Consider the following 41078-nt stretch of genomic DNA (forward strand, 5'->3'; position numbering starts at 1 on the left):
CAGAATCAGAACCTGCCATCCTCGAGCCACCCAGTGTAGATCTCGATCGTTGATTTTGCAGCGCGTTATCGCAGCGACCACTGCAAAGAACGGTCTTGGTAACCGTGTTGCCGGGACCAATGTCGTTTTCCTTCGGCACCAAAATAGCCATACGAATAGGGCGTTTTCCAACGAGGTTGGACGGTGGCGGCGGGAATCGTCGGGCGTGTCTGAGGATTTTTGACCCAGTGTTCACCCACACCCAACCGACCCGGACCCTTCGCACCGGGATCGTTTTCGACTCCGGGAGGATGGGTCAAAGGAGCCATCGTTGCTTTGGCTTTTTGGTGAGCGTGCTGCAGGTGAGGGTGCACGGATCCGGCGGATTGCTGGTGCCAGTGTTGTGAGTGACCGGAAGATTGATTCGGGGCGTAGCCATTTGCTGGCACGGAACCGTGGTTTCGAGCGTTTTTCGGTGCCGCGGGGGCCTGGATGATCACGTGAGGAACCTGGGCCGGCGGATTGAAACCAGGCACTCCGTCCCAATAGTCCGCCAAACCAACTTCTTGGTGAGGAGCTCCATCGACGTAAGTCTCGGAAGACACAATGGTTTCGCCGCTCTGAAGAGGCAACTGAACTGGCTGAGGCAGCTGAGCCCGAGCCGAATTCGCCATCAATGCGACCAATCCTGCCAGGAGCAGGGTTTTCGGCGTTGTCGGGCACGCCGAGGCTTGTTCCTCATGGAGCCGTTGGTTCGAAACATGAAAATTCCCGCCAGCTAGTCGGCGAATCGGGTGGTTCAACATGAGATGGCAGTTGTTGGAGGAACCGATGGGCGGGGACGGACATGTCCGCTTATCACAGAGCCGAATTGGCTGGCTCTAGCGAGAAACCTTCGACGGTATCCGCTACCAAACTCAAACCGCCAATCACAAGAGGCGAATCACCCTGGCGAGAAAATCGAGCGGCTTGGTACAAGCGATCTTTGGTAGCCGTCGATCGTTTGCTGCCGTGAGTCCAGAAGACCCATTTTCCGCTCGCTTGATTTACTTCCATGAAGAGTTTTCGCCGAGTTTTGCGATTATCGCTGCGACGTCGTATGTCCTTGCTGGGCATCTTGTTGTCGTCGTTGGTGATTGCTGCTTTGTGGGGCGCGAACATCGGCACGCTGTACCCGATGGTGGAGGTCGTTTTCAAAGGAGACGATCTGCCGTCGTATGTCGATGAACGACTGGCCGAGGCACGCGTCACGGTCGAAGAACAACGCGTCGAACTCATTCAGCTGAATGACGAGCTCGATGAGCTTCAACAACGAGCGAAGACAGCAATCGACGCCGACACCCAGGCTGCGTTGCAACAAGAAATCAATACAACGACGTTTGAAATTTCCTCCGCCGAGTTGGCACAAACGGCGACCAAGAAATCCGCGGAGTGGTTGTCTTGGGCCCAGCCATGGATTGACCAATCGGCTCCACGAGGTGCGTTTCCGACATTGGTGTTCATCGTCGTGATGCTGGTTGGTGGGACCGCGATCAAGTTGGTCGCCCTGACCATCAACCTGATGCTCGTTCAATACGTCGCCGAAGGCACGGTGATGGAACTGCGAGAAAAGTACTTTCGCAAATCATTGCACTTGGACCTCGATCACTTTGGCCAAAACGGCTCTGCCAACCTGACCAGTCGTTTAACCAACGATGTCGCTCACATCGCCGTCGGTGTCAGCACGTTGCTAGGGCGACTGATTCGCGAACCTCTGAAAATGGCGGTTTGTTTGTTTGGAGCCGCGACGGTTTGCTGGCGTTTGTTGTTGTTGGTGATGATCGTTTCGCCACTGATGGCGTTTGTGATGCAACACCTCAGCCGAGCGATTCGTCGTGCCAGCCGCCGGGCGATGGAAGAGATGAGCAGCCTTTATGGGATGCTCAATGACGCCTTCGGTGGTATTCACGTCGTCAAATCATTCAACACACAAGCCTACGAACGAGCCCGTTTTCGCGCTCGCGTGCAGGCCTATTTTCGTCGCTCGATGAAGGTGGCTTTGTACAACACACTCGCTCGCAGCAGCAGCGAATTGCTAGGTCTGACGATGGTCGGACTGGCAATCTTGGCGGGTGGTTATTTGGTGATCAACCAACAAACTCACTTGCTGGGCATTCGCATGAGCGCACGTCCGCTGGATGTTGGCCAAGTCCTGTTGTTCTTTGGTTTGTTGATCGGTGCATCTGATCCAGCTCGCAAGTTGTCCGATGTTTGGACGTCGCTTCAGCGTGGCATCGCCGCATCGAATCGTGTTTACGAAATCATCGACGAACCGATTCGAGTAACCGAGCCAACCAACCCGGTTCACCTGGATCGTCCTCATCGATCGATCGAGTTCAAGGGTGTCCACTTCCAGTATCCCTCCGGACCGATGGTGCTGCGTGGTATTGATCTGACGATCCAGCACGGCGAAACGATCGCCTTGATTGGGCCCAATGGTTGTGGCAAAAGCACGTTGATCAATTTGCTCTGTCGCTTCGACGACCCGCACGAGGGCGAAGTCTGTTTCGACGATGTCGCGATCGACCGTTTGCCGACCCGCGATCTTCGTCGACGCATCGCGCTGGTGAATCAACGCACGGTGCTGTTCGACGACACGATCGAAAACAACATTCGTTACGGCAGTCCCAGCGCGGACGCTCACGACGTCGTTCGCGCCGCCAAGTTGGCTTTCGCGGATGATTTCATTCGCCGGAAAACACCCGACGGCTATCAAACGCTGCTCGGATCCGGTGGCGTTCGATTGTCCGGCGGTCAGATGCAGCGAATCGCACTCGCACGAGCTTTCTTGCGTGATCCAGACATTTTGATTTTGGATGAAGCGACCAGTCAAATCGATATCGAAAGTGAACAGCTGATTCACCGCGCCCTGGAAACGTTCCTGGAAGATCGCACGGGAATCATGATCACCCACCGAGCCAGCACGCTCGCGATGGCCGATCGAGTCGCGGTGTTGGATTTGGGCCAAGTCGCCGATGTGGGAACGCATCACCAATTGCTTGCTAGCAATTCTTTCTATCGCAGTCTTTGCCACAGCGATCTGACCGACGCGGCTTGATCAGGCCCGACGACCGGTTGCATGCGACCGTCGCAACGGCTGAACTAGAGACTCAGGATTCTGTCCCCTCGTGTTTCTGGTTTATCCATCATGTTTGCACACGTGCGCCGTTGGTTCTTGTCGGGAAGTTGCATGGTTTTCGCGTTGGCTGGTCTGTCCAGCAATTCGCATGCTGATGAAGGCATGTATTTGTTCAACGATGTTCCTCGCGAATTGCTGCGAGACCGACATCAGTTCGAATCGTCCGAAGAATGGCTGAAGCATTTGCAGCTCTCTTCGGTTCGGTTTAACTCCGGTGGTTCTGGATCGTTTGTGTCCTCCAACGGTTTGGTGTTGACCAACCACCATGTCGCCAGCGACACGTTGGCCAAACTCAGTTCCAAAGAACGCAATCTGATCGACGATGGGTTCTTGGCGAAGAGCTTTGATGAGGAACTCAAGGCACCTGATCTGGAACTGAATCAACTGATCTCGATCGAGGACGTGACCGATCGAGTCAACGAGCAGATCACCGAAGCCGCGGACGCTGAAGAAGCCGCCAAACAACGCCGGGCAGTGATCGCGACGATCGAGAAAGAATCGCTCGATGAAACCGGTTTGCGAAGCGACGTCGTGACGCTGTTTGGCGGAGCGAAGTATCACCTTTATCGATACAAGAAATACACCGACGTGCGATTGGTGTGGGCTCCCGAAACCGCTGCCGCATTCTTTGGCGGCGACGCGGACAACTTTGAATACCCTCGCTACAACCTCGACGCGACGTTGATGCGTGTCTATGAGGATGGCGAACCTGCCAAGCTGGAACACTTCCTAAAATGGAACGATCAACCTGCCAAAGATGGAGACTTGGTCTTTGTCAGCGGTCACCCTGGTCGCACGCAGCGGATCTTCACTGTCGAGGCGCTGGAGTACCTTCGCGACGAACGATTGCCCCATGTGTTGGATTTGCTTCGTCGCAAAGAGGTTCTGCTTCAGCAATATCGTTTGGAAGGCAAAGAAGCGGCTCGCCGTGGACGTGACGAGTTGTTTGGCATCCAAAACGCTCGCAAGGCTTACTCAGGCATGTTGGCCGGACTGCAGGATCCGCAAACGTTTGTGTCCAAAAGAGGTCGCCAAGATCGTCTGCTGACTGCACTTTCGAAGTCACCGGAGCATTCGGGACTGGCGGACGCTTGGAAAGAAGTCGCGGAAGTGCAGACGGAGAAGGCTGAGTTGCTAGACCGCTCGGTATCACTTCGCAGTGAGCTTTTCCAGCTCGCTCTTCGAATTCTGATTTTGTCAGAAGAAGATCGCAAACCCAATGAAGAACGTTTGCCCGGATACACCGATTCGGGACGCGAATCGCTGATGGCTCAATTGCTTTCACCGGCACCGATCTACGACGATTTGGAAATGGTGAAGTTGGCCGACGAGATCGCTTTGTTGCTCGAAAGCCGCGGCATGAACGACTCGATCGTTCAAGAAGTCTTGGCGGGACGTTCGCCCAAACAAGTCGCTAGTGAATTGGTGTCCGGGACGAAAATCAAGGACGTCGAAACACGCAAGGCACTCATCGAGGGTGGGTTAGACGCCGTTCTGGCATCGAAAGATCCGATGATCCGAATGGCTCGTGTGATCGCACCTGAGTATCGCCGAATCGACAAGATGAACGAGCAACTCAGCGAACGTGAAAAGCAGGCTTACGCGGAGATCACCCAAGCGACGACTGTAATCGAAGGCACCGGAGGCTATCCCGACGCAACGTTCACACTGCGTTTGGCGTTCGGTGTGGTTTCTGGTTACGAAGAACGCGGCGAACAGATTGAGCCGACAACGAATTTCGCAGGTGCGTTCACCCACGCGAAGGAGCATGAAGGGCAAGAAGATTTTGACCTTCCTGAATCTTGGATGTCCGCGAAAGACAACATCGACTTGGATACCCAGCTCAACTTTGTCTGCACCGCGGATATCATCGGTGGAAACAGTGGTTCACCGGTGGTTGATCGAGATGGAGCCTTGGTGGGACTGATCTTTGATGGAAACATCCAAAGCCTGACCAGCGACTACCTCTACACCGACATCCTGAGCCGAGCGGTGAGTGTGTCCGGCGTCGCGATTCCCGAAGCCTTGCGTTCGATCTACCAAGCCAATGACTTGGCCGATCAACTCGGGAACTGAGTCGTTTCGGCCAAAAGATTTTCGACTGGCGGACAGAAGATCCACCAGTCGCTCAACGGTCGGTTCTCAATCAGTCCGTTTTGGCTTCGATCAAGTCACCGGTTTGCTCCGCGACTTCGCCGGCTGCTTCGCGAATCTCCTCATTCTGATCTTCGAGCTCTTCCAATTCGTCGGACGAGATCGCACCGTCAACCTGAGCTTCGTTGAGCTCTTCTCGGCCTTCTTGCACTTCTTCGTTGTAGTTGTCGACCGACATATCGTACTGGGCTTCGTCACATCCGATTGCGGTCAAGCAAGTAGCGAAAGCGGCGGTCAATGCGAATGATTTCCAAGGCATGATGAACCTCTCTGAGTGGGAGCGTGAGAAATGAATGACGCGCCCGATGAATCAAACCATCGACATTGACGCGTGAGACTCTTCCACGGTCGCACATTTCATGCCAGAAATTTCACGCCTCAAACAGGCACCAGCAGACATCTCGCTGTTTCCGCTTTGGAAACCAAGAGTCTCAGCGAACGATGACCAGGACTTCGGTGATGAAATCGTTGCCAGTGCTGGCGGCTTCGGGTGAACCCAGAGCAAAATCAATTCGGTTGGTGAATGATTCGGCTTCGACGGGCATGAAGTCGCGGTTACTCAGTGCCATGCCGAGTCGTTGCAACGAACGCTTGTCTTTGGCGTTCAAGTCATAAGCAACGGCACTCGAAGGAGCCACGTCTTCATCTTGTTGCCAAGCGATGCCGGAGACTGCATTGCCCATCGCCATCGACATACCGACGGATTCAATCGAGTCTTCGTCCGCGAGCAGTTCGAGGAACAAGCGATCCAATTGTTTCGCTGGACCTCGTAGCAACAGGATTTGGTAACGAGTATTTTCGTCGAGGGTGACGGATTCACGCGTCGCTTCGATCAAACGTTCACTGACGAGTTGTTTGCTCGATGCCGCTAAACCAGCCGTCGTCATCGCTTTACGAACTGGATCGCTATCCAATGCAAAGTGGTTACGGGCACCAGGATCACGGACCTCTGGTTTCAGCTGAACGTCGTAGATCAACACCGCACCGGAGAGCGACTGAACTTCGCTGTTATTGCCAGCAGCAACGGTCGCCGACATGTCGACGGGAGCAGCGTTTAGCTTGGGGGTTGTTTCGGTATTCATTGCCGAAGCGATGGCGTTTGGCTCGGGACGGTTCGGTTCGTTGTTGCTGGATCCTTCCAAGTCTGCGACCGAATTCGCGGTCGTTGATGTGTCTTCAGCGAGCATGTTGCCAACGGGCAGATCGTCGGCAGATTGTTCCGTCGAACCATCATTGGCCGCGATGGTATCCACGGCGGGAGCACTCCGCGAATCCAAGTCATTGACTGGATCGACTTCAATATTGGCCGGATCGGCTTGCGCGACCACGGTGGAAGGATCACCAATCGGAGTGTTCGGATCGGTATCACTCAAACGGTTCTGCAGCGAGGCAACCAACAATCCTGCTGCGGCCAGGCCGGCGATCGCAGCCACCCAAGTTCTTCGCCCATTCCGGCTGGATTGAGGAACCACCGATTCGACGGGAACCGAAACGGGAAGTTTTCGCAGCGGATGATCGGACGACAAATCATCATCGATGGCTCGTTGTTGTGCCGCAGCGACAACGCGGGATGCGAAATCGGATGGCAAGCTCGATGAGGTGCTTGTGCTTTGGTGCAACGACCGCAACATTTGACGATCGAATTCCGCATCGGTGAGTCGCTGGGCTAAGTCAGCGTCCATGCGCAACTGCTCGGCGAGCCATTGCGATTGATCATCGCTCAAACGACCATCCAAATGGTCGCTGATCAGCTGATCGATCTGTTCGGGTTTTAGAGACATGATGCTGTTCTTTTGCAGCGAAAGCGAGGTTTGAAACGTATCGAACCAACGCGACGCGTCCATGCGTAGGGGTACAGTGTGAACAAGCCGGCCGCCAGAGCGGTGCATCGGGTTGTCAAGGTGTCAGATGGCGGATGAACTCACAAAGTTCCCAAATTAGCTTGAAAACGTTCCGTCTGGGGTACCCACCATCGATCGCGAGACCATTTTAGGGGCCAATCGCAAGGCTTATCAGCGAATGACGGCCGCCGGATCTCCGCTGTGCCAGATCGTATCGGACGAGGAATTAGCCAATCCTTTGCAGACGGTCGACGCTGCTGGTTGGCTGGGCGGGGACATTTCTGGGAAAAAAGTTTTGTGTCTCGCCGCGGGTGGGGGTCGGCAGAGCTGCTTGTACGCGGCTGCTGGAGCCCGTGTCACGGTGGTGGATCTTTCACCTGCCATGCTGGAACAGGACCGCATTGCGGCTCGCCAGCGGGGTCACCAGGTCGAACTGATCGAGGGTTCGATGGATGATTTGTCGATGTTACCCGCCGGGGGTTTTGACATCGTGATCCATCCCGTCAGCACCTGTTATGTGCCCTCGGTGATGGTCGTCTACGCCCAAGTCGCTCGGGTGATTCGTGGCGGTGGCATTTATATCAGTCAGCACAAATCGCCGGTGAGCCTGCAAACGTCGACCCAGCCGCGGGCTGCTGCGAACGGTTCGCCTCGATACACGGTGGAACATGCGTACTACCGCAACGGTTCATCGCACAAGTCTGGTCCGAACACTCCCGTTCCTCCGCCCGCCGCGAATCCGGTGGCCGCTCGATTGAGAGAACCCGGTGCGGTGGAGTTCTTGCATCGGTGGGAAGAATTGATCGGCGGGATGTGCCGCTCCGGATTTGTGATCGAGGAGCTGGCCGAACCAATGCATGCGAAACCTGACGCCGAACCAGGCAGCTTTGCCGAGCGAGCTCGCTTCATCCCGCCTTATATTCGGATCAAAGCCCGTCGGCGAAACGACCAAACGGCAACCGCCGCGACGACTCAGCGACTTTGGATTCCCGAAAACTGATCTAGCCGAGTCGCCACGGCAATTGATAGTTCCAAAGCTTCCCATTTCTTTGAGTTTGGAAACCATTCAGTTGCACGCTTTGGCAAACCGCATCGAGCCGTTCTGTTCGCAGGCGAAAATGTTGGCGATGATCACGCTGCTGATTCTCGTCTGCTCGGGCTGCGTGCGTCGCCGAATGACGGTGCGGACCAGCCCTCCGGGCGCAACGGTCTCGATCGATAACCAATTGATTGGAACCTCTCCAGCATCAACTGATTTCATTTACTATGGCACGCGTGAGGTTCGTGTAGAACGCGAGGGCTATCGCACAGAAGTCGTGCTACGGAGAATGAAGCCGCCGTGGTATCAATTGCCGGTTTTGGACTTTGTGAGCGAAACGCTTTGGCCAGGTGAAATTCGCGACGAGCGGATCATCGATATCGAATTGGTGCCTCAAGTGATCGAACCCTCCGAGGATGTCCTGAATCGTGCCGAAGCCCTCCGCAATCAATCGCGAAGTGGCATCATCCCTGCAGGCTGATTCGACCGATCCTTCGTGGATGAAGTGGGGCGGGCCTTTCATCGGTCCACTTTGCATCGTGGTTCTGATGGCCACGGTTTGGACGGGCCGCGACCGTCTCGCTTTTCGCGACGTCAGTCATTTCTACACGCCGCTGTATCAATACGTCGGCGAGCGATGTGCTGAGCGACCGCTGACATATTTCTGGTCCGCGATGTGGAACCCACTGGACCAAACGGGAATGCCGTTGGCCGGCGAGACAACGACCGCGGTCTACTACCCGGTTCGGCATTTGGTTTACCTGATCGCGTCATTGGTCGATCACTCACCGACCGAATTGGCATCGCCCAACGAGTTGCCTGAAGATGCTTCATTGGCATTGGCTTGGTATGTGACGCTGCATTTGGTCTTGGCATCTTTGGCAGCCTACTGGGCCGCCCGGCGACTTGGATCGCAACCGGCGTTCTCCGCCATCGCCTCGCTGGTGTACCCGTTGTCCGGCAGCGTGTTGTTTCTCACGACCAACCCGCCGTTTCTGGTCGGCGCCGCATGGTTGCCGTTTGCTCTGCTGCCGTTGGTTCATGCCAAGGAGCATGGTTGGAAGCTTCCGTCGTTTGCCTTGGCCATGATGGTTTTGGGCGGTGATCCTCAGACCGCACTTCATGTCGGAATCATTGCCGGACTGTGGTTGATCTTCGACGTGATTCGAAAATTGCGTGACCGCGATGCAGGGCAATCCTTCTGGTCGCGTTCGCTTCGTATGGTGGGCATCGCGGCGATGGCTGCTGCTTTAGCGGCGCCTCAGATTGTCGCTTCGATCAATTGGGCCCGTCACAGCGGTCGCGTTTGGTCGAAACTGGATGCATCGCAATCGTTCGCTTTTTCGGTCGCTCCGTGGCGATGGTTGGAGTTGGCGATGCCATCCTTGTTTGGTTCGCCATGGCCGGTGAACCATCGTTGGGATCGTCCGGTGTTTGCTGGCGGAACGGTCAGTCCCATTGATGCGTTATGGACGCCCAGTCTGTACATCGGCATGTCGACGTTGGTCCTGGTCTCGATCGGCTTGGTCGGAAGATACCGCGGTCACATTCGCGGCACCGGTTTGTGGTGTTGCGTGCTGCTGGCATCCGGATTGGCCGCGATGGGTTGGTACGGACCATGGCACGCACCGTATCAGTGGCTGATCGATTGGGTACCGGGTTACGACGCGTTTCGGTATCCGGCGAAGTGGTTGCCTTTTGTCTCACTCGCTTTGGCGATGTTGGCGGCACAGGGTGGACAACATCTCTTTCATGGATGGCTTCGCGAATCGTCCGATTTGAATGAGTCGTTGAACGGTCCGCGAGCCAAGCGTCGAGCAGTCCAGGTTTGGTTGTCGGCGACATTGGGATTAGCGGTTGCCAGTGTTGCCGTTTGGTTCGCGATGGCATCGATGAGTTCAGCTCCGGTGGACGTGGTGTGGGGACCGTTCCAAACCGAGGTCGCTTGGTACAGATGGTTGGGCAGTACCGCTCATGTTTGGATTCTCGTCACGATTATTCTCGCGATGATCGTCGCGTGGAAACGCCCGGTCGATCAGCAGAAACTGGCTTGGGCATGGGTCGCTTTGATCGGGTGTGACTTGATGGTCGCTCATTGGAATTTGGTCCCGGCCATCAACCGGAAAGCTGAAAGTGTCGCCTGGCACGAACTCGATCATTCCCCATCCAACGCACTCGATTCAACTCGTTGGATTCGAACGGCGGGCGAAGGTGAATATCCCGCGAAGTGGGCGACCACATCAGACCAGCAACGATTGTTGGACATGGAAGTTCATGATCGCCGACGTTGGTATGGTCGTTGGCACATGGTCGAGGACGAGGCGGTATTCAACAGCGTCGTCTCGATCCGGCCTTGGGCGATCGATCAGTTTTGGGACGCGGCCGGCCAGCAGTCCACACCAATCAATTGGCAACAAACGGCGTCATGGTTGGGCGTGGGTGGATCACGAACTTCGAATGGACAGAGTCATCGCTGGTCGACTCGTGGTCTGCGATATCATCGCCACGATCAAGTTCTGACGGAGGCCGAAATTTCTTGGCCGAAGCGAATCGAGATGGCATCGGAGGCTGGAGACCAAGTCGGCGTGATCTCGGTTGGCTCGTTGGCCATGAACGAAGGAAGGCCAGAAGACACCTTTGTGTCGCGACGGGTCTACCAGGACGGTGGTTGGCGAGCGGAATTGCGGTCGCAAGATTCCGCGATCGAACCAGTGCCACTGACGGTATTTTCAGCCGATGGTGTGGCGCAAGGCGTGTGGTGTCCGCCCGGAACTTGGACGATTCGTTGGATCTACGAACCCCGAGGGCACAGGGGTGCGGTGATCGTTTGGATGTCGGGATGGTTGATGTTGCTGGTGGTCTCGATTTGGTCCATCACTCGAACGAAGTGAATGACCGAATCCACGATTCATTCTTCGTCGAAGAACAATTCGTCAGCCGGATTCCAGCGGATGTTTTTCATCGCGTCGATTGAAAGTCGGCCTTGATTGCGTTGAGGGTCGCAAGTTGGCTGAACCACTTCATCGGGGTTTTCCTGCATGTCGAAACGTTCGCCATCGGAAAGTTGCAACACGGGGCACGCATATCCTTCGACTGGTCGGCGGATCACGTCCGCCCATTTGCCGTTTGTCAGTTCGACTCGGCTGCCCAGTGGAAACAACGACTTTGTTCGTAACAAGGCATGAATGACCTGAGGGTCAAAGCTTCCATAGCGAGCTTGATGCAGGATGAATCCCAACGCATCGTGTGGCACCAACGCTTTTCGAAAACCTGTTCCGAGTGTCAAACGAAGGTACGTATCGCAGACGTTGAGAATGCGAGCGTAGATGTGAATCCGTTTGCCTTCCAAACCAAACGGATAACCTTCACCGTTGTACTGTTCGTGGACTTGTTCGATCGCCAACAGAACCGAGTGAGGGATGTCAGAAACTTCGCGAAGACTGTTTGCTGAGATGACCGGGTGTTTGCGATACTCCCATGTTTCTTCTTCCGAAAACGCACCTCGTCCAGGAACGCTGAAAGCGGGATCCATGGAATACAAACCGATGTCGTGCAGTAAACCGGCCATGCCGATTTCCAACACGGAGGGTCCATCCAAATCAAGTTCGGTACCGATGGCCATGCCCAACACGCCCAGCTTCACGCTGCGGTCGGTCAGTGACATTTCGGTGTTGCAGGCGACAACTTCGCCGACAGTTTGATCGTGGTCGTCCACCATTGCCGAAGCGAATGCGCCCGATAGGTCAGACAACGCCTCGACGGTTTGCATCTTGCGTTCGGTCAGTGCCAAACGAATCTCTTCGAACTTGCTACGAGCCATTTTGACGTGGCCCTGCAGTGTCCGTCGTCGCGTCAGATCAATGGGTTCGTGATGACGATTGACCAAAGCGTCTTTCAACGGCACTCCCTTGATCCATTTGGTTGGATCGCGTCCGGGAACATGCGAAGCTTCTTTCTCTCGTGTGTTCTTGGGCTTTGCTTTTGCCGCACCCGATTTGCCGCGGTTGCTCAGTGCATCGGCTTCGTCAGCATTGACGGTTAACTCTTCGATGCCGCGTTCCCGCAGACCATCGATCACTTCATTGGTGATGCGCGTACCGGTGCCGAGTAGCAATCGGCCCATTTCGTCTTCGATCGGTGTACGACAAATCGCACCGACCTGAAGATCATCGACGGGAACAAGAACAGTGTTCGTACTGCTGTTCGCGTTAGAGGTAGTTGAAATCATATTGTGCCCAGTTCATTTTTTGCTCCGGCGTGGAGTACGATCGAACGAGTCCAAATTCAATGCTGCCCGTGCATGCGGCCCCACCCGATACTCTAAATCTAGGTTTCAAAGTGAGCTTGGGTGGGAGTCTTTCGCAAATTTTATGAAACCCTCGTTCAGCCCCGCCCACGATTTGGCCGTCATTGGTGGGGGAATCGTCGGCCTTGCCACCGCGATGACCTGGTTGCAAACCCGTCCCGGGAGTCGTGTGACGGTGCTGGAAACGGAGGCTCGGGTCGGCCAACACCAGAGCGGGCACAACTCGGGTGTCATCCATTCAGGGATCTACTATCAGCCCGGAAGTGAGAAAGCTTTGTTGTGCCGGGAGGGCAAAACCAAACTCGAAGCATTCTGCGAAAAACACGGGATTCGCTGGGAAAAATGCGGAAAAGTCGTCGTCGCAACGGATCCTAGCGAGCTGAGTTCGTTGGAACGAATCATCGAGCGAGCGGACCTCAACGGAGTGGAATTTCGACGGATCACAACCGACCAATTACGACAACTCGAGCCTTCTGTTGCGGGTGTTGATGCGATCGTGGTCCCCGAAACGGGTATCGTGGATTACCGGTCGGTTTGCGATGCTTATCGGCATTGCATCGAAGAGATGGGTGGCAGCGTCCAATTGGGTTTCCAGGTCCAACGTTTGGACGCGGATGACTCCGGCGTTCGTATGGCTGGTGTTGATCACAATCAATCAAGCGGGAAGTTTGATATCCGAGCCCGATCGGCGATTGTGTGCGCGGGGCTGCACAGCGACACGCTGGTTCGGCAAAGTGAATCCGATGCCTCCCGTTCAGATACAGAATCATTGTCTGAGGAAGTTCGAATCATTCCATTTCGGGGCGAATACTATGAGCTGCGGCCTGAACGACGCGGTTTGTGTCGCAACTTGATCTACCCGGTTCCGGATCCCGCGTTCCCATTCCTTGGTGTGCACTTCACTCGAAACGTCGAGTGTGGTCCCAATGCGGTGCTGGCTCTCGCCCGAGAAGGTTACCAATGGCGTGACATCGATGTTCGATATTTGCAACGAACGTTGGGGTACAGCGGCTTTCGTCGGTTGATCCAGAAGCATTGGCGGAAAGGCCTCGGCGAAATGAATCGTTCGCTACGAAAGTCCGCCTTTGTCACGGCACTTCAGAAGCTTATCCCTGAACTGCGTGCCTCGGACTTGATCCCCGCTCGAGCCGGTGTGCGGGCTCAAGCCGTGCGGGCCAACGGCGAATTGGTCGATGACTTTTTGTTCCGATCGATGCCCAATGTCACTCACGTGTTGAACGCACCCAGCCCCGCGGCGACGGCATCGCTGGCAATCGCGCGGCGGGTGATCGAGCAGCATCAGAACCAAAATCCCAATTTGTAGATGGTTGATTTCGTCCTGATCGAAGTTACCTACACGCTGCGATAGGTCGGTTCCGGACGACCGGGACGGAAGCTGTCCAGTTGGGTCGTATCAGTGTCAGCGTTCAGTCGAGCAGCCAGCAATTCAATGACTTGCTCAACCTCTTGAGTCAACGATTCCGGCGCCAAGCGAACTCGAGCGTTGATGATCGCTTTTGCGGTTGGAGTGTTTGTGCCAGCAGCAATCGACAAAACAGTTTGTGAATCGCTGTCGATCAAGTTGGCAACGCTGACCGGTTCGTCATCGGTTGCGTTGGCACTGCAGAGCACTTTCAAGTGTCCTGGTTCGGCACCCAGTGACAGCAAACGTTGTCGCAGTTCATCGACCAATCCCACGCTGAGTTCATCGAGTGCAAACGCGTGCTTGCTGTTGAAGTTCACCGTCGCATTGAGCCAACCAAGTTCGGCTTCGCCATCGGCGTACACGTCGTAATCAACTTCCATCATCGATTCGCGATGTGCCGCATTGCCTTGAAATGCTTCATACAAGACATCCAAGTTCTCGCCGGTTTTGGCAGACAACGGGATGACTTTCCGACCTGGGTACTGCTCGTTCAATTGTTCCGTGAGTGCTTGAACGTCTTCGTCGGACAATTCATCGATGCGGTTGAGCAGGATGATCTCAGACTCTTCAAGTTGCTTGCGAAAGATGTATTCGGCTTTCTCGGAAAATCCTCCGCCAATACCCGACAGAATCTTCTTTCCATGATTGGGTTTTAAAACCACGGCATAGGGACGATGCACAAACTTTTCGCCAAGACGTTCCATCATCGGAACCGCGATGGTCGCAATCAGGTCCGTGCAGCTTCCAACCGGCTCTGCGAGAACAACATCGGGGCGTTGTCGGTTTTCGAACTCTTCCATCGCGTCGGTCAATCCGTCGAAGTTGCAGCAGAAACATGATCCGGCAACTTCGTTGACTTCCAATCCTTGGCTCTTAAGCAACTGCGTGTCGACCAAACCAGCGGCTTGATCATTGGTCACGATGCAAACGTGTTTGCCTTCGGCTTGCAGTTGTTTGGCTAGTCGTGCGATGAGCGTGGTTTTGCCGGCTCCCAAGAAACCTCCGATCATGATGAATTCAATGGGCTGGGGCATTGTGAGTCTCAACGGTTGAAGATGAACAGGAACCACGACGGAACGCCGGTAGGGACGATTTTGCGACTCGGACATTCTGACGATCGTCAGAACGTCAGTCAATCAGCTGCCACGTCGCTCGTCGGTTGAGCCGCTGGCCGCTGGGGCTCCTCACGAAGGGTTCATCGGACCCATGTCGAGTTTGCAGCATCCCAAATTCAACGCGGACTGCTTTGCTTTTCCGCGACTGGGAAGCATGCCTTCCTTCAGCGAGTAATAGATGAATTTCCCTTCCCGCTCGGTTTGCACCAAATCGGCGTGAAAGAGGACTCGCAAGTGATGGGAGACGGTGCCGATTTCCTGTTCGACCAAAATCGCGAGATCCGAAACGCTCAGCGGACCGGATTGCAAAGCTCGTACGATTTGCAAACGCAAAGGGTCGCCAAGAGCCTTCAGGTAGACCGCGCACTGCGATTCATTCGGTTCGGAAGATGTCGAGGTCATGGCCGGATTGTAGAGAAACAGATTGCGACACGGCAATCGGCGTCCGCAATGTCGCCTCATTTCAGGGCATTCAGACGAACGGAGTCTGTTTCTGTCGTCACACGATCATGGCAATTGTCCACTGGCGAACTAGAGTGAGTTCATGTCCCCCCCGGCCGGAACGTCGCTCTTGGAAGAACCCGTCGACCAAGACTTTGACGAACAAATTGACGAACCGATGCCATCACCGGATCCACAACGCGGTGCTTTGGAAGGATTGTTCGCGCTGGCGTGTCCGCTGCTGTTGACCCTTGCAGTGGCACTGAATCCTCTGGATCAATCCGACTCGACTCCGGCTGGTTCCGCGGGCGCTGGTTTGACGATGGAGGTGGCCTTGAAGTTGTTGTTGTCCGCCGCGGTGGGTTCAGTTGCTTTGTTGGGTTGGATCCTTTGTCCGGCTGTTCGCCAACGTCTGATGAAATTCCCGGGTTGGATTTTGGTGGCTCTGGGTGGCGTCTTTGTCGTGACCAGTGCGGTGGCGTTTGGTCCCGCCGCAACCGTCTCTCGCGCTGCCGCGATGATCAGTTGCGTGTACATCGTCTTCATCGCGGTGACGTTGCAGTTCTTGACGCTACGACAAACGCTTCAGTGCGTGCTGCTCGGATTGGTGCTGCATCTGATCGCGGCATGGTGTCTGTATCTCGGCGGAGGCGAGACAGCGGTCTATCAAGAAGAACTGGGGCAGTCTCTCATCATCGAGCGCATGGGCAGCACGGCGCACCCCAACTCGCTCGGACGCATTGGTGCATTGGCGATTCTGGTTTGCTTGGGACTTTGGCGAACAAGACACCGTCCGCTCACTCCCAGCATGATTGCGATGATGGGGTTCGTTTTTGTGATCTCAGTCGCGACGATGTTTGAATCCATGAGTCGGACCGCGGTGGTTTCTTGCGCAGCATCCGTGTTGGCCGTGATGATTGATCGGCTAGCCAATCGTCGTGGAGTGGCAATTGGTTTGTGCGTTGTGATGGGGATTTGTTTGTTGGTGCTGACGGTTGGGTTGTTGTCGGAAGGTTCCGATGTCGGTAGCCGAGCGGTCGCTGTTGGTACCAAGACTGGCGATGTGGAGGAACTGACGTCGGCAACTGGACGAACGGAGATTTGGGCGGAGGCGATCCGCTACATCGCTCAACGACCGCTGACCGGATGGGGCCTGAATAGCGCCCCGTTGTTGCTGGAAGACTTCTCGCATCACACGCACAATTTGTTGCTGCATGCGATGTTTTCGGCGGGCATTTTGGCTGGTATCTGCGTTGCCGCACTCATCGCATGGACGGTGTATCACGCGGTGACGGTTGCCGATCCATTGTTCCGTGGAATCGCGGCCTACATTTGTGTCTCGGGTTTGTTCGAAGACACCGCGTTTGAAACGTTCCCGTTCGCGTCGACCCTGTTGTGGTTGCTGGTGTTGCTCGCCGCATCGGTTGAAATGCCGCGATCAGACGATCCGGACGATGTATCGCTAGATCATTTGGCCAGCGATCTCACGCGATGAGATCCCGAATGACGTGAGCTTCTTCCACTCCGGTGAGCCGTTGACTGAGGCCTCGGAATTTGAACGTGAACCGTTCGTGATCGATTCCTAGTAGGTTCAGCACAGTTGCATTGAGGTCGCGAATGTGGACTGGGTTTTCAACGATGTTGTACGAAAACTCATCCGTCGTTCCATAGTCGAAACCGGATTTCACGCCGCCGCCGGCCATCCAAGTCGTGAAGCAACGACCATGGTGGTCACGACCTGAACTTGGGTTTTCGAGCTGGCCTTGGCTGTAGACGGTGCGACCAAATTCGCCACCCCATATCACCAGTGTGTCATCCAGCATGCCCAATCGCTTGAGGTCTTGAACCAAGGCCGCCGAGGCTTGATCGACGTCTTTGCATTGACGTGGCAACTGGTTTCGAATCGAGATGTGTTGATCCCATCCACGATGGAACAGTTGAATGAAACGCACGCCGCGTTCGGCCATGCGTCGAGCCAGCAAACAATTCGCGGCGTATGAACCGGGACGCCGTGCGTCTTCGCCATAGAGTTCAAAAGTGGATTCCGGTTCGTCGGATACATCGGTCAGTTCAGGCACCGACGTCTGCATGCGGTAAGCCATTTCATAGGCCTCGATGCGGGCCAGTGTTTCCGGATCGCCCGTGGCTTCCGAATGCATTTCGTTCATTCGTCCAAGCGTGTCCAAGAGTTGTCGGCGTGAGTCTCGCGAAACGCCATTCGGGTTCTTGAGATAGAGCACCGGGTTCGCACCGGGACGAAGCATCACACCTTGATGGCTGGACGGCAGATAGCCGCTGCCCCACAACCGCGAAAATAGGGGTTGGCCGGGGTTCTTTCCGCTGCCTTGGCTGAGCAACACCATGTAGGCGGGGAAGTCTTCATTCTCAGATCCCAACCCGTAACTCAGCCACGCTCCCATCGACGCGTGTCCCATTTGCTGTGATCCGGTGTTGATGTAGGTCACCGCGGGATCGTGGTTGATCGCTTCGGTCCACATCGAACGCACGATCGAGATGTCGTCGGTGATCTCTTGCAGGTGCGGCAACAAATTGCCAACCCAAGTCCCGTGCTGGCCACAACGTTTGCCACCCCACAATGGTTTGACGACGGGAAACTGACTCTGTCGAGATGTCATCCCGGTCAGTCGTTGCCCGCCGCGAACGGAATCAGGCAAGTCGGTTCCGTGGAGTTGTTCCAGTTCGTCTTTGTGATCGAACAGATCGATATGACTTGGACCGCCGGATTGAAACAGGTAAATGACCCGTTTGGCTTTTGGGGCAAAGTGTGGCAATCCCGATACCAGACTTGATGGGCTTTGGTCCGCTGATGCAGCCGCATTGGGATTGGCCTCAGCCGCCAGAAGCTTTCCGAGTGCCATCGCACCGAGACCCGCCGCCGAGCTGCCAAACAGCGATCGGCGAGTCATCATTTGCGATTGTCGCAATCCGAGTTCGTGAATCAATGATTGGTTCATGAGAAGATGCGTTTCGATGTGGTGGACGGTTGATGGATGACGGCGTGAACGTTGGTTGACTCGATCAAAGCCGGGTCAGCGTCTCGCTCAAATTCAGCAGCAGCGTTGCGACTTGCATCCATGCCGCGTGCTCGACGGGGTCCAAGGTTGCCGAACGTGGTGATTCGCCAACCGAGACGGCGGCCAGGGCATCTTCGGGTGACTCGGCAAAGCGTTCTCGTTCGGTCTGCAACAACGACAAAACGGCGTCACGTTCTTCGTCGTTGGGGATTCGACCAACGACGACTGTGAAAGCCTCATCGATTCGATTGGCATCCGAAACGAACTTTTCGTTTGACGCGGATTCGATCAATAAGCGTTCGGCCAAAGCGCGAGCGGCTTCGGCGAACTGGGGATCGTTCAGAGTCACCAAGGCTTGGATGGGCGTGTTCGTCGCTCCACGATCCATCGTGCAAAGTTCACGACTGGGTGCATCGAAGGCTGCCATCGCCGGATGAGGACTGGTCCGTTTCACGATGGTGTAGAGGCTGCGTCGATACAGCTTCTCACCGTGATCTTGCACAAAGACTTGTTTTGTCGCTGGCGTGCTGCCGAAGTGGCTGACTTCTTTCCAAAGTGCCGGCGGTTGATACGGCTGCAAACTTGGGCCGCCCACGCGAGGCACCAACAAATCGCTGACCGCGAGAGCTTGGTCGCGAATGAACTCGGCCGGCAAACGGAACCGCGGACCACGTGCGAGCAAACGATTCTTGGGGTCGAGTTCGATCTGTTCCGGTGTGGCAGAAGATTGCTGACGATAGGTCGCGCTGCTAACCATTTCGCGAATCAACTGTTGTTGGTTCCAGTCGATCTCAACGAAGCGTGTCGCGAGATAGTCCAGCAATTCCGGGTGACTGGGGTACTCGCCTTGCGAACCAAAGTCCGCTGATGTGGCGACCAACCCGGTACCAAAGAACAACGACCAAATACGATTGACCGCGACGCGAGAGGTGAGTGGGTGATCGGGACTTGTCAGCCAACGAGCCAAGTCCAATCGGTCCGCTTTGTCATTTTCATCGGCAAGTCCAGGTAGCACCCTGGGTGTCGTTGGAGTGACCCGATCCGTGGGCGAATCGTATTGGCCTCGGTCGAGCACAAACGTTTCGCGAGGTTTCTTGGCGGTGTTCATCACCATGGTCGAGAAAGTTCCGGTCAGCACATCACGACGTTCTTCGAGGTTGCTGATCCGGGTTCGCAACGGTTGGAGCTGATCGCTCGTTTGACGAAACTTTTCGAGGACCGTTTGTCGTGTGGTGTCGTTCCATTCGTCGGACGAAGTTTGAATGGCATCGACCATCGAATCACTCCAGCGACTGTCGGTGTCATTGCCAGCGAACGGTTGGATTTGCCATTCGTACGGAAGTGATTTCCCTTGGCCAAAGACCAACAGCACGCTCAGATACGGTGTCGTTTGAGGATCGATCGGTTGATCGAAAGTCACTGTGAGATGTTGTTCTGATTGGCCGCTGGCAGGTTGCCACCAACGTTCATTGCTTTCGTCCCAGATTGATTCCGCCGCGTGTCCTTCAGCTTGAGTGCTCGCGGTGACTTTGTGGAATGAGAGCTGACGGTGGTAATCAACTTGATCCGCCGGTTGTTCCGTTGCCGAGATCAACACGGTGGTGACCTTGGGGACCCCCTCGTCAAAGGGCGTGAGGACCATCGGTGGTTCACTTGGCTCCGCCGCGTTTTCTTTGTTTGTTTCTTGTGCGGGTTTGGCTGGACCGAGTCGCGGGTGAAAGGAGACACGAAGGCCGGTGATCGGTGATCCATCGGTCAGCTCATCCGCCGACAACCGCAGCGAGTGACTCATCCCACTCAATCCGCCGCTGGGTTGTGCAAGCTTCACCGTGCCGTTTGCATCAAATTCCATCGCACCGCGAAGGTTCGGCGAGGAAACATCCAGCAGTTCGATCGGCACATACCGAAACTGGTCACCGCGTGATGCTTCTTCCTGTCGTTGCGATTTCAACCACGCTTCCAAACCTTCCGTGGTTTCCGCCAGTTGCGCACGTAGCTGCTCCAGTTCTGATTCGAGTTGCGGCAACTCGTCAGTTTGCAGCACCGTTTTGGCCATGACATTTGGAGCCGCATTGCGACCCGAATTTCCGTCCAATCCGTTGTCTTGTAGTTCATTGAAAAACGCGAAGAACTGATAGTATTCACGTTGCGAGATGGGGTCGTATTTGTGGTCATGGCATTGGGCACAACCCATCGTCAAACCCAGGAAGACCTCACTGGTTGTTTTCACCCGATCCGCGACATAGTTGGTGAGGTTTTCCTCCGGGATCGTGCCGCCTTCGTGCGTGATCATGTGGTTGCGATTGAAACCCGTCGCGATCAGTTGTGACTCGGTTGGATTGGGCAGCAAATCGCCCGCGAGTTGTTCCGTCAGAAACTGATCGAATGGCATGTTGTCGTTGTAGGCCTGGATTACCCAGTCACGCCACAACCACATGTGACGACCGCCATCAATCGAATAGCCGTTGGTGTCGGCATAGCGAGCTTGATCGAGCCAAGGAAGGGCCATTCGTTCGCCATGATGTGGCGAGCTCAATAACCGGGTGATCGTTTCTTGATAGGCGGACTCGCCGTGCTGTTGGTAGTCGCGGACGAATGCGTTGACTTCTTCGGGCGTCGGCGGCAAACCGGTTAAGTCAAAGCTCAGTCGACGGATCAGCGTTCTTGGATCGGCTTCTGGGGAGGGCGCCAGATTGGCCTCGGCCAAACGTTGAGCCACGAAAAAATCGATGTCATTGCGTGCCCAGCTCTTTTCGGATTGTTCCTCGGTAAAATCAACCGTTGGAACTTCCGACATCGTCGGCGAGATGAATGCCCAGTGGCCTTCATAGGCGGCACCTTCTTCGATCCAACGCTTCAGCAGCGTCTTTTGCTCCTGCGTCAAAGCGAGATGTGATTCCGGTGGCGGCATCAACATGTCCGGATCGTCACTGATGATGCGCTGCCAAGCCTCGCTGTCTTCCACGTTGCCAGGCACAATCGGTTGGTAACCACCAAGATCCGTCGTCGCACCTTCCAGAGTGTCGAGCCTCAAGTCAGCACGGCGTCCATGTTCGTCTGGTCCATGACAATGGAAGCAGGTTTCCGAAAGGATCGGACGAATGTCACGATTGAACTTCAGCTTGCGATCGCTGGCGGAGTCAATCTCGGGAATCGATGCCACGGTCAACGCCGGATGGTTCATCGAACCGGAGGAGTTGATGACTTTCCATGGATTCGGCGGACGTCGATTCGGTGAGCGTGCCGGATCGGGACTGTTGGCAGTTTGTGTCGTTGCTTGATCGACCTGAGTCGACGAGGTTGCAGTTTCGTCGACCATCGCCAAGCCAGAACGACCCGATGTGGGCCAGGTCTGTAACCAAATCAAATTGCCAATCACCAGCGCGCACGCGGCGACACTCCAACCAAGAAACGAGTGCATAGCGGAGGTGGATGTTGTGTCCGGCAAATTCACCAATGGTTTGGTTGAGGGTTGCCGTGAAACCAAGGCTTCATCCAGTTCGCAAAGATCGAGGTAGTGATCCAAGGCTTCCGTGTCTGATGCCAAATGCTCACGCAACTCGATGGCTTGATCGTCTGTCAGTTCATTCGCCAAGTGGGCAGCAAGCAGTTGATCGATTGGTTCCCGGGAACTCATTGGATTTCCGCCGTTTGGTGAGAAATGGGAGGATCGGAGAGAACGTCAGCTTCCGAGTGGTCACCGCATTGTTGAACGCAGCGGATCAATCTCTGACGAGCCCGGTGAAGGGCTTGCCCGATCGCATTGGCTTTCCGCCCGGTCGTTTCGGCTAAGTCGTTCAGCGTCTTGCCCTCCAAGTAAAAATGCTCGACCAATTCGCGCTGATGATCGGGCAATTGTTGCAAGCAGTGATTCAGTCGTTGCCAATTGCTTTCGCGTCGATGTTGTTCCATCCGCTCGCGATGACGTCGTTCGATGATCTCGTGCAGACGTTCGTCGATGAGCAACACGGATGATGATGTGGCAAGTTTGCGGATCTGATTTCGATGATGGTTGATGGCAATCTGACTCAACCAGGCAACGAAGTTGGTTCCTTCTTCAAACGCGTTTTGCTTTTCCATCGCGGTGACGTTCGCTGATTGCAGCACGTCCTGCGCAGCGTGGACCGATCCGGTGAGCCTGATCAAATAACCAAGCACAGGACGTTGGGCCTGCTGAAGCAGGTCTTCAAATGCCTTGCACGAACGAGTCAAACCGTTGGGTCTCCACGTAGTGATGTAGGGAGCACGCTTCGTTTTACTCGGAAATTTCGAGTTTTTGTGAAATCGGTCCCACGCCCAACCGTGGTGGGGAAGCGATTATGCTGCTGCAGACGATCCCACCTTCCCTTCCTACCTCGGAGAAACCTTCACCATGAAAGTGTCCCTTTCCACCCGGTTATTGCTTGCCGGAGCCGCAATCGCGAGCTGTTTAACGGGTCCGATGGGCTCGACCGCACAAGCCGAATTGATGATGCCAGCGATCTTTGGCGACTCGATGGTTGTGCAACGAAACGAGCCCGTGCACATCTGGGGTTGGACCCAACCCGGTCAAGAAGTCAGCGTTCAACTGGGTGATCGATCAGCGAAAGGAAAAGCCAACGACGAAGGCCGATTCGACATCTCGGTTCCCTCTCTTCCCGCGGGCGGACCTTACGACCTGACTGTTAAAGCCGATGAAACAAAGACGTTCACCGATGTTTTGGTCGGCGAAGTCTGGATTTGCTCCGGACAATCCAACATGGCTTGGGCGGTGCAAAGTGCCAACGATGCCGATCTGGAATCACTCTCAGCCGATTACCCCGAGATCCGTCTGATCTCGGTTCCACAAGTTGGCACGCAAGAACCCCAACGCGACTTCAAAGGCAAATGGACGGCCGCCACTCCCGATACCGTCAAGGACTTCTCCGCCGTTGGATACTTCTTCGGTCGACAACTTCATCAAACGTTGGACGTGCCCGTTGGCTTGATTGACAACGCTTGGGGCGGATCCGCCGCGGAAGCTTGGATTCCTCGCGATGTTTTGGAAGCCGACGGCAAGTACGAATCGATGCTGTCCGGTTGGGACAAACGCATGGTCAATTACGACTTCGATGCGATGGTCAAATCGTGGGAGGAAAAGCATCGTAAGTGGGTAGCCGATGGTCGGAAGGGCAACGCACCTCGGCGACCACGTGATGATTCGGCCGGCAACCATCGTCCCGCCAATATTTACAACGGTGTTTTGCTGCCGACGATTGGCTACACGATTCGCGGCTCGATTTGGTATCAGGGCGAGTCAAACGCGGGTCGAGCTTACGAGTATCGCGATTTGTTCCCGTTGATGATTCAAACTTGGCGAGACAAGTGGGGCCAAGGCGACTTCCCGTTCTACTGGGTACAACTGGCCGACTTTCGATCAGAAGTCGACGAGCCTACCGACAGCAGTTGGGCAGAACTTCGCGAAGCTCAAACGATGACGATGTCGCGATTGCCAAACACCGGTGAAGCCGTGATTTTGAACTTGGGCGAATCGGCTGACATTCACCCGAAGAACAAACAAGACGTGGCCAAACGATTGGCTCGATGGGCGCTTGCCAAGGACTATGGCTACGACATTCCTTACCGCAGCCCAACCTATCGCGATGTGAAGTTCGAGGACAACAAAGCAATCGTCAAGTTCGATCACGTCGGTGGTGGCTTGGACACGTTTGATGTTCCCCAGCTGATTGGATTCACCATCGCTGGCGAAGACCAAAAGTTTGTTCATGCCAAAGCAAAGATTGTGAGCAAGGACACCATCGAAGTGTCAGCCGAGTCGGTCTCGAATCCAGTCGCCGTGCGATATGCCTGGGCCGACAATCCAGTCTGCAACGTGCAGAGCAAAGAAGGTCTGCCGATGACTCCGTTCCGAACGGACGACTGGCCAGGCGTCACGCAACCGAAGGAATGATGGAAGTCATTCATCAATGATCGATCGTCGACAACCGCCCGTGCAGAATGCCCGGGCGGTTGTTTTTTGGTGGGTCCGGCACGCTTCAAGTCAGTGCATGCCTTCGTAGAAACCCTCCGTACGGCAGTTCACCAGTGGTCAAACAGGTGGACTTTCCCTTGTTTGTAACAGGGTTGTCCACCGCGAGGGAAATATCGAATGGAGAACCCTTAAGGGAAGATCAGAAGCCGCAATCGTTTGATTGAGAGTCCAGCAGCCACTCTGTCAATTGACAATAGTTCTCATTTTTCACTCTGATCAACTCAGAAATTGCTTGAAAACGCTCGTCTTGCACCCTTAGTATCTCTATACGTTTGCACGGGGGGTGGAGATATCCACCCCCCGTCTTTTCGAATTCATTTCGCAAGAAAGAAACGAGAGAACGATGATTGGGCACAGAAGAGATTCATTGAGACGGGCGTTCACGCTGGTGGAGTTATTGGTGGTGATCGCCATCATTGGGGTCTTGGTTGGTTTGTTGTTGCCGGCGGTTCAGGCGGCTCGCGAAGCAGCGCGACGCATGAGTTGCAGCAACAATTTCAAGCAGCTCGGGCTTGCGATTCACAACTATCACTCTGCATTCAACCAGTTGCCACCTCATGGTGGCGGAACTGGGCCTGGCCTTGAGACTCCATCGGACTGGTGGCGTGGAACCAACACAGCCAACCGAAAAAGCTTGAGTGTGATGGTCGCGCTGACGCCTTATTTTGAGCAGCAGGGGCTGTGGGAGCAAATCTCCAACCGCAGCTATGAGACGGTAACTGGAGCTGCACCCCCAGCGCCACTCGGCTTCTGGCCGGCGATGGGACCAAGCCCAAAAGCTTATTCGACGGATCCAGGCTACATTCCTTGGCAAACCGAAATTGCCATGTTGCGTTGTCCCAGCGATCCGGGACAGGGTTTGCCGGGTCGTGGCCGAACCAACTACGGGCCGTGTCTGGGCGACTCACCCCAAATCCAGATGCAACAACATTACGACTTGAGGTTGTTCATACCTAGCACAAACACCGGAAACGTCGTCCGAGCGAAAGCAGCGCACCGCGGCTATTTTGCGCCCTACTCATCCTTCAAGTTTCGTGATGTCTTGGATGGATTGTCCAACACGATTGCGATGGGGGAGATCGTTTCCAACCTCGGTGACAACGCAATCAATGGATCGCTCTCTTGGGATGATGGTGGCGCTGATGCTGACGTTACCAACAACCCATTGCATTGTGTGGCGTCTAACGAAATTGACCCTGAGCGACCTCAGTTTTGGTGCCCAACCGGTGGGACAAACTGCACCCCTCCAGCTCGAATCGTCAACGGTGAAACGAACGGAAGAGGTATGAGCTGGGCATCTGCTTTTCGTTTGTCTATCTCTGGAGTGTTCACCGTGCGGCCGCCCAACAGCGAGCTTTGCATCGGCCACTGGGCCGATCATCCTGGCAACTTCTCACCCAGCAGTCATCACCAAGGTGGTTGCCATATTTTGATGGGCGACGGGGCTGTGAAGTTCATCACAGATTCAATTGAAGCTGGAAACCAAAACGCGCCCATGATCAGCTCTACCAATCGGCCGGGTTCAGCCAGTCCGTATGGTGTCTGGGGAGCGTTGGGTAGCAAGGCTGCCAAAGAAACGGTTTCCGAGTTCTGAGTTGTCGGCCGGCACCTCGCACACTTGTTTGTGTGGTGCCGGCTTTATCCAGTCACGGTTGAACATCTTGGCTGGATTTGTCTTAGCTCGACGAGAATAGATTCACTTTCAACCGACCGAATTCAAACTACTAAAATTAGGTAGATACGATGAAAAAAACATTGGCTTTGCTCTTTTCCAGTTGCCTACTCCTTGGAGGGGTGACCGGTTGTGATGATTCCGGTGGAACTGTTGTTGCACCTGATTCCAGTGAAACATCGACCGATGTACCCGGCGGCGAAATGAGCGAAGAGGAGTACGCCAAGGAACTCGAGAAGTCCATGCGTTGATGCGACAGGGTTGATGAGCATGCACATCAGTCGGCGGCGAATCGGATGGAAGGCTGGTAGCCTTTTCGCATTGGCCGTTGGCTGGGTGGTTCAATCCACAAGTGTGCCAACAACGTCGGGTGACAGCCCGAGAGAAATCGACCAATTGAACGTGGCAGCTTTGCCCACATTTGTGGGCAAAGCCGTTTGTGCAGAGTGTCATCGCAGCAACTTTGAAATGCATCGAGCATCGGGGCACGCTTCCACGTTTACTCTCACGAGTGAACCAGTCGTTTCGAATTTGTTCGATGGAAAGACGGTTGATGCGGGCGAGCTCCACGGCTTGTTCCACTATCGATCCTCAGAAGAAGGGTTATTGGTGCTCCGTGCTTTGGATGAATCGGTCGATAAAATGGTACCGATGAAGTTTCCGTATGCGTTGGGGTCAGGTCGCAACGCGATTACTTTGTTTTCAATCTTACGAGAGGAAGCGAAGACATCCTCTATCATGGAACATCGTGTTTCGTGGTATCCGGGCCGTTCGTGGTATCCGGGCCGAGAGGGTGAACCGTCGAATCATCAAGTCACGGACTCACGACAAACCGGTCGCTTTGGATTGACGCCGGGGCACACGAACTCGGAACCTCTGGACGCAATGGATTGTTTTGGTGAGAGGATCCGTGGGGAAAAAATGGATTCGTGCATCGAATGTCACACGACTTCGGGGAAGATTGTGGATCACGAATTGACGGATCTGATCCCAAATGTGGACTGCGAAAAATGCCATGGTCCAGGCAGTGAACATGTTCGCCTGGCTCGGCGAATGGACAATCCTCCCGCTTTTTCTGTTGGCCGTTCAGATTGGGACGGCGAATCTGAGATTCAACTGTGCGGGTCTTGTCATCGCCTTCCTCGGCACGTGTCTCCGAAGGAGCTGCGTGACTACTCCAGCGAGTTGTTGCGATTGCAGCCAATCGGATTGCTGCGCAGTGAATGCTATATCAAATCCGGCCGTTCATTAACTTGTTCGACTTGCCACAACCCACATCAAGACGCTCATTTGAAGTCGACAGCAGACTACGATCAAGATTGTCGAACGTGTCACCAACCACATGTCGAGTCACAAGTGGTTTGCTCGGTTTCAACTGATGGCGGCTGCGTGAAGTGCCATATGCCACCTATCTCGGTGGAGCAGGACATGGTGTTCCACGACCACTGGATTCGAGTTCGCGAAAATGAGTGATCGACATCGACGGACGTTGCGCCGGTCGTTGACGCTGGTTGCTATTGCAGCGATCTCCTCGCAAATTTCATGTGATGCGAGATTGGAACCGAACTCGCCTTCGGATTCAACTGAGATCCATTCAGAGGTCCAGCAAACAGAATCGACCGCCGAAGTCTTCAGCGACGATCGACCGGACCTATCCGTGCCTCGACCGGATTTTGTTGAACCCGCGATGTCAGTCGATGTCACTGCGTCGCGGGAGCTGGCGGAACAGGCGCTCGCCGATGGACGGATCGAGGAAGCCTACGATCATGTACGCGCCGCCTACCGACACGGCGCCGATGATCCATTAGTGATGTTCGTCATGGCCCGGGTCTTGGGCGAGCGGCATCGATTCGAGGAAGCCATTGCGATCTTGGATTCGGTTGCCTTGCGTGATCCCCAAGCGAGGTTACCCACCCTCGGTCAAACGGCGCAGTGGATGGTTCTAAAAGGAGATTGGAACCAAGCTGAAAAACGGTACAAGGCGATCCTGGATGAGGTGCCTGGCTTCGCGATGGTGCATGAGGAAATCGCCCTGCTGTATCTTCGCCAAGGTCGTCGCCATGGTGCCGCGTCCCACATCCGACAGCTTTGTCAGTCGGGCACCGTGAAGGAGCACTGGATGCTTGAATTGCTTTCAATCTCGGATGACCCATTCCCAATGAACGGCAGCGAAGAAAATGAACCCATCGGTTCTTTGGGAATGGCACAGAATTTAATTGCGCAGGGATCGCGTGATGGAGCGATCAAGACGTTGATCAATCATCCGAGAAAACTATTGGATGCGGAAAGGTCTTTGCTTGGTCGATTGCTGGCTTTGGAAGAAGACCAAGAGGCTCTGACACAGTGGTCCGAAGAAATGGTTCTCACCAATGAATCCAACGCGGACGCTTGGTTTGCGACCGCGAGCCTGCATCAGATGCGAGGTGAGCACGCAAAGGCAGTGACTTGTTTTTGCGAAGCCATTTTGCGTGACGCAACCGATGATGTCGGGTATCAGCGTTTGAGTCAGTCATTGCAAGAACTAGCCATGGATGCGGCAGCCAAACGTGTCTCGGAACGAGCCAAGTTGGTCCACCGAACCAAAATGATTGGAGATCAAATCAGGCGGTCAGCGGACGGAAAGTACAAACCGGTCGTCGAACTGGTCGGGTTGCTTGAGCAATTGCATCGACAGGATGAATCATTGGCTTGGAATTCGATCGCCGTCGCCAATTCGGGCCGTCCAAAGAACGAAGTCCAACAAGCGATCTTGGAAATCAATGAACAACGTTTGCGTCACTTGGAATCGGAATCGTTTGAGATCGATCCTTCTTTCGCAATATGTGGGTTGGACCTGGATGACTTTCCAAACGTGGCAGATTAGTTGATTTCTTGACGTTTCAACCATGCTCGCCAGTTGCTGGCGTATGTTTGGAGGAATTGGTCGGTGGTGGCTGCGTCCCAGGCTTGGCGATTCCAGGAGGCGGAGATGCAGATCTGGCCCCAATTGATGCAGACGCCCACAGCAACATTGGTTCCCTCTCGTCCTGGAGGGGAGCCGAATACGTTGCGAAGGTAAGCATCGCCGATCTTGAGTTGTCCATCCGATTCCGGAAAGAACTTTTTCATTCCTCGCGAAAGATCACCGGTGTAGGTGAGCACGCTGGTGGTCATGTGACGACTTTTATCGATCACCCACCGCATGAAACGTGGGTGTTGAACCGCCGCAGCCAAACCATCCAGAAAATCCATGTGCACGCGGGTTTCCTTGATTGCCACCACTTCGTCCGCGACGCTTGAAACGAGTTGCTCAATATCCTGGCATTGGTCTTTGCGTCGTCCTAAGAAAGCGAAGCTGAGCCGATTGGTTGCGGGCAGATTCAAGTCTCTTCGAGATCGCAAATCGACCGGCATCATCACTCGGTAGCGAATCGCTTTGCCGCCGCCATGGGTTTGTTCCCATTGCTCAAAGGTTTGGAATAGCATTGCGATGGCAAGGTCGTTGACTCGGATGGACGCGTTGCTGCAAGCCTTCTCAATCGAGGCTGATTCTTCCTTGCTGAACAGAACATGTCGCAAGGGTTGGCCGATTGCCTGTGACTCAATCTCTTTCTGGGTTGATGCAGAGCCAAACCCTTGGGGTTTGGAAAGAACGGCGGGACGTTGGAAGTGGAAGTAGTAGGCATTCCGAATTCGATCCCAAGTCGTCAACGAACGTTTGGGTGGTTTGGAAAGCAACTCGGAGAAGTCGTTTCGATCGCGAAGACGTTCTGGATTGGGCGCAGACCGCGAAGATTTTCGAGAGGTTTTTCCGCATTCTGGATCGCCCGTCGCCCGCGCGTAACGTGTGAGGGTCCCAACAAGGACTTGCCGCATTCCCACGCCATCGCCACAAGCATGATGCAGTTGGACATAAAGGCGACTGCCGGTTTCCTCGGGAACGTACCAGAAGCGACATCCTGACTCACGAAACAAATCGAAGGGCTGCGTCTGGGGATTGTCAGCGGGTCCGGTGGTCAATGGCAGGTCATCGTTGGTCAGTACCTGCGGTGCCAGATCCGGATCAAAATGCCAAAAAAAACGCTCGCCTTCACGCACCAGTTTGCAAGCGAGCAACGGGTGATCTTTCACCGCCTCGTCCAACGCGTTCTGCAAGACGGGTAGCTGCAAGGGCGTCGAGAATTGCAGCTCGATAAAGCTGACGATCGGACAAGACTCTTTTTCATCCAGGACGAAGAAGGTTTCCAACGGCGTCAGCGGCAAAGGAAACAGCGGCTCGTCTGATTCCTGTGCAGGCATTTTGGAAACTCAAGCGTCAAAGAAAAGGGAGCGCGTCGCTCTCGAGAACAGGCTAATTCGCCGATGACAAAATGCAATTTGGGAACGACACGGGCTCTCAGAGCAAGTCTCGCAAACTGGTCATCGCAAGAGGTTCTTTGGTTGCAAAGGGCTCGCCGTACTGGCGATCGATCAAACGACCCCAGTATGCCGCATCGTCTCGGAATCGATCGGTCAGGCTCGGAGGGCCCGGGTCGCGACCGGTGATGAACTGGCTTTCGTAAGCACGAATCGATTGAAGTTTGCGGTCCCACTGTTCAGAGATATCGACGATCCAGCTGGGTTGCACCGCCAAACGCAGGTGAATGCAAAAGTAATAGTAAATCCGCTGGGGATGATGCCGCGGACCCGGCATCGCCGTTTTGCTGAGCTTGGAATGAAACCGTGCGGCTTCGACCAGCTGAGTCGCAGCAACATGATCTGGGTGAGCGTCTTCGTGATAGGGTGCGAACAACCATCGCGGTCGCAAACACCGAACGAAAGAAGCAATGTGTTCTCGAGCGGGCAGGGTGGCTTCGACGGCTCGGTTGGTTAACCCGGCGTTGCCCCGCCAAGTCAACTTCATGATCTCCGTTGCTCGGGCCGTTTCACGCTTTCGGATCTCGAGGCTGCCATGGGGTGTCGGTTCGCCACTGGTCAGGTCCAACACTCCGACTCGCATGCCTTCGTCGATCATTCGCATGATCGTTCCACCCATGCCCAACTCCGCGTCGTCAGGATGAGGTGCGACGACCAAAAAATCGAGTGGTTCGATCTTGTCAGGATCAGGATAGGGATCAGAGTCCGTGAACACGGAGGAAGTGACGGTCATCGTTGAGGTAGCTCCAATGCAATGGCTTGATGAGCGTTGCGTACGAGAATGAGGTTGTCGACCACGGTAGGAATGTTCCAAGTCTTGTGTTGCAAAGCTGGAATGCGGATCAACTCTCGGTAGTCATCGGGATCGGCGGCAACCAGCACGACCTCTCCTTCTTCTCCTTGCACCACCAAGACGTCTTCGACCAAAACAGCTTGTCCTTGTCCGAGCCGATCTCGACGTGATTGCTCCCACAATCGCTCGCCGGATTCAATGTCAACCGCTTGCAAAGCACCGTTGCTCAATCCGTAAGCGACGCCGTCTCGAACCAAGGTGTGATTGAACTTGGTTTTTAAGACTCGTGACGAATGCCAAAGCTCCTCGGCAATGAATGTCTCCGTCTCTGTGGAGGCATCGCTGGTGTTTGAGGTGTTTTCGAACCGAGTGACTTGAATCAACGAGCTTCCACCACCGTAGCCCTTGCCGATCAGAAATTGATTTTCACCGGCTGGCATTGCCGCGGCGCAGTTGGCACCCGAGTTGGATTTGCCTTCCCAGGGGAACGACCAAAGGACTTCGCCCGATTCAATGTCATGTCCGGTGATGTCGGCTTCATTGACAGAAACGATTTGTCGTTTGCCGCCAAGGGTCATGGTCATCGCCGAGGCATAACTGATTTGCTGGTCACCGCTTCGCCAAACGGTTTCGCCGGTTGCCGGATCCAAAGCGATCAACGAACGTCCTTCATCCGACGCCGATGCGGGACCACCGAGCGGGAGCACGCAGAGGTTGTCGACAATCAATGGCGAACCAGATCGACCCCATGAGATCGCTTGTTCCGATTCTTCGATGGTCCACCCTGCGATTTCAATCAGGTCACGTTTCCAAAGGACTTCGCCATCGGTCAGTTGCAAGCACCAAACGGTTCCCGTGGCACCTTGGGCGTAGACTCTGCCGGGTGACAATTCGGTCGCGGGAATGATCGCGGGTGTCGAACGTGGGCCACCTCCGCCGAGTGCCTGAAAGTGATTCGCCTCGTGTTCGACCAACCACAGCAATTGCCCATCCGAAAGTCGATAGGCGGTGACGCACTCCATTTCACCACGTTGTTCCAAGGTCACCGCGATGCCGTCAGCGACCGCAAACGATGACCATCCTTCGCCGATGCCGATGTCCCATCGCCGAGTGATTTCGTCGACTGAGTTTGGAATCTCAAATTCGCGTTCTGGCATCACTCCTGTGCGATCGTTTCCCAGAAACTCCAACCATGAACCTTCTTCGGTTGAGCTCTGTGCTTCCACCGCGAGCTCACCTGAGTCGGATTCGGCCAATGGAGTGACTTTCAAAGCAGGGGTCTCGTGGTTCCCGAACCGCCACGAGAACCGAGGAACCATTTCGCCCGAAAAACTTTCGAACCGGAGAAGCGTGCCCGCTGCGACAATGAGTGCCAAACAAGAAGCCGGAACCAGCCACGCTTTCGCGGCGGCTGAACTGGCGCGTTGCAGTTGATAAAACACGAATAGCAACGCGATTCCTCCGGCCGCCAGGCTTTGCAGCAGAGCTTTTTGATAGTCGGTTTCGTGGGCTCGGGACTGAATCAGCCCGACGACAATGATGCCTGCGATCAGGGCGACCAAAGCCTTCAGCACATGGCGGCGGACGGCGGTTACTTTAGTAGGCACGGTTTTCGCGGGTTCGAAACCTGTTGGTTCAGAATCCGAGGGTGTCGAATCGGGAGGAGTCACGGTCATGGTCGACCAAACACTGCGAGAGAGAAATGTTGAAGCGTAGGAAAAAACAACTATCGGAGAACGGTAACACGCCGCCCAGGTTGGCGGAATTAGTTCCCGAGTCTGATCCTACTGATCCGCTTCAAATGGCATTCATCTCGGATCTGCATCTGTTCAGTTCACGCTGCAATTATGAGCGGCATGAAGCGACAATTCGGCGGGCGGTGGAGGCCTCGGACGTCTGCGTTTGGGGCGGAGATCTGTTCGACTTTTGCTGGAGTCGGATCGGTGGCGGCGATGTGTCTCGCAAAGCCGCGATCGATTGGTTGGAAGCCTGGCGAGCCGAATTTCCGGAGAAGACTTTCGTTTATCTCACCGGCAATCACGACGCCCAAGCCGCTTTTCGCGAGTCGCTGGATCAGTGGGCTCGTCCGCACACTCAGCCCGAAAACTTGTCACCGAGCGATACCGATGGGGACAACTCGGACTCGACGGGGGCAGCTCAGCACGTTCGGCTGCCGATGCGACCGGGTTCCGTTTATGTGGGATTGGATGCGATTCGTCTGGCCGACACATTGATGGTCCACGGCGACGTGATCGAGGGTGGTCGCAATTCTGTCGGACTGGATCAATATCGAAACCGTTGGGCTCACGAACCAGCCACCTCGCCGGCCAATTTACAAAACGGTTTGTACGACGCTGCGGTGACCGCGCGATTGCATTTGGCCGCAGCGGGAGTGGCACATCGTCGCCGGTCGACTTGTTTGCGTTTGCTTCACTGGGCGAGGCAACAACCTGATTGGATGCACCACAACATTGGCCAAGTCGTGTTTGGTCACACTCACCGGTGCCTCCGTGGTGTCCATGTCGCTGGGATTGACTTTTACAACGCCGGCGCCGCGGTCAAACACGTGAAATTCGAACCCGTGGTTCTGCCGGTTTCGGTCAGTGTTTGAGTGACTCAAACGTTCGTTTATGGCATTCACCGCACTGCTAATGCTTCGCGGTGGAAATCTGACCTTCCTTCGAGATCGTCACAGTCAAGTCGTTTCATTGGCACCATTAGTTGAGATACACTGCAGCGTATCAGTCAGAGGCGGACTGACCGTGAACCCCTACCGATTGTTCGGTGGTTGAGAGGGATGAGTGTCGTCGTGTTTACTCTGTTGGCCGGTTTCGCGAACGCGACCGGTAGATTGCTCCATGCAAAATCACCCACAACAAACTCAGTCGCCGCTGGCTCAGGCGCAAGCCGGTCAGTCGCAGAACGGACAAATGCAATCCCAATCGGGAACGGTCCCGTGTTTGCCCGGTTACGAAACGGGATCTTTCTTTGACGAAGTGGTGGATCAAGACTCGTTTGCGCGGCCGGATGCGGTCGCGCTGGTGGACCTGATCAATCGGCTGCCACCGGGTGAATTGAATCGTCGACAGTTGGCGATCGAACGGTCGCTGTACCAGATGGGCATCACGTTCACGGTTTACAGTGACTCAGCGGGCACCGAGAAAATCATGCCCTTTGACATCGTTCCGCGAATCATCTCACCGGATGTTTGGACGCATATCGACACTGGTTTGAAACAGCGCATTCGTGCGCTGAACCGTTTTTTGTCGGACATCTACAACGAACGAAAGATTATCGAAGACGGCATCATCCCGGCATCGATCGTGGATTCTTGCCCGGCTTACTTGCCTCAGTGCAAAGGTCTGCGTCCGCCGCATGATGTTTGGTGTCATATCACCGGGACCGACTTGGTTCGCGACAACGACGGGAACGTCTTTGTTCTGGAAGACAACCTGCGATGCCCGTCCGGCGTTTCGTACGTGTTGCAGAATCGCTCGGTGATGAAGCGGAACTTCCCGCAAGCCTTCACGGCATCGATGGTCCGCCCGGTCAGTGATTATCCCGCGCGGCTGTATCAGATGCTTCGCCGGATGGCACCGAGTCATGTTGCCGATCCAAATGTGGTCGTGCTGACACCGGGTGTCTACAACAGCGCCTACTACGAACACTCCTATCTGGCACACCAGATGGGCGTCGAGTTGGTGGAAGGACGTGACCTGTTGGTCAAAGACGATCGTGTCTACATGCGAACGACCGATGGACTTCAAGCGGTCGATGTGATCTATCGACGTGTGGATGACACTTTCCTCGACCCAAAAGTGTTCAATCCGAAATCGGTCTTGGGAGTTCCCGGGTTGATGTCGGCTTATCGTGCCGGCAATGTGGCACTCGCAAATGCACCGGGCACCGGTGTTGCTGATGACAAGGTCGTCTACGCCTACGTGCCGGAGATGATTCAGTATTACTTGGGTGAAGAACCAATCCTTTCGAACGTACCGACATACCTGTGCGATCGTGAAGAAGACCGCGCCTATGTGCTGGATCACTTGGACGAATTGGTTGTCAAAGCGGCTGGTGAATCGGGTGGCTATGGCATCTTGATCGGGCCGCATGCCACGCCAGAAGAACGTCAAGAATTCGCGGCGAAGATCATCGACAATCCACGCAATTACATCGCTCAACCGACGCTGCAGTTGTCTCGGGTTCCGACGATGGTGGACGATCATCTGGAAGGACGTCATGTCGATTTGCGTCCGTACATTCTTTGCGATGGCCCAGACGATGTGTGGGTTTTGCCCGGCGGTCTGACACGAGTGGCACTCAAAAAGGGTTGTCTCGTCGTGAATTCATCCCAAGGTGGCGGTAGCAAAGACACTTGGGTGGTCGCACAGGCTGGTGAAACCATCGCGCGGGTCTAGAACCGTTCGCAGGGTTTGTTTGGCCGCGATGGCTACCCTGCATTGATCCGCTTTCGCCATTTTCAATTCAATCGCGCAGTCGCTTTTCTTTTCATCGCTGACACCACTGATATGCTTTCACGCGTTGCTGAATCCGTTTACTGGATGAGTCGCCAAGTGGAGCGTGCTGAGAACATTGCACGCTTCTTGGAGGTCACTCTGAACTTGATCTTGGATCAACCTGAGAACTTGGTTGATCCATGGAGTCCGTTGGTGCAGGTCACCGCTGATGAAGAGTGGTTCGAAGAGAAATACGGCAAGCCTGACAGTCGCAACGTCGTTCAGTTTCTCGCGTTCGACGATGAGTATCCCAACAGCATGGTTTCCTGCTTGCGAGCGGCTCGCGAAAATGCTCGGGGCGTTCGTGAGACCTTGTCTTCGGAAGCGTTTGAACAACTCAACCAGTTTTATCACTTCGTTGGTGACGCTTCGCCCGCGGCGGCGATGGATCCGACCAGCCAGTTTTTTGATGACGTTCGAAAGCAAACGCTGCTTTGGAGCGGTGTGTTTGCCAGCACCATGGCCCAGGACAGTGGATGGCACTTCGCGAACTTAGGCCGCATGCTTGAGCGAGCCGACAAGACATCTCGAATTTTGGATGTGAAGTACTTCAACCTGCTGCCGAACTTGGCAGACGTTGGCACGGCGGTCGACGATTTGCAGTGGTCAGCATTGTTGCTAGCGATCAGCGGGTTCGAAGCCTATCGTCGTGATCACCATCAAATTGAAATTGAAAAGGTCGTTGATTTCTTTCTCTTCAATCGCAGCTTTCCAAGATCGATTCACCACTGCATCGCATCAGCGAACTGGTCGCTCGGAGAAATCGAGCAGGCTTCCTCCAGCAATATGAATCGTACGGCGGGCCCCATTCTCGACGAACTGCAACATCGTTTAGCTCACACTCAAGTCGAAGAAGCGCTAGCGGGCGGCATGCACCAATTTGTTGATTCGGTTCAATCCGAAATCAATCGAATTGGTGAAGCTCTTGGACAAGACTATTTTCAAATTTCGGTGAATTCATGACGATCCGCGTCGCGCTACATCACAAGACGTCGTACAAATACGAACGACCGATCATGGTCGGTGCTCAACAAGTCCGATTGCGTCCGGCCTATCATGGTCGAACACCAATTGTGTCGTACAACTTGGCGATCTCCCCCGAAGACCATTTTTGCAACTGGCAACAGGATCCCTTTGCCAATCCGGTTGCGCGGTTGGTTTTTGAAAAGCCAACGGACCACTTCACCGTTTGCGTGGATTTGGTGGCGGATATGACCGTCATCAACCCGTTTGAGTTTTTCGTTGACGATTCGGCTCAGGAATGGCCATTCGAATACGACGATCAAGTCAAACGGCAACTGGCCAGCTATTTGGCGCCGGTGGAGATGACGCCCAAGTTCGAAAAATGGATCGAGACGCTGCCGAAGAAGTCGGAGCGAATCATCGACTTCTTGGTCGACGTCAATCGAGCGGCCCAATCGAAGATCGATTACAAAATCCGTTTGGAACCAGGTGTCCAAACACCCGAAGAAACGCTGACTCTGTGCAGCGGTTCGTGCCGTGATTCAGCTTGGTTGTTGGTCAACGCGTTTCGTCACATGGGGATGGCATCCCGTTTTGTGTCCGGGTATTTGATTCAGTTGACCGCTGATCAAGAATCCTTGGACGGACCCAATGGACCGGCGGAGGATTTCTGCGATTTGCATGCTTGGACCGAGGTCTATTTGCCAGGTGCCGGATGGGTTGGATTGGATCCGACCAGTGGTTTGATGGCCGGCGAAGGTCACATCCCGTTGGCTTGCACACCGACATTCACCGACGCCGCGCCGATCATCGGTGGGCATGAACCGTGCGAAGTGGAATTTGAACACGAGATGACGGTCACTCGGGTCCATGAAGATCCACGCGTGACCAAACCGTACGCGGAATCCACTTGGCAAGAAATCTTGCAGGCCGGCCGAGCGATTGATGAGCAGTTGGAATCAGCTGATGTTCGGTTGACGATGGGTGGCGAACCCACCTTCGTTTCGATCGACAACATGGATGATCCGCAATGGAACACCGATGCGGTTGGTGAAGAGAAACGAGTGCTTAGCAATGTTTTGCTGACTCGTCTGCGGGAACGCTGGGCACCGGGAAGTTTGCTGCACTACGGTCAGGGCAAATGGTATCCCGGCGAGTCGCTTCCTCGTTGGGCGTTGACTTGTTTGTGGCGGCGCGATGGGCAACCGATTTGGCATGACGATCAATGGATCGCCGATGAGGGGAAAGACTACGGTCACACTCACAGCGACGCGGAACGTTTTGTGAAAACGCTGGCGCGTGAGCTGAATGTCAGTGCTCGGATGACGTTCCCGGTTCACGAAGACGTTTTTCACTACTTGTGGCGAGAGAATCGTCTGCCGATCGATGTGGACCCGGAGGATCCGAAGCTGGAAGATCCCAACGAACGTGCGATGATGATGCGAACGTTCAACGCTGGGCTCGGGTCGCCCGTTGGATATGTGCTTCCGGTTCGCCGAGCATGGTGGCAGGCTCGCCCGGGTTGGATCAGCGGCCGATGGCCCGTCCGAAGCGAACGTGTGTATTTGATTCCCGGTGATTCGCCGATCGGTTTGCGATTGCCTTTGGATCGTTTGCCAGTTGCTTCCGCATCCGAGGCACCGTTCTATACCACGCCGATGGATCCGACGGCTCCGCACGGACCGTTGCCACCGCCCGAGATGCCGCGGGGGAATGAACAAGACCCGCGAGGCAATCGACGCGTTGATTCGCCCGACGAGTCACGAGAACGGATTCATCCTCAAGTCTTGGATGAAGAAGACGACGACAATCTGCCGACCAGCGAAGACGTGGTGCAAACGGCGCTTTGCGTGGAGTGTCGGTACGGACGATTGTATGTCTTCATGCCGCCGACTCAGCGGATCGAGGATTACTTGGATTTGGTCACCGCCGTTGAGCAAACCTGTGCTTCGACCAAATTGCCGGTCATCATCGAAGGCTATCTGCCGCCCGCTGACGATCGCATCGAGTTGTTCAAGGTCACTCCTGACCCAGGTGTGATCGAAGTCAACACGCAGCCGACCGCATCGTGGGACGATTTGGTTGAATTGACTGAATCGCTGTATCACGAAGCTCGCAAATCACGGCTGGGAACCGAGAAGTTTGACTTGGACGGTTACCACACCGGGACCGGTGGAGGAAACCACATCGTTTTGGGTGGACGATCGACGAACGAAAGCCCGTTCTTGCGACGGCCCGATTTGTTGGCCAGCTTCATTCGGTTTTGGAACAATCACCCGTCGCTGTCTTACATGTTCAGCAGTCGTTTCATCGGCCCGACCAGTCAAGCACCTCGAATGGATGAGGCGCGACAAGACGCGGCGTATGAAATGGACATCGCGCTGAGTCAGTTGCCTCCGACCGAAACGGATGTTCCGCCGTGGTTGGTGGACCGATTGTTCCGTGACCTGATGGTCGATTTGACAGGCAACACGCACCGTGCCGAAATCTGCGTCGACAAGCTGTACTCGCCTGACAGTTCAACCGGACGTTTGGGCTTGGTCGAGTTGCGTGGCTTTGAAATGCCACCGCACGAACAAATGAGTCTGGCTCAGTTGTTGTTGATTCGCTCGTGCGTGGCCGCGTTTTGGCAGCAACCTTACGATCGCCCGATTCAACATTGGGGCACACGTCTTCACGATCAGTTTTTGCTGCCCCACTTTGCTTGGCAGGACCTCACGCAATTGGTCGGCGAACTCAACGCCAAGGGGTCACCGATATCCGCGGATTGGTTCGCGGTGCATCATGAGTTTCGGTTCCCATTGATTGGCGAAATGGTCCTCGATGGAATGCGAGTGGAACTTCGCAGTGCCATTGAACCGTGGTACGTGATGGGTGAAGAGCCGGGCTCGAGCGGAACGACTCGATTCGTTGATTCATCATTGGAACGATTGCAGGTGCTGGTGGAAGGTTTGGAACCGGATCGCCACGCGTTGATCGTGGCGGGACGTGAGGTGCCGTTGCATGCCACCGGTGTCGCCGGTCAGTACGTGGCGGGAATCCGCTATCGAGCATGGCAACCGCCTCGCTGCTTGCATCCAACCATCGGTGTTCACACGCCGTTGCAATTCGATTTGGTGAATCGTGCGGCTCGCCGTTCGATCGGGGGCTGCACTTACCACACCGTGCACCCGGGTGGGCTCAGCCATGAACGGTTCCCCGTCAATCCGAAGGAAGCAGAGTCGCGACGTGCATCGCGATTCCGTGAATTCACGCTGTCGGGAGGCGAAATCGTGATGCCTGGACTGCCATCGCGAACCGGGTACGAACCCTTCCCCGTCACGATGGATCTGCGGCGCAGCTAGAAATCCACGATTGCCTCTCCCACGTAGGGGGTGACCGAGGCGGCTGAGATGCATTTGCTCGCTCGGTCATTCGTCGAATCCTTGGGCTCGGTTACAATGGCGCTTCAATGCTACACCGCGACGAAGAAGTTTGACCCAGATGGTATTTCCTCGGGTCGATGCTGTTGCCAACTCAGATCGAATCAAAGGTGAACGTGCCGACTCCCACCGCGACAGCTCATTCCAACGATTTGCCATCGGGATCGCCGCCTGGGCTCTCATTGGCAGAATATGCCTCGATGGCGGAACGCTTTGACGAATGCCGTTTACCCGATGGTGCATTGCGTCCATGTTGGAAGAGCATTGCCAATGAGGTCACGAGTCTCGGCAAGTCAGGGCTGAACGACCGCGAATCGCAGATCGAACAATTGATTCGTGAGAACGGATCGACGTTTCAGATCGACACCGGTGAAGGCACGCAGACTCGTCCTTGGCAATTGGCGACCGTGCCGATTGCCATCGCGGAGCAAGATTGGAATCGGTTGGCCACCGGGTTGGCTCAACGGACCGGTGTTCTGGAAGCCATCCTGGCTGATTTGCTTGGACCCCAACGGCTGATTCGTGAACGCGTTTTGCCGCCTGAGTTGTTGTGGGACAACCCTCGATTCCTTCGCGTTTATCACAACCTTCCGGTGTCCGCTGGTCATCGGTTGCATCTGGTCGGTTTCGATGTCGCGCGTGCCAGCGATGGTGCATGGTGGGTCACCGGTGATCGCACCCGGGCGCCGAGCGGATTGGGTTATCTGCTTGAGAACCGGATTGTTCATGGACGCATCTTTCCGCATCTCAGTCGCACCGCCAACGTGCGTCGGCTGGCATCATTCTTCGGAT

30 protein-coding genes are annotated in these 41078 nt (G+C 55.0%); 17 read left to right on the plus strand and 13 right to left on the minus strand.

Annotated features, from left to right (window positions below):
- Positions 1-65 precede the first annotated feature (65 nt).
- Both B2R17_RS11920 and B2R17_RS11925 read right to left on the minus strand, forming a co-directional pair.
- Positions 66-653 carry a hypothetical protein gene (locus B2R17_RS11920; RefSeq protein ID WP_286764158.1) on the minus strand — a complete coding sequence of 196 codons (588 nt, stop codon included), beginning with the start codon at positions 651-653 and terminating at the stop codon, positions 66-68.
- Between the two features lie 184 nt (positions 654-837).
- Complete coding sequence (locus B2R17_RS11925; protein ID WP_286764159.1) at positions 838-1035, minus strand: hypothetical protein; 198 nt, start codon at positions 1033-1035, stop codon at positions 838-840.
- On the opposite strand from B2R17_RS11925, the gene B2R17_RS11930 reads away from it, so the two are divergent.
- Both B2R17_RS11930 and B2R17_RS11935 read left to right on the plus strand, forming a co-directional pair.
- A complete protein-coding gene (locus tag B2R17_RS11930) occupies positions 1034-3076 on the plus strand; it encodes an ABC transporter transmembrane domain-containing protein (RefSeq protein ID WP_286764160.1) in 2043 nt (680 codons plus the stop codon). The two genes, B2R17_RS11925 and B2R17_RS11930, sit on opposite strands and share 2 nt — an antisense overlap.
- 90 nt (positions 3077-3166) lie before the next feature.
- The gene (locus B2R17_RS11935; RefSeq protein ID WP_286764161.1) at positions 3167-5233 is read left to right on the plus strand and encodes a S46 family peptidase; all 2067 of its coding nucleotides are present in this window, start codon (positions 3167-3169) and stop codon (positions 5231-5233) included.
- 70 nt (positions 5234-5303) lie between these two features.
- Here the strand turns inward: B2R17_RS11935 and B2R17_RS11940 are convergent, their stop codons facing one another.
- Together B2R17_RS11940 and B2R17_RS11945 are read right to left on the minus strand one after the other, a co-directional pair.
- Complete coding sequence (locus B2R17_RS11940) at positions 5304-5570, minus strand: hypothetical protein (protein WP_008657700.1); 267 nt, start codon at positions 5568-5570, stop codon at positions 5304-5306.
- A gap of 172 nt (positions 5571-5742) precedes the next feature.
- Positions 5743-7092, minus strand: a complete 1350-nt coding sequence (locus B2R17_RS11945; RefSeq protein ID WP_286764162.1) for a hypothetical protein — start codon at positions 7090-7092, stop codon at positions 5743-5745.
- Between the two features lie 238 nt (positions 7093-7330).
- On the opposite strand from B2R17_RS11945, the gene B2R17_RS11950 reads away from it, so the two are divergent.
- From B2R17_RS11950 to B2R17_RS11960, 3 genes are read left to right on the plus strand one after another with little or no spacing between them, the layout of a single operon-like run.
- Entirely contained in the window at positions 7331-8152 is an 822-nt protein-coding gene (locus B2R17_RS11950) for a class I SAM-dependent methyltransferase (RefSeq protein WP_286764163.1), read from the plus strand.
- A 49-nt stretch (positions 8153-8201) separates the two neighbouring features.
- Complete coding sequence (locus tag B2R17_RS11955) at positions 8202-8672, plus strand: PEGA domain-containing protein (RefSeq protein ID WP_008657703.1); 471 nt, start codon at positions 8202-8204, stop codon at positions 8670-8672.
- Positions 8650-11082 carry a hypothetical protein gene (locus tag B2R17_RS11960; RefSeq protein ID WP_286764218.1) on the plus strand — a complete coding sequence of 811 codons (2433 nt, stop codon included), beginning with the start codon at positions 8650-8652 and terminating at the stop codon, positions 11080-11082. The genes B2R17_RS11955 and B2R17_RS11960 overlap by 23 nt, the downstream gene beginning before the upstream one ends.
- Positions 11083-11099: 17 nt before the next feature.
- Here the strand turns inward: B2R17_RS11960 and B2R17_RS11965 are convergent, their stop codons facing one another.
- Entirely contained in the window at positions 11100-12419 is a 1320-nt protein-coding gene (locus B2R17_RS11965) for an HD-GYP domain-containing protein (protein ID WP_008668590.1), read from the minus strand.
- 142 nt (positions 12420-12561) lie between these two features.
- On the opposite strand from B2R17_RS11965, the gene lhgO reads away from it, so the two are divergent.
- Positions 12562-13821 (plus strand): L-2-hydroxyglutarate oxidase, encoded by a 1260-nt coding sequence (gene lhgO / locus B2R17_RS11970; protein WP_286764164.1) that lies wholly within the window; start codon positions 12562-12564, stop codon positions 13819-13821.
- A 29-nt stretch (positions 13822-13850) separates the two neighbouring features.
- On the opposite strand, the gene B2R17_RS11975 is transcribed toward lhgO, so the two are convergent.
- Together B2R17_RS11975 and B2R17_RS11980 are read right to left on the minus strand one after the other, a co-directional pair.
- On the minus strand, positions 13851-14957 hold the full coding sequence (locus B2R17_RS11975; protein WP_286764165.1) for a GTP-binding protein: 1107 nt from the start codon (positions 14955-14957) through the stop codon (positions 13851-13853).
- Positions 14958-15107: 150 nt separating this feature from the next.
- Positions 15108-15440 (minus strand): ArsR/SmtB family transcription factor, encoded by a 333-nt coding sequence (locus tag B2R17_RS11980; protein ID WP_008657710.1) that lies wholly within the window; start codon positions 15438-15440, stop codon positions 15108-15110.
- A gap of 142 nt (positions 15441-15582) precedes the next feature.
- Here B2R17_RS11980 and B2R17_RS11985 point away from each other — a divergent pair, with 142 nt between their 5' ends.
- Complete coding sequence (locus tag B2R17_RS11985) at positions 15583-16974, plus strand: O-antigen ligase family protein (protein WP_286764166.1); 1392 nt, start codon at positions 15583-15585, stop codon at positions 16972-16974.
- Here B2R17_RS11985 and B2R17_RS11990 read toward each other — a convergent pair.
- From B2R17_RS11990 to B2R17_RS12000, 3 genes are all read right to left on the minus strand, one after another.
- Positions 16964-18454: a DUF1501 domain-containing protein gene (locus B2R17_RS11990; RefSeq protein WP_286764167.1), complete on the minus strand. Its 1491-nt coding sequence runs from the start codon at positions 18452-18454 to the stop codon at positions 16964-16966. The genes B2R17_RS11985 and B2R17_RS11990 overlap by 11 nt on opposite strands.
- A gap of 64 nt (positions 18455-18518) precedes the next feature.
- Positions 18519-22151, minus strand: coding sequence for a PSD1 and planctomycete cytochrome C domain-containing protein (locus B2R17_RS11995; RefSeq protein ID WP_286764168.1), 3633 nt, complete (start codon positions 22149-22151; stop codon positions 18519-18521).
- Complete coding sequence (locus B2R17_RS12000; protein ID WP_008668579.1) at positions 22148-22726, minus strand: sigma-70 family RNA polymerase sigma factor; 579 nt, start codon at positions 22724-22726, stop codon at positions 22148-22150. The genes B2R17_RS11995 and B2R17_RS12000 overlap by 4 nt, the downstream gene beginning before the upstream one ends.
- A 187-nt stretch (positions 22727-22913) precedes the next feature.
- Here B2R17_RS12000 and B2R17_RS12005 point away from each other — a divergent pair, with 187 nt between their 5' ends.
- The 5 genes from B2R17_RS12005 to B2R17_RS12025 all read left to right on the plus strand — a co-directional run bounded on the left by B2R17_RS12005 (position 22914) and on the right by B2R17_RS12025 (position 29059).
- Positions 22914-24443 carry a sialate O-acetylesterase gene (locus B2R17_RS12005; RefSeq protein ID WP_339886589.1) on the plus strand — a complete coding sequence of 510 codons (1530 nt, stop codon included), beginning with the start codon at positions 22914-22916 and terminating at the stop codon, positions 24441-24443.
- A gap of 424 nt (positions 24444-24867) precedes the next feature.
- Positions 24868-26118, plus strand: coding sequence for a DUF1559 domain-containing protein (locus tag B2R17_RS12010; RefSeq protein ID WP_286764170.1), 1251 nt, complete (start codon positions 24868-24870; stop codon positions 26116-26118).
- 149 nt (positions 26119-26267) lie between these two features.
- Positions 26268-26447, plus strand: coding sequence for a hypothetical protein (locus B2R17_RS12015; RefSeq protein WP_286764171.1), 180 nt, complete (start codon positions 26268-26270; stop codon positions 26445-26447).
- Positions 26448-27117: 670 nt separating this feature from the next.
- Entirely contained in the window at positions 27118-27669 is a 552-nt protein-coding gene (locus B2R17_RS12020) for a hypothetical protein (RefSeq protein ID WP_286764219.1), read from the plus strand.
- Positions 27662-29059, plus strand: coding sequence for a tetratricopeptide repeat protein (locus B2R17_RS12025; protein WP_286764172.1), 1398 nt, complete (start codon positions 27662-27664; stop codon positions 29057-29059). The genes B2R17_RS12020 and B2R17_RS12025 overlap by 8 nt, the downstream gene beginning before the upstream one ends.
- On the opposite strand, the gene B2R17_RS12030 is transcribed toward B2R17_RS12025, so the two are convergent.
- The 3 genes from B2R17_RS12030 to B2R17_RS12040 all read right to left on the minus strand — a co-directional run bounded on the left by B2R17_RS12030 (position 29056) and on the right by B2R17_RS12040 (position 32958).
- Positions 29056-30474, minus strand: coding sequence for a hypothetical protein (locus tag B2R17_RS12030; protein ID WP_286764173.1), 1419 nt, complete (start codon positions 30472-30474; stop codon positions 29056-29058). The two genes, B2R17_RS12025 and B2R17_RS12030, sit on opposite strands and share 4 nt — an antisense overlap.
- Before the next feature lie 97 nt (positions 30475-30571).
- A complete protein-coding gene (bshB1, locus tag B2R17_RS12035; protein ID WP_008668568.1) occupies positions 30572-31324 on the minus strand; it encodes a bacillithiol biosynthesis deacetylase BshB1 in 753 nt (250 codons plus the stop codon).
- Complete coding sequence (locus B2R17_RS12040; protein WP_339886587.1) at positions 31321-32958, minus strand: PQQ-binding-like beta-propeller repeat protein; 1638 nt, start codon at positions 32956-32958, stop codon at positions 31321-31323. The genes bshB1 and B2R17_RS12040 overlap by 4 nt, the downstream gene beginning before the upstream one ends.
- A gap of 182 nt (positions 32959-33140) precedes the next feature.
- Here B2R17_RS12040 and B2R17_RS12045 point away from each other — a divergent pair, with 182 nt between their 5' ends.
- The 5 genes from B2R17_RS12045 to B2R17_RS12065 form a co-directional block, all read left to right on the plus strand.
- A complete protein-coding gene (locus B2R17_RS12045; protein ID WP_339886586.1) occupies positions 33141-33995 on the plus strand; it encodes a metallophosphoesterase in 855 nt (284 codons plus the stop codon).
- 319 nt (positions 33996-34314) lie between these two features.
- Complete coding sequence (locus tag B2R17_RS12050; protein ID WP_414707307.1) at positions 34315-35802, plus strand: circularly permuted type 2 ATP-grasp protein; 1488 nt, start codon at positions 34315-34317, stop codon at positions 35800-35802.
- Between the two features lie 111 nt (positions 35803-35913).
- Positions 35914-36864 (plus strand): alpha-E domain-containing protein, encoded by a 951-nt coding sequence (locus B2R17_RS12055; protein WP_037252367.1) that lies wholly within the window; start codon positions 35914-35916, stop codon positions 36862-36864.
- Positions 36861-40208 carry a DUF2126 domain-containing protein gene (locus B2R17_RS12060; protein WP_286764177.1) on the plus strand — a complete coding sequence of 1116 codons (3348 nt, stop codon included), beginning with the start codon at positions 36861-36863 and terminating at the stop codon, positions 40206-40208. The genes B2R17_RS12055 and B2R17_RS12060 overlap by 4 nt, the downstream gene beginning before the upstream one ends.
- Before the next feature lie 158 nt (positions 40209-40366).
- Positions 40367-41078: circularly permuted type 2 ATP-grasp protein (locus tag B2R17_RS12065; RefSeq protein WP_286764178.1), on the plus strand; the 712-nt coding region annotated here is incomplete at its 3' end.

The sequence above is a fragment of the Rhodopirellula sp. UBA1907 genome (assembly GCF_002337565.1).
In the GTDB taxonomy this organism is placed as follows: domain Bacteria; phylum Planctomycetota; class Planctomycetia; order Pirellulales; family Pirellulaceae; genus Rhodopirellula; species Rhodopirellula europaea.

Coding starts and splice junctions, on each gene's coding strand:
- B2R17_RS11995 (WP_286764168.1), bottom strand. CDS start 22,151: ATGAGTTCCCGGGAACCAATCGATCAACTGCTTGCTGCCCACTTGGCG.
- B2R17_RS11930 (WP_286764160.1), top strand. CDS start 1,034: ATGAAGAGTTTTCGCCGAGTTTTGCGATTATCGCTGCGACGTCGTATG.
- B2R17_RS11945 (WP_286764162.1), bottom strand. CDS start 7,092: ATGTCTCTAAAACCCGAACAGATCGATCAGCTGATCAGCGACCATTTG.
- B2R17_RS12025 (WP_286764172.1), top strand. CDS start 27,662: ATGAGTGATCGACATCGACGGACGTTGCGCCGGTCGTTGACGCTGGTT.
- B2R17_RS11925 (WP_286764159.1), bottom strand. CDS start 1,035: ATGGAAGTAAATCAAGCGAGCGGAAAATGGGTCTTCTGGACTCACGGC.
- B2R17_RS11935 (WP_286764161.1), top strand. CDS start 3,167: ATGTTTGCACACGTGCGCCGTTGGTTCTTGTCGGGAAGTTGCATGGTT.
- B2R17_RS12050 (WP_414707307.1), top strand. CDS start 34,315: ATGCAATCCCAATCGGGAACGGTCCCGTGTTTGCCCGGTTACGAAACG.
- B2R17_RS11975 (WP_286764165.1), bottom strand. CDS start 14,957: ATGCCCCAGCCCATTGAATTCATCATGATCGGAGGTTTCTTGGGAGCC.
- B2R17_RS12015 (WP_286764171.1), top strand. CDS start 26,268: ATGAAAAAAACATTGGCTTTGCTCTTTTCCAGTTGCCTACTCCTTGGA.
- B2R17_RS12020 (WP_286764219.1), top strand. CDS start 27,118: ATGGATTCGTGCATCGAATGTCACACGACTTCGGGGAAGATTGTGGAT.
- B2R17_RS11980 (WP_008657710.1), bottom strand. CDS start 15,440: ATGACCTCGACATCTTCCGAACCGAATGAATCGCAGTGCGCGGTCTAC.
- B2R17_RS11920 (WP_286764158.1), bottom strand. CDS start 653: ATGGCGAATTCGGCTCGGGCTCAGCTGCCTCAGCCAGTTCAGTTGCCT.
- B2R17_RS12030 (WP_286764173.1), bottom strand. CDS start 30,474: ATGCCTGCACAGGAATCAGACGAGCCGCTGTTTCCTTTGCCGCTGACG.
- bshB1 (WP_008668568.1), bottom strand. CDS start 31,324: ATGACCGTCACTTCCTCCGTGTTCACGGACTCTGATCCCTATCCTGAT.
- B2R17_RS12055 (WP_037252367.1), top strand. CDS start 35,914: ATGCTTTCACGCGTTGCTGAATCCGTTTACTGGATGAGTCGCCAAGTG.
- B2R17_RS12010 (WP_286764170.1), top strand. CDS start 24,868: ATGATTGGGCACAGAAGAGATTCATTGAGACGGGCGTTCACGCTGGTG.
- B2R17_RS11950 (WP_286764163.1), top strand. CDS start 7,331: ATGACGGCCGCCGGATCTCCGCTGTGCCAGATCGTATCGGACGAGGAA.
- B2R17_RS11990 (WP_286764167.1), bottom strand. CDS start 18,454: ATGAACCAATCATTGATTCACGAACTCGGATTGCGACAATCGCAAATG.
- B2R17_RS12060 (WP_286764177.1), top strand. CDS start 36,861: ATGACGATCCGCGTCGCGCTACATCACAAGACGTCGTACAAATACGAA.
- B2R17_RS11965 (WP_008668590.1), bottom strand. CDS start 12,419: ATGATTTCAACTACCTCTAACGCGAACAGCAGTACGAACACTGTTCTT.
- B2R17_RS11940 (WP_008657700.1), bottom strand. CDS start 5,570: ATGCCTTGGAAATCATTCGCATTGACCGCCGCTTTCGCTACTTGCTTG.
- lhgO (WP_286764164.1), top strand. CDS start 12,562: ATGAAACCCTCGTTCAGCCCCGCCCACGATTTGGCCGTCATTGGTGGG.
- B2R17_RS11985 (WP_286764166.1), top strand. CDS start 15,583: ATGTCCCCCCCGGCCGGAACGTCGCTCTTGGAAGAACCCGTCGACCAA.